This is a genomic window from Belliella kenyensis, from assembly GCF_022549675.1.
In the GTDB taxonomy this organism is placed as follows: domain Bacteria; phylum Bacteroidota; class Bacteroidia; order Cytophagales; family Cyclobacteriaceae; genus Belliella; species Belliella kenyensis.
This window is the reverse complement of sequence record NZ_JAKZGR010000012.1, coordinates 115,344-173,014: the sequence shown is the minus strand read 5'-3', so window position 1 is coordinate 173,014 and position 57,671 is coordinate 115,344. Positions and strand designations below refer to the sequence as shown.

The window sequence follows — 57,671 nt, the reverse complement described above, 5'->3', positions numbered from 1 at the left end:
GTATGGTTAACTTCGCAACGAAATTGCGAAGTTAACCATACTTCATCAAATTTCAAAATGTCCAGTTTTTTTACTAATAAACTGGACAAAATAACTATCTTTGCAGCACAATAAAAGGAATGAAAACCGCTGAATACATAGCATTTACCATAGACAGGCTCCCCAAGGGCTATGTATTCACCTATGCTGATTTTACCACAGAGGTGAACCAAAAAGAAGCGGTGATAAAAGCCCTGAACCGTATGGTAGCTTCGGGCAAGATTGCCAAACTATCCAAAGGAAAATACTACAAACCCGAAAATACCCCATTTGGCAACCTTCAACCCAATCAGGCACAAGTAGTAAAAGACCTATTGGAAGAAAACGGAAAAATAACAGGCTATCTCACAGGTTACAGCATCTACAACCAATTGGGCTTAACCACACAGGTAAGCAATACCATACAAATCGGGAAAAACCAGGTTCGCCCCAATTTTAAAAGAGAACGCTATACGATTGCTTTTGTAAAACAAAAAAACACCATCACCAAAGAGAATATCCCTTTGTTGCAGTTACTGGATGCCATTCGCTACATCAAAAAAATACCTGATGCCAATGTAGAATCATCTTGTAAACGGTTTTTGGCAATCATTAAAAACTTTACAGACAAAGAAATAAACACCTTGGTTCGCCTGGCTTTGAAATATCCACCGGCTACAAGGGCTTTATTAGGTGCTTTGTTAGAGCAATTGCAACAAGGCAACACAACAGAACCACTTTTCAAATCATTGAACCCAATAACCAAGTATAAACTAACAGGTGCAGCGAAAGCCCTATCCACCACCGAAAAATGGAATATTGTATGAACCTGCACCACGACATAAAGTTATTTACGCAAACACTGAGGGCTGCATCACAGCACTTGGATATTAAGTTGGAATTTGTAGAAAAAGATTACTGGATAACATTGGTGTTAAGTCGTTTGGCAAAAAGTAAATATGTTGATGAATCCGTTTTTAAAGGAGGTACATCGCTCTCAAAAGGATATAATCTGATAGAGCGATTTTCGGAGGATGTAGATATTGCCATCATAAACGACAAGGGTAAAACAGGAAATGAGATTAAAACCATCATCCGCACTATTGAAAAAGAAATTACACCTGATTTAACCGAATTGCAAATGGACGGTGTAACAAGTAAAGGTTCAAGATTCAGAAAATCTGTTTTTGAGTATGTTACAACTGAAAAAGGCAATGCAAATAACAAACTCATTGTTGAAATAAACTCGTTTGCCAATCCTTTCCCTTATCAACGACTTACCATTCAGAGTATGGTGTTTGACTTTTTGATGCAAACAAGCAATGAAAAATACATTGAGCAATACAATCTCCAATCCTTTGAAGTGAACGTATTGAGCAAAGAACAAACGCTATTGGAAAAGATGGTGTCATTAATTCGATTTTCATTTAAGGAAAATACTGTTGAAAGTATCTCCGATAAGATAAGACATTTTTATGATTTGTATTACTTAATGAAAAATCCTGAGTGTTTTGAATTTGTAGCTTCAGGCTCGTTTAAGAAACAATTTGATATCATTCTGCAACACGATAGAGCTATGTTTGAAGAGCCGATGGGCTGGCAATCTAAGTCAATTTCCGAATCTTCCTTGATGATGGATTTTTCAACCATCTGGAAACAATTAACAGAAAAATATCAAACTGAACTATCCGCTTTAGCATATAGACCAATCCCTAATGAAAATGATGTAGCGAAATGCTTTGAAGAATTAATAAAAAGAATTGAATGAAATTTACAGAAGCAAGTTTAGAAAAGGCGTTTATCGAGTTGTTGGGGTAGGAAGAATTTCCTCACCGCTTAAAACTTTGTCTGAACAGTGATTTTTGTGATTAAATGATTACTATGATTAACGATCAATATAAATACTCCGAATTAACCTCCAAAATTATAGGTTGTGCTATGACTGTTCACAAAGCACTTGGCAATGGTTTTCAAGAAGTTATTTATCAGAGAGCATTGGCAATAGAAATGAATTTATCAGGCATTGCGTTTAATAGAGAATTTGAAATGCCCATTTTTTACAGAGAGGAGCAAATCGGAACAAGAAGGGTAGATTTTTTAGTAGAAGGTATCATTTCAGTTGAACTAAAGGCCATTACCCTATTGGAGGATGTTCATTTTGCACAGGCCATTAATTATTTAGAAGCGTATAATTTAGAAATTGGCTTACTCATAAACTTTGGAGAGAAGAGTTTGAATTTTAAACGGCTGACAAATAAAAAATTCAAACCTTAAATCATTCAATCTCATAAATCAAACAAATCATAGTTCAGACAATGACCAGCGACATCCTCATATACCAAAACAAAGACGGCAACATCAAAATAGATGTTCGCTTGCAAGAAGAAACGGTTTGGCTTACGCAGGCGCAAATGGGGCAATTATTTGGCAAGGACAAACGCACCATCAGCGAGCACATAAAAAATGTATTTGCAGAAGGCGAGCTGGACGAAAAAGTGGTAGTTCGGAAATTCCGAATAACCACTAAGCACGGTGCTATGGCCGGAAAGACTCGAGAAGATGAAGTTACTGATGGATTTGACTATTCCTCAAAATTCTTTACATTGAATTAGTTAGGTTAAAGGAAAATGGATATTCATTAGCTTATTGCCACATTTGAATCAATCAACTCATTTTCCAAAAGATAAAAAAACGTTAATCAGTAAACTACTATGGAAAAAAAGGACATCTACAGCATGACGGATGAGGAACTCTTGATTGAAAAAAAGAACTTGAGAAACTCTAAGATTTTTCACGCCTTGGCCATTGGCTTTCTCGCAGGGATATTTTTTGTGGGAATAGTTGCCTGGGGTATATCCTCCAAAATGAATTTTGGCATGTTGATTCCGTTGATGATTCCAGTATTTTTGATTTACAAACTAGCCAAAAAACCTGATACTAGCGGCGATTTGGTAGAGCTACTTAAAAAGCGCGGATTATATTGAGACAAGAAAAATTCTATGAGAGATTTAGATCAAAAGCTATATGCAAGGGGTGAGTTGAGATAAAGTAAATTTTGAACCAAGGCCTATTAACTATCTAAAGCAATGACCCAATTAACTTTTAAAATCCAAAAAGACGCGCAGACAGTCCTCAGTTACCTGACGGATACACAAAAATTTGTTTCGGTACATCCGCTCATTTATAAAATGAAGGAATTGAATAAAAATAAATACAAAGTCTACGAGAGCGTTAAGCTTGGAATTTTTACGTATAGGTTTACTTATCAATGCTTCTGTCATGGGCTTGACCAAGTTAACTATGCATTTCCATTTGCACGAAGAAGGCAATGAGACTGTAATTGTTGAGGAATTAACCATAAAGTCAGTTTTGCCAATTAAAAACTTGATGACTAATCTTATCTCCAAGCAACATGAAGAAATGTTTAAGAACATTGGTAATGCTAGAAATGCCTAAAAATAATTCATGATTATCCGCTTCTTTGCCACTAATCAAATACACAAGGGTTTATCTGTAACCGAACCCTAATAAATATTAGATGTTTATGGATATTGGTTCAAAGAGTAGATGGGTCTTCTCAAGCCATTAAATTTTCAACTGGTGGAGTAAAAAGAAATTCAATCTGGTCACAAGTCACAAGTCGGTGAAGGATTGTAACTGGAGTGTATCGGGAAAATCATTTAGGAATAGTTCCTCGGAACGTTGTCTGAGGAACTATCTTTATGAAGCTTGCCGTATCTACAGCAACAGCTTCGTCCGAATGCGGTCATTATTGTTCGCCCACATGTTTTGCTGGGATAGAAAATCTCATAAATTAAGGGATTGAGGCTACTTTGGATTGGTATGAACTTGGTTCTAAGATCGATAATATAAAGTTAGCTTCAAGGAAATTGTTATGTGGAAAAACTACCTGCTCATTGCTTTTAGAAATATTCGTAGAAATAAACTAAGGACTTTTGTCCATATCTTCGGATTATCACTTGGTGTCGGGATATGCTTGTTGATATTTCAAGTGGTACTTCATGCCTTTAGTTTTGATAGGTTTCATTCGGATGTAGATAGGATCTTTAGGATTCATACAGTCTCAGAATGGCAATTGGGGGAAAAGTTTGAATCTTCTGGGACATCAGGGCCTTTGGGAGAAGTGATAGATGAAGAGTTGGCATTTGTTGAGACCAAAGGGAGGCTGTATACTTTGAGTGATGTTTCAGCTGTAGTTCCAGAGCAAAATAGGTATATAGGAAAGTCAAACCTGATAGCTTTTGCTGATCAGGGATTTATGGAGATTTTCGACAGGGTGTGGCTAGCGGGTAATCCCGAAACAGCCTTATCTTCTCCATTTCAAGCGGTGATCTCTGAATCTAGTATGCGGAAGTACTTTCCTGGGCTTGAAGCCTCTGAGGTTTTGGGAAAAGAAATGCTCTGGATAGATGCCGCAGACACTATTTACACCCATATTCACGGGGTGGTAAAGGACTATGAGGAACTTTCCGATTTTGTGTTCAAGGATTTTATCTCATTCAGCACCATAGCGCAACAAGAGAAAAGTGACTGGTATGGATTACACAGTTGGACGAACCTAAATTCTTCTAGTCAACTATTTGTAAAGCTAGCACAAGGCACAAATCTAGCGCAACTGGATGAAGGATTAGGTCATATAGCTTCCAAGTACTTGGATGTTGAAAATAATTCTGATCGGTTTTCTGGAAAACCATTGCTCGACATGCATTTTTCGGAGAATTTTAATGGTACAGAGGTTTCTTTAGATTTATTGAGAGGCTTAGTATTCATAGGTGTGATCATCATGCTATTGGCATGTTTGAATTTTGTCAATTTAGAAACAGCCCTTGCGATCAAGAGGGCCAAAGAAGTAGGAATCAGAAAGACCCTTGGGTCAGACAGGAAGCAGCTGATGCTTCAATTTTTAAGCGAAACATTTCTTTTGGTGATTGGCGCGGCATGCTTGGCTGTATTTTTAGCAGATGGTTTTTATCAATTGTTTTCCTCGTATCTACCTGAAACATTTGAATACGTCAATTTCAGTCTGAACAATGGGTTATTTCTCCTTTTGATTGCTGTATTAGTTACCTGCTTATCGGGTATTTATCCTGCGGTGATACTTTCTGGATACCAACCACAGCGCGCATTGAAAGGAGAGGTTCAAGGAGGATCTCAACTTGGTTTTGGGCCATTTTTAAGAAAAAATCTTACAGTCATTCAGTTTACAGCTTCAATTACATTTATATGTATGGTTTTGGTACTAAGGTCACAACTGCAATTCGTCAGTTCACAACCCTTGGGTTTCGATAAAGATGCCGTGATGTATGTCAGGTTACCTTTTATGGGTGATCCAGAGGTAAAGGCACAGCTAACCGATCGCCTGAGGCAGCAAAGTTCCGTGTCAGCAGCAAGTTTGAGCAATGTCCTGATTTCATCGAATAGCCTATGGACTACAGATTCATATCTCCAAGGGGATACTACTGGACAAGCTTTGTATGTTCACGTCATGAATGTGGACTCCGCATTTGTAGAAGTTCACGGCCTGAATATCCTCGCAGGTAAGCGTGCAAGCAATAAGGTCGATGAAGTGTTGGTCAATAGGAATTTCCTTCACCTAGCTAGCCTTTCCAGTCCAGAAGATGCCATAGGGATGGCATTACAGATCAGTGGTGAACAAAGGAGAATTGTGGGTGTTTTGGATAATTTCAATGCCAGAAATCTCCGTGAGGAAATTCTACCCATGGTATTTATCTACAGTCCTACCTATTACAATTACTTGAATGTCAAGCTTGCCCCAAGCCAAAATCTATCCCATGCAAAACTTAGCCTAGAGGCCATTGTGAAGGAGGTATATCCTTATGAATCAGGGGAGTTTTTGTTTATAGATGAAGCTATTGAGGGTTTTTATGAAGCAGATAGGAGGATTCAAGGAATACTTGGTTTTGCGTCTGGCATTGCGATATTGATTTCTATCCTTGGCTTATTCGGATTGTCATCATTTACCATCGCACAGCGCAGCAAAGAAGTCAGTATTCGTAAAGTTTTGGGGGCAGGCGTCACCAGTATTTTGATGTTGATAAGTAAGCAATACATCTGGTTGGTCTTTGTTTCGACCCTATTGGCGATCATACCTGCCTACTACTTTAGCAACCAATGGCTCAAAGAGTTTGCTTACAAAATTGACATGCCATACGCCGTGTTCGGCCTTGTAGGATTGGCAGTCTTGGGTATGGCACTTACAGTAGTTTTCATCCATTCCTTACAAGTCATCAGAACTAATCCTGCAAAAGTGTTGAAAAGTGAGTGAGGTGATGAGGGAGAAGCGAGAGTTTAGACTTAAGAACCAAGAGTCAAGATCCAAGAGCCAAGAGTCAAGATCCAAGAGCCAAGATCCAAGAGCCAAGAGCCAAGAACCAAGAACCAAGAGCCAAGAGCCAAGAGCCAAGATTCAAGAGCCAAGATTCAAGACGCAAGACGCAAGACTCAAGATGCAAGACCAAGAGTCAAGAACCAAGAACCAAGAACCAAGAGTCATGAGATTAGACTTGCCTGCTGCAAGCAGGAACAAGAAGCAAGAAGCAAGAAACAAGAAGCAAGAAACAAGAAGCAAGAAACAAGAAGTAAGAAGCAAGAAGCAAGAGGGTGAGTTAGCGAAATAAAGTTGAAAAATGCCTCTACCTATGGGTAGACAGGTGCGACGAAATAAGGTTCTACCTGTGAGGATTTTCATCAATCTTTGATCTTTTAATTAAAAGGAAATTGGGAATAAACAATAAGTCCTGTAAGGACGACCGACATCTTAGCCTTGGGTTTTAACCTAGGGAAAGCTCAAATGTAAAAGTGCCATAGGCACGACCGACAAAACTGGATGCATGAATCTAGGCTGGAAAGAATATAGGTGAAGACGTAGTGAGTTAACGTAAAGATGGACAGATAAGGTACAAAGTACCAAGTACAATGTACAAAGTAGTCTCTAGGCGTACAAAATCCTAAAAACTTCTACAATCTACAATCTAAGACTAATCCTCAAAATCCTTAACTTTAACAGGGACAGAGAAAGTCCCCGATACTTGCCACCTCTCATCATAAATAGATGCAAACTCTATTTCCATCTCTACTTTTTTTCCAAATAACACATCTGTCCATGCGTCTTCATTTTCAAGTGAATACACTTTTAGTAATACCAATATGTCATTGGGTGAAATCACCATACCTTCTGTAACAGAATTGGTTTCGATAATAAGGTCTGGATGATTTCCTTCTTTTTTTACTTTTCTATAAAGCCCAAGGTAATCCATATTTTCAAAAATTTCATCATTATATTTCATCCGAACATGTTTGATAAATGCGGGGCCAAGCCCTGTGTTTTTTAAATAAACAAAATCTTCTTCACTGCTGTATCCTTGGAAAATTTGTAAATAAGGCATAACAGAAGCAAGCTGTTGCTTTTGCTCCAATTCAAATTGCTTGCTTGCCAGACTGGTTTGATAAATAAGGATAAACAAACTGACCGCACTGATCAATATGGCAGAAAAGCTTACCAGCTTGTTACTATCGTTCCAAAATTTTGATTTTCTTTGATTAGTCATTCTTCTATTATCAAGATTCAAAAGGTTGCACTAATATAATGATTTGAAATAAACTTTAAGTTCTTGACAAAAGTGATACTAAGATTTTTTTGAGAACAAGCTATTTTCGTCCGTTGGCGGACAAAGGTGTTCGGGGATTAAGCAGGGAAATTTTAAAAAATGGCATTAATCTTCCAAATAGGGAGGTTTTTTATGGCATAACAATGGAAATGAAAGATTGAGAAAACTACAATAACATGTTTTTGAATTTAGGCTTAAAGAATTGAAAAAATAAAACAATGATAGAACTCAATGGCATTGACAAGTATATAGAATCTCGCTTCCAGCGCATATTTATCTTACAAAGTATCCATATCAAAATCCAACAAGGAGAATTTGTCACGCTGATGGGACCTTCAGGAGTGGGAAAGTCTACCCTCATGAACATCATCGGAATGTTGGACGAGGATTTTGAAGGGAGCTATAGTTTTGACGGAAAGGACGTGAATGCCATGAAAGCAAAGCAAAGAGGGGCACTTCACAAGTCAGAGTTCGGGTATATTTTTCAAGCCTACCACTTGATCGACGAGCTGACTGTCTACGAAAACATAGAGACTCCTTTACTTTACAGAAATGTGTCTAGTTCTGAGCGTAAGAGCATCATTGCAGACTTACTAGATCGGTTCAATATGGTGGCTAAAAAAGACCTTTTTCCAGAGCAGCTATCTGGAGGACAACAGCAGCTAGTAGGTATTGCGAGGGCCATAGCTGGGAAGCCTAAGGTTCTGCTAGCAGATGAGCCTACGGGAAATCTCCACTCTGTACAAGCCAAAGAAATCATGGAGATCTTCAAAGAACTCAATCAAGAAGGGATGACCATCATTCAAGCCACTCATGCCCGTGAAAATGCTGACTATGGCACCAGATTGATAGAAATGATGGATGGTAGAATTGATAAGGATATGGCATTATGAGAATATTGATATTTACTTTGTTGCTCTTGATGATGTATGTGCCAAGTGGTATGGCCCAGCAAGAGCTTGTCCTGACCTTTGAGGAAGCGGTTGAGATCGGATTGGAAAGGCAGCTAGATTATAGAAAACTTCTCAATCAGCAACAAGTGCTTAGAATGGAGCGATTGAATGCGCAGATGAATTACTTACCTAGATTGAATTTTTCAAATTCAAATTTCAGACAGATTGGTCAGCAGTTTCAGCAAGTAGAGGGAGAGCTTATCGTAACCAATGAGGTCAACTCGATCGTCTCTGGAAGCATCAATGCTAGTATGCCGGTATTCAATGCCTTTCGTCAGCATCATTTGACAAGAGCAGGAAAGTATTTTGAAGAGGCAGGTGAATTAGGGTTAGAAAGAAACAGGCAGCTTGTCTATAATACGATAGCCCAACAATATCTTCAAGCCCTACTTAGCGAGGAGTTGGTGAGGATTGCTAAGGAAAACCTGGAAAATCAAAGACAGTTACTCTCTCAGATTGAAGGTTTTGTAAATGTTGGACTCAGGACATTGGCAGATCTTTATAATCAGCAATCAGAAGTTGCTAGATTAGAGACTGTTTTGTTGGATGCCGAGCTTGATTGGGAGACCAACCGATGGGTTCTGGCAGAAAGCCTTCAGCTAGAATCCGAAATACTACCAAAGTTAACTCCTATAGCACTTGATGTGGATGAACTTGAGTGGATTAGTCTTCCTCTCGAGGAGCTTTATGAGAATGCAAAGGCTACGAGAAAGGATTTACAACAACAGCAGGAGATGGAAAAGGGAAATAGAAGTCTTTTGGCAATGTCTAGGACAGCTTATTTTCCTCAATTAAGCGCTTTTTTCAATTACAATACCTTCTATACTTCCTTGGATAACAGGACTTTTAGCAATCAATTCTTCAATATTTTCCCGCAGCGAGTGATCGGCTTGAATCTTAACATTCCAATTTTCAATAATTTTGACAACAAGACGCAAGTCACAAGAGCAAAGGTAGAATACATGAATCAGCAGCTGGATAGAAGTGCAATAGAGAGGGTGATTTCTCAAGAAGTAAAACTTGCCTACCAAGGCATGAAGGCTGCTGTAAAAAGGAAAGATGCCACAGCGGTACAATTAGAAGCAGCCGAAGTTGCCTATGAAGCTATCTCAGAGCGTTTTCGATTGGGAGTTAGTAATTTTGTAGATTTGGCGCAGGCCAATCAGCAATTAGTCACTGCACAATCTGACTATGCACAAGCAAGGTATACCCTGTACTTTCAAGAGTTACAGTTGAAGTTTGCTATTGGAGAATAAAGGCAATTAAGACTCAAAGGACGTCCTGAATGTCAGGTGTTTTGTCAAATACGCTTTTAGCAAAAGGGCACAAGGGTAAGATTTTAATATTTTTCTCTCGGGCAAATTCCACGGCAGTCATAAGCATCTTCTTGCCCACATGCTGACCTTTGAATGCAGGATTTACTTCTGTGTGGTCTATGATGATCCGCTGCTCACCTGCCCAAGAATAAGTCATTCTGCCAGCTTCTTTTCCGTCATCTATGGCCTTGAAGTACCCTTTTGATTCGTGGTTGATTTGTTCTATTTCCATGGTTCTGGATGTTTTTGTCTTGTATTAATATGTTGAAAGCAAAAATGTGAGCTGACTTTTAAGACTTTTTGAAAGTAGGGTAAGGGACAAAATCTGTTTCACCTACCACTTTCGGAAATTTCTGATTGACCCAATCTTCCTTAGCCTTTGCAAGACGTTCTTTGCTCGAAGAGACAAAGTTCCAATCGATGTATCTTTCCTCTGGAAAAGGTTCGCCTCCAAAAATGTAAACAGTGGAATGCTCACCAATGTCAAATTCGCAGAGTTTTGCATCTTTGGCAATAAGGATTTGCTTTGGCCCATACTCATTTCCTTCACTCGAAATGGAGCCTTCAAGTATGTATAGTGCACTTTCCCCATAGAGCTTGTCACCAATGCTTACCTTAGTAGCGTTTTGACTTTTGATTTCTATGAAGTACAGCTTGCTATGTACTGGGACAGGAGATTTTTTGTCTAGGGCTTCACCAGCTATGAGCTTGAAGCGTACATCTCCATCTTGCCATTTCGGGATTTGGTTAGCATCTATATGCGTAAATGATGGAGACGTCTCTTCTAGCTCTTTGGGTAGTGCAACCCAGATTTGAAGTCCATGAAGACTTTTGGTGGAGTCTTGCAATCTTTCTGGCGTCCTTTCAGAATGCACCACGCCGCTACCAGCCGTCATCCAGTTGACTGCGCCAGGTTGGATCTCTACTTCACTTCCAATGCTGTCTCGGTGCATAATAGCTCCATCAAACAAGAAAGTAAGCGTAGAAAGGCCAATATGTGGATGGGGCAATACTTCCATGTTTTCTCGCTCGCTCATTTTGACTGGTCCCATGTGATCTATGAATACAAATGGACCTACGGCTCTTTTTTGCCTGAAAGGGAGAAGCCTGCCGACCATAAAATTCCCAATATTGGCGGCACGCTCTTCAATGATTAAGCTAATATTTGACATGTTAGATTCCTTATTTGCCTTTGAAAAAGTTAATTTAAGGAAAAATTAGCGCTTATTTTTATCCTTTTCTTCATTATCTACTTTTTGATCCTCTCCTAGCCCGTCATCTTTCTCTTTATCGTTTTTTCTTTGACGCTCTTTATACTCTTCTTTTTTTGGAGGACGAGCACCTTCAGATTCTCCTGGTGTATCTCTATTGGATCTTTTGTCTACATCTTGATCGTCTTTATCACCGAAGGATACTAAGGGTAGAATGTTGGTTGGCTTGTTGTTGATAGTTAGCATAGGTTGTTGGTTTTTTTGTCTTTTGACTTTCAACAATCGTTCCAATTATGCTTATTCCCATGTTTTTTATTCATATTTCAATTAAAAATTGACATAGTACCTTTAAAATTAAAAAGATGATAAGTATATTGATGGGTGTTATCGTTAAATTGTAACTTGGTATGCTCAAAAAAATGAAATAAATAAAAGATGAAATACGTGTCATAGATCGCTATGGGACTGATCGAGGGATGAATATTTGGGTCAAGTCAGCGGATGGGAGTGAATGAACTCTCCATGAAGAAAGATTTTCCCTTCATGGAGAGTTTTTTTAATCCAATATTTGGATTGTCTGTTCTATGTAAACTTGACCTTTTTCACCTTTTATTTGAAAATTCATAAGCTTGTTTTTCCAGTCAATGGAGGCCAACCCATAATGAAGAGAGGCGACTAATCCAGATACCCTGTATGGGTTGTATTCTTCTTTGTAGCTTTTCCACACATGAGTCATTCCGCTAGAAGTAATCTCATAAAGACCCTTAGTGAATCTGCTATCTTTTAATTTTGAGATCTCAGCGATATGTCTATCTCCACTTAAGAGAACTGGGTTTTTCACTTTAGAAGAATGAATCAAATCAAATAGTCTCTCTCTTTCTTTGGGGTAGTTTTCCCATTTTTCATGAGGATGTTCTGTTGGTATGAATTGTATTCCAGACGCAATGATGTTGACATCAGCTTTACTATTTTTTAGTTCTTTTTCTAGCCAAGTCCACTGTTCTTCACCTAATACAGACCCGCTTAAGTTTGGCAGATATTGACCATCTTCTTTGTAAAGGGTATCTCGACTATACCTGGCGTCTAAAAGGTAAATTTTCACTGAATTTTCTCCATGATGATATTCGTATGCACCATATACACCTTCTTGCGATCTTCTGGGGCTATCTTTGGGTTCATCAAGAAAATCTAGCATCAGTTGCATGGATGCCTCTTTTTGAGCGTAATGTTTTCCTCCGTCATTGATACCAAAATCGTGGTCATCCCATACACCTATGATTTTTGCAGTTTGACGAAGTTTTTGATATCCTTCTATAGCTTTTTGAGCATCATATTTACGCTTAAGGAGGTTCATATCATGAGTGTCTCCATAGACATTGTCTCCGAGCCAGACGAATACCTCAGGCGAGTCTTCTATTATTGGATTCCAGAGGGGTTGTGGAAGGTCATGTTTATTGCAAGACCCAAAAGCGATTCTTTGAACCTCTTGGGAATAAGCCATTGTGCTGACTAATAGGAGAGTCAAAGAGACTAAAATCCCGATATTGAATTTTTTAGATATATTGTACATGGTTTTTGGTGCGTTTTTTTTCTTGTTTATGCAAGGTGATGGATAAGTTTCTTATCCATTAGAATAGTTGAGTCATGTTGGAGCTTGTTTGTTTTCAATTTTGAGCTCTCATCAAATGACTTTAGTAGTTTTGATACGGTCTGTCTTGATATTCCTGTCATTTGGGCAATGTCTACGATGTGTAGGAGATCCAATATTTTCACTTTCTTTGATTTAGAGATCACTATGATGTGGTCGAATTCAGCGAAAAGCGCTTTGATTCTATCTGCTGCTGGCAGGGTACAGAATCTATACAGTCTTGTTTCCATTTTACACCATCGTTGAATGGTCGTTTTATTAAACCAGTCTGAGATCAATGGATCATGGACTATCATCTTTTTGTAAAATGACAATTCATAACAGATGATTTTACAGTCAGTCAGCGCTTTTGCAAACTCAAAGAATTGACCATTGAGATACCGAAGATTTCCAAATACTTCATTTTGAAACAAAATATCATAACAGGCCTCTTCACCTTTTTCAGTATATGTTCCAATTTTGATAGCCCCTGATATTATTTGAAACATCTCATTTGGTTTGATGGGAGGCATATAGACATATTCTCCTTTTCGAAAATTTACCTCCTTGATCAGATTACTCGCTTCTTCTCTTGTGAGGGTTTGTTGAAAATATGATAAGATGTCCATGCTTTTTTTGATAAAATTCAGAAAGAGTATTGAATATTCCGCTACTCTTTCTGAATCTTAACCAAAACTTAAAGCAAGCCTTTGAGATTTTTATTTTTGACAGGATCTAAAAAGAATACCGAAGCCCTAGCTGAATCCTCCAAGGAGTGCCATTAATAGGCAGAATTCCAACTCCTTGTTCTACATTATAGATGTATTGTTGAGAGCTTTGGTCAAAACCCCTGATGCTTTGTAGGTTTCTACTGCTGCTGAGGTTATTGTCTACACCCCAGTCTTTATTGAGCATGTTCATGAAGTTAAATACATCTGCAGACAGTTCCACTCTTTGAGAACCTGCTATTTTTATGTTTTTCAATAGTCTGAGGTCAAGGTTGTAGAACATTGGATTTTCTCCTCCATTTCTATCGGCTATTTTTCCAAAGCTTTCTCTCAAATATTTTTTGGTACTTTCAGAAGTGTTTGGGTCATTTAGAATCGCATTGTACCCGTCTCTGATGTTTTGTGGGGTGTCTGGATTGTTTGGATCAAATACAAAAGCAAGTGCGTTGTTCAATGGGAAGTCACCTTGAAGCGAGCCATTAGATACCAAGAAAGAATATCTTGATCCACCTATTCCTATCAACGTCGCCCCCATTGTAAATCCACGCCAAGTTGGAGTAGCTCCATTCAAGACTATTTTATGTTTAAATTGATTGTCTGAATACGCCCAATTCAATTTCCTAGAGTCATCTACTACAGGAAGGAAAGTGGATGTATTGGCTACACAGCAATTGTATGATGTATTATCGAAAGCCTGATTGAAAGTGTATGAGGCAGTAATGTAGCCATCCTTTCCAAGCCTTACACTACCATCTAGAATCAAAGCGTATTGATATCCTTCCCCGTCGGAATTCAATTCAAGTACTCTTCCGACATTATTAGACTTTCTTGAATTCAACCAATTGGTCTGCCCATTAGACCCAATTGTATTGGCTGGAACAAACACCCCTCTATTTCCTTCATTTGAAAGCCTGAAATATGGATCATCGACCATGTTTCTTTCCAAATAGACATAGTTATTGAAGGTGTAAGAGTAGATCACGTTGGCGCCGATTCTAAATCTATCACCAATCAGCTTGTTATAATTTAAATTTGCCTTGAATGTATTTGGAACCCTGAAATCATCAGCGACGCTATTGATGGTGGAGATAAAGTCTGCACCTTCTGGAATCCCCGGAGCCTCGAGTCCATTTCTATAGCCGATAAAGTCAGCCTCAGGAACCAAATCTCCTTGTACATCTATGGCTGCAAGCATCACTCCTGAGTTTTGTATGTTGTTCACTTGAGCATAATAATGTGGCTGCGCGGCAAACATACCCGCACCAAATTTCAATACATCTGTATTCTTTCCTTTAATGTCCCATGTCGCTTGAATTCTAGGCTGGAGGTTTCTAAAATCAGCTGGCTTATTGTCTGTCCTAATGCCAAGCTCATTGGATACAGTGGGATTGAAAGCAGCCTCATTCATAAACATCGTCGCATCATACCTCAATCCTGCCACCAAGTTGACATCTTTATGAGGATTTACTTCCATTTGACCAAAAAGTGAAAGGTCTACAACGGTTTGCTTCACGATCGGAAGTCCTTGCAGTGGCACCTCTCTGGCATATCGAAATGGGTTGTTGTTTTCGAAGTCTGTTAAGCTATTGTAAAAAAATCTTCCATTTTGCTCACTACTTAGCAATGTTTCTAAATAGGTCACCATATTGTCTGTACCGAAAGTGAAGTTGAATTTCCCTTGCTGGGTATAAGTGGTATTTACGATGTGGATTTGTTGCTCAAGATTGGTTTCTGGCAGGAATCGCTGTCCACCAATTTGAACATTTGTTGTTTGTATGGCATTTGGATTGTTTTCGGTTGGAAAAGGTGAAACCACCCTGACGATTGCTCTAGGCATGTTGTTGGACGGCAATTGCCCATTGACAGTAAAACCTCTTTCAGCATGTTGAAGCTGGACTTTTAGTTCGTTTGTGGTATTTGCATTGGCAATAGACCTCAAGGATACTAGAAGGCTATTTTCCTTTGATGAGAAGTCTCCAAAAACTTCTGCTAAATTGATCGCAGTATTGTCATTTACTGAAAATGGATTTGACCAGTCAGTGTAGTTGTTTCTGATAGTCAATTTGTTTCTTTTGTTGATTTGCCAGTCTATCCTTGCAAAGAAGGTGTTGGCTACCGTTTTTCTGGAAAATTCTCCTAGCTGCTGCTCTGAACCTACTCCATAAAGCCTTCGGGCTACATCTACGAATTTGTCCAAAGTATCTTTTCTAATTCTAAGCCTTAATTCATCGTCTTCGTTTCGAATGTCACCGATGAAAACAGGCTCTCCAGCGTCTTGTCTATCAAATACAGTGAAGAAATGTACTTTATCTTTTATAATAGGTCCGCCTAGGCTAAAGCCCCACTGGGTATTGTTGAATACCACTTCTCTTTCGTTTCCTCTAATATCATATGGGCTAGCTAAGTTGTCATTTCTATGGTATGCAAAAGCTGAGCCTTCGAGTGTATTGGTGCCTGATTTGGTGACTGCATTCAGCGCTCCACCAGCTTGCCTCCCTTGAGTGACATCATAGGAGTTGGTAGCTACTTCAAACTCCCTGATGGCTTCAATAGATACCGTATAGGGACCACGTGCTATTTCCCCTGCGGTCAATTGATTTCTTGCATTTACACCATCCAAAGTGACATTGGTGGAAGTTCTTCGTTGTCCTCCCAAGTTGAGTCCTCCTCCACCTTGGAGTGGTGAGAGAGCAGTCAAGTTTGTAAAATTTCTACCTTCTGTCGGTAGGTTTTTGATTTGCTTAGAATCAATGGCTGTCACTGCTCCTAATTTATCCACTTGATTTTTGAAGCTATCGCCAGTGACGACTACTTCAGACAGGTCACTACTTCCATACTCCATGGTGATCTCTACATTGATTCTATCACCTTGATTGAGTTGGTAGCCTGTCAGTTTTTGAGTGTTGAACCCAATATAGCTTACAGTCACCGTGTAGGGTTTTCCAAGGGGTAACTGCTGCAATTGAAATCTCCCATCTAAACCTGTGATTGTTCCTGCCTCAAATCCAGTGGACTCATTTTTGACCAAAACATTGGCACCTATGAGAGGCTCCTTGCTATCATCTAAAATTAGTCCAGAGATAGTCGCATTTGTCGCTTGAGCAAATGCAGATGATATGGGGCATAAAGTTATGCTTGTCCATGCTAAAGCAATGATAAACAGTGCTTTGGTTTTTTGTTTTGTAAAGTAGTTATACATAATGTGATCATTTTACTACCACAAAACTGCTAGAGTTTAGATCATAAAAATGTTAAAATTTAACATGTTAAGCCTAGTTAAAAGTAACTTCATTTTAGAGTAATACTGAGTGATTTTATTGATCATGTACACCATACATGATCTATATACACATAGCTAACCTTACGCCAAGTTGCTAAGTATTCATCAAGGCTTAGCCTTTTTGGTCATGTATGAGAACCTTCTCATTTTACATAAGGTATATCAATAATATGGATATACGGAACTTTGCCAATAACATTACAAAATCCCGATTTATCTGACTTCCGATATTAATTGATATTGGATACTTATGGATATTGACCATTAACAACCGATTGAGCCAATGGATTGAAGTTGCTGGCAAAAAAGCGTATAATCAGAATTAATAATTTCACAAATAAGCCTTGTCTTCCCTAAAACAACATCTTTTGGGAAGGCCAGTATTAAAAGTTAAAGGCTATTGCCAAATCTCATTTTTCTCGGTGAGAATGATAGGTTTAGAATCAGTAATCACGATGGTGTGTTCATGCTGCGCCATATGACCACCTCTGTTGCCCACCATTGTCCAGCCATCATTTGTAGTTACTGCTAGGGTAGATTGGGTAGCTATAAAAGTTTCAATTGCCACAACGGTATTTTTCCTAAATCTTCTTTGATCGTATTTATTTCTATAGTTGAGTAACTCATCTGGTTGCTCATGCAGGCTTCTTCCTATACCATGTCCTCCCAAGTTCCTGATGACTTTATAGCCATATTTCTTAGCTTCAGTTTCCATCAGGTGACCAATATCAGAAATCCTGACACCTCCTTTGATACGATCCAAAGCTTGTTTTAGGATGTCTTTAGAAGCATCTATGAGAGGCTGATGCTTGAATTTGTCAACACCAAGTACAAATGAAGCACCGTTGTCTGACCAATAGCCTTCAAGTTCAGCGGATACATCAATATTGATCAACTCTCCCTCACCCAAGATTTTGTTAGAAGATGGCAATCCATGGCAAAATTCATTATTTATACTAATACATGTCCATCCAGGGAAGTTATAAGTCTGTCGTGGTGCCGACTTAGCCCCAAAATCTCTCAAAATGTTGCCACCAAAGTCGTCTAACTCTTTTGTAGACATCCCAGGCTTGGCATATTGCTTCATTTCTTTGAGTGTGTAAGCAACTACATCACTTACCTTTTGCATGGCAATGAGGTCAGAATCAGTATTTATAGACATGGTTATTTTTTTTGATTGGCATCAGTGTTTTTGAGTAAGTTAAAACACGCTTAAAAACTAATTTCTATCCTTCCAATTCCCCAACTTCATTTTTATTGGCCAATTGACCACAGGCAGCATCGATATCCTGACCTCTTGATTTTCTGACTTTGGCAATGATCCCTTGTCCCTCAAGTATCCTGATATACATGTCCACAGCCTCTTGGGAAGCTTGTCTAAACTCCCCTTCATCTATGGGATTGTACTGTATGATATTGACTTTCGAAGGAATGACCTTACAGAATTTTGCCAAAGCCTTGGCATGAGCTTCATCATCATTGATCCCATCCCAAATCACATATTCATAGGTCACTTTACGTTTGGTCTTCTGGTACCAATAGCGTAATGAGTCTGCCAAGTCTTCTAGCGGATTTACCTCATTGATAGGCATTAGCATGGTTCTGGTCTCGTTGATAGCCGAATGAAGAGAAATGGCCAAGTTGAATTTCACCTCATCATCCGCCATTTTCTTGATCATCTTTGGGATACCCACTGTGGAGAGTGTGATTCTGCGGGGAGCCATACCAAGTCCAGTTGGAGAGGTGATTTTGTCAATCGCCGAGATGACATTGTTATAGTTCAGCAAAGGCTCTCCCATTCCCATGAAAACAATATTGGTCAGAGGTCTATTAAAATAAGTTTCAGCTTCATCTTTGATAGCGACCACTTGATCATAGATTTCATCAGGATTCAAGTTTCGCATCCTTTTCAATCTTGCTGTAGCACAAAAATTACAATCTAGGCTACACCCAACTTGGGAAGAAACGCAGGCAGTAATTCTCTTTGAAGTTGGGATTAAAACAGACTCTACAATTTTGCTATCATAAAGTTTCACTGCATTTTTGATCGTGCCATCCGAAGAATGCTGCATCAAGTCAACTAAGATGTGGTTGATAGAAAAGTTATTTTTCAACATTTCTCTCGTTTCTTTTGAAATGTTGCTCATGTCATCAAAGTTTTTCAAAGACTTATTCCAAAGCCAGTCATAGACTTGCTTGGCACGGAATTTCTTATCACCATTTGATACAAAGAATTCCTCCAAATCTTGAAGACTCAATTTCCGTATGTCTTTTTTGCTTTGCTCCATCCTACAAAGGTAAGAAAAGCTAAGGGAGGAAGTGATTTACTTACCAAGAAAAATAGTGTGGATAATTCGCTGTGATATCCAGAAATCCTTGGTGTCGTAGCACGAAATGAGCAAACGAAAAAAATGTACAGTTGTTTTTTGTTGTCTTTTAATTTTTTGTAATCCATTTTCGAAACTTTTCTAATCGGGTATAAAAAAGCCGTCATGAGCGTAGTCAGCATACTTTTCGAAGTAAAGCATAAATATCCTGTAGTAATTTAATTTCATGCCTGTAGTACTTATGATGTATTGAAATGTATCTGTAAATCAATAAGTTTTGGCTAAAATCGTAAAATCAATTTTCAATACTCCCAACTCAATAAGTTATGTTACGAATAAAAAACAGTATGTTTTTTGGACTCGTATTTTCTCTTTTGGTTATCGTAACACTGGATACAAAAGGCCAGTTTGTACCGGTAGGTAATGGTGGATATACAGAAACCTTCCCTGGAACAGATGCAGCAGGCAGAAATGGATTTCCTCCAGGACAACCACAATTAAGTGGAAATGTAGTAGGCAAGCCAGTGCCTACCAATGACTGGTGGTCCTTGCTCTTGCAAAGTGATCATGTGAGTAATTTGTTCAATTACCCCATGGCTATGAAGACCATACCTGCAGGATTGGTTGTGAGCTATATACCCTGGGGGGTTTTTGATGATCAAGAACCAATTGTAGTAGGACTTTCTGGGCTGAGTGCCTCTAGAGCGACTGTTGCAGATTATACAGATTGGACGGTAACTTTTGATTGGACGAGTGGTGCTAGAAATTTACAAGTAACCTCAGGTATAGCCATGCCTTTTTTATATTTCAAAAAAAGTACAGATGATCTACTTCAAATTACTGTCAATCTAGGAAATGTATCAATTCAGAATGAGCTTTTGATCATTGAGAATGCTAGGAATGGAGCAGATTTTGTCTTTTATGCACCAACTGGAAGTACTTGGATACAAAATGGTAAAGTATATTCCTCTACTTTAAATGGTAAAGATTACTGGTCAATGGCGATGCTGCCCTTGACGACTACTAATGTCTCTCAGACAGCCGAACTTTATAAAGAGTACGCTTATGTTTTTCCAAAAAACACTTTGACAAAATGGAGTTTTGATGAGAATACCTCCAAAGTTAGAACGGACTTTACCATTGAAGCAGATGTCAAAGAAGGAACGGCTAATGCGCCGCTAATTGGGCTTTTACCTCATCAATGGGCGAATTTATCTTCTGACTCCCCAAGACCTGATTTGTTAAGTTACAGTTCTGTCAGAGGGGAGATTAAAACCATGGCAGCGACATCCTTCAGCGTAGAGAATACTTACTTAGGGATCTTACCAACCCTTCCTTATCAGGCAAACTACAGTGAAGGTTTTAGCATTGCTGAGTTGGATTCCAAGGTAAAGCGATTGGAAAATGACGGGTTGAGTACTTGGACAGATTCATACAATGAGGGTCAGGTGATGAACCGCTTGATTCAAACCGCCCGAATCGCTCACGAAATGGGAAACTTTGAGTCAAGAGATAAGATGCTTGCGACAATTAAAGAGCGACTGGAGGACTGGCTGACTGCAAAACCAGGGCAGGTAGCTTTTCTTTTTTACTACAACAAAACTTGGTCAGCAATGCTAGGATATCCTGCTGGACATGGCCAAGATTCGAATTTGAATGACCATCACTTTCATTGGGGTTATTTTATCCATGCGGCGGCATTCTTGGAGCAGTTTGAGCCAGGATGGGCCGAAGGCTGGGGAGAAATGGTGAACTTGCTCGTAAGAGATGCGGCATCTCCTGATAGGGATGATGACATGTTTCCTTTTTTGAGAAATTTTAGCCCATATGCTGGTCACTGTTGGGCAAATGGATTTGCAAGTTTTCCACAAGGAAATGACCAAGAGTCTACCTCTGAGAGTATGCAATTTAATTCAGCCTTGATTCACTGGGGTACTATCACTGGCAATAAAGAAATTCGTGATTTGGGCATTTATTTATATACCACTGAGCAGACTGCGATAGAAGAGTATTGGTTTGACATGTATGAGCGCAATTTTGGTCCAAATCAACAATATAGTCTAGTATCTCGAGTTTGGGGGAACTCCTATGACAACGGTACTTTTTGGACGGACGATATAGCGGCTTCATATGGGATTGAGTTGTATCCTATACATGGAGGCTCCCTTTATCTAGGGCATCATCAAGATTACGCTACCAAACTATGGAGGGAAATTGAGCAAAATACAGGAATTCTTCGCAATGAAGCCAATGTCAATCTTTGGCATGATGTAAAGTGGCAGTATTTGGCATTCACAGATCCTCAGAAAGCCATCGATCTATATGACAGCTATCCTGAAAGAGAATTGAAATTTGGGGTTTCTGATGCGCAGACTTATTATTGGCTACATGTCATGAATGCCATGGGTATAGTGGATGTATCTGTGACGGCTGATTATCCCACGGCTTCCGTTTTTATCAACGATGGTAAGAGAACTTATGTGGCCAATAATTACGAAAAAACAGCCATCACGGTAACTTTTTCAGATGGATTTGAACTTGAAGTACCTGCTCGTACCATGGTGTCGAGTAATGACGTAGACATAGAAAGTGAATTGACCAGCAGTTTTACGCAGGCTTATGTCAATGGAAGTGTTGATTTGAGTTTGATAATTACCAAAGGTGAGCCTACAAAGGTGGAGTTTTTCCGAGGTTCCGAAATGATAGGAGAAATGACCGAAGGACCTTTTGATTTCAAGGCTATGAGCTTGCCTTTGGGAGTTCATGATTTCTATGCTAAAGTGTTTGAGGGGGAAAAATTGGCTGTATCCAATATCGTCACCGTGACTGTAGGTGAACAAGTCCCCTATATGGGTACACCTTGGGCGATTCCTGGCACAATCGAGGCAGCACATTATGATGTGTTTGAAGGCGGGCGTGGGCAAGGGATTACGTATTCTGATGTATCCATGTCCAATGAAGGAGATTTCAGAAAAGAAGAAGGTGTGGATGCCATTGTGGTAGCAGGAGAGGGGGCTACTGTAGGATGGATAGTAAGTGGAGAATGGTTAGAATACACAGTAAATGTAGAAAAAGCAGGATTGTATAGCATGGAGTTCAGGTATGCTTCGGGGAATTCCAGTGGAGGGGGACCATTCTGGCTAGAAATGAACGGAAAGAAAATCACAGATGACATCCGAGTGGAAAGCACGCAAGATTGGGATGCGTGGAGTTCACAAAAAGTGGAAAATATTCCATTGATAGGTGGAGAAAATATCCTTCGACTTGCTTTTGGTAATGGTGAGATGAATATAGGACGTATGACATTTAGTTTCGAAGGAGAATCACCGTTCAGTCAGCCTACTGCCGATGCAGGAAGTAATATTGTAGTGATACTTCCGGCTCAAAGCACCTTGCTGACTGGAACTGGAACCGATCCAGAGGGAGGTAATCTTGTATACCATTGGCTACAGGTCTATGGTCCAAATAGAGCCACTATAGCAGACCCTACAGCAGCAGTGACGATGATAGAGGATTTGGTAGAAGGGATTTACAATTTCGAATTGACAGTAAGCAATGGGGAATATCAAGCAAAGAAGCAGCTACTCGTAATAGTAAGTAGCGATGGTATAATAGCTCCCATTGTAGCTATCAATACCCCATCGAATAACCAAACTTTTCTAGGAGGAAGACCAATTCAAATCAGCGCAATAGCTAAGGATTTGGATGGAAGTATAGAAGAGGTGGAATTTTATGCGGGAGATGAGGCTATTGGAAAGGCCACACAGGAGCCTTGGTCAATCTCATGGACAGGTGAAGTAGGTTCCTATGTTTTATCAGCCACTGCAAAGGACAATGATGGCAATACTGCGAGCTCTTCACCAGTGAATGTACGCTTCACCGAAGCACCTTCTTGTAGTGGTATTGCAGAGAATGGAGATTTTAGGTTTGAGTTTTCTGATGATTTGAACAACCCTACCATTACTTTCATTCCAAATGTACCAGGTATGGGGGATCAGACATTGATTCTGTATTATGGCACACAGGCCAATGGGAACTTCCCAGGGTATGGTGTACGTCCGAATCAGCCTTTTCGATTGAATGCGCCTGAAGGTACTACTGTTTGGTTTTATTATACCTATTCGCATCCTACACAAGGTGAAAAAAACACAGCAGGACAGCGGATATCCTATGTAGTAGGTACTTGTCAAGGTACAGGTGAAGGTGGTGGAGGTGAAGATCCAACTGGGCCAGGCATAGATTTTCCTATCACATTTGAAGAAAACCTCATGTGGCCTACACTGATCACAAATTTTGACGGGGGAGATTTGACCGTGATAGACAATCCGCATCAGGATGGAAACACAAGTGCTAAAGTGGCAAGAATGGTCAAAGGCGCTGGTCAGCTTTGGGGTGGCTCGTTCCTTACCAAAGCTACACCAATCGATTTCTCCAAGGGGACCGACTTCAAAGTCTCTGTAAGAGCACCTCGTGCTGGCACCAAGATGTTGTTGAAGTTTGAGAATGAATTTGATGGGGGGCAATTCTATGAGCAGGAATTGCTGATTCCAGAGGCAAACAAATGGGTGGAACTTACCTTCGATATGAGTGGCAGGAATCCATCTTTAGTATTCAAAAAAATAGTCTTGATCTTCGAGTTGGGGACTGTAGGTGATGGTAGCTCAAGCTTCACATGGTATGTTGACAACATTCGTCAAGGAGATCAAGGTGAAAATCCTGGAGTTGAAAAGATGAATCAAGTCATCACATTTGAGCCAATCATTACACAGATTATTGGGGATGTTCCTTTTGACTTGTATGCCAGAGCTGATTCAGACTTGCCTGTCTCTTTCCAAGCAGATTCTGATCATATCAGCATTGCAGGAAATACAGTTACCATAATAAAAGCTGGTAGAGCCACTGTTTTGGCCCTGCAAGAAGGAAATGAAAGTTATCATCCAGCCCTTCCTGTTAGTCAGAGCTTTTGTATCAATCCTGCTAAACCAACCATCAGCCTAGATGGGCTTGGCTCGGGCATGGTTACTTTGACATCTAGTGCTGCTGTAGGTAATCAATGGTACCTCAATGGACAAATTATAGCTGGAGCCACAAATCAGTCCTATGAAGCTTCAGTGGATGGTGTCTTTTCTGTAGCTACTCGTGTAGATGATTGTATGAGTGCGATTTCAGACCCAATTACTTTGATAGTGAATAGTTTGGATAGAGAGGTTACGGCACCTATCACATTCTATCCAAATCCTTCTGAGAACCATTTCTTTATCAAAGGAGTCCTGGAGCCCATACGATCACTAGAACTTTCAGACATGGTAGGGAGGATACATACAATGAGTGCAGAGGACATGGAAGGTTTGTTGAAAATTGATATCTCACACTTACCAGCTGGAGTTTACATGCTGAGAATGATCCATGGAAATACACAGACAATACATAAAATTCTAAAAAAATAATAGCGTGCTTTTTATTTTGCAAACCCGTGGCCTGAAAAGGCTACGGGTTTTTTCAAATTTGATTTATTGTGGCTTTGGCAAGAAATGTGTAGTATAGTGAAGGCAATATCACTCAAATTATGAAAAAAATACTACTCTCCTCACTGTATGCTGTTAAAAGGAAGCTATCTGCGGTCAAAGTTTGGTTTGGATTAAGGCTTGGATTAATAAAAACTATCCAAATTTTACCCTATAAAGGCTTTGGTAATACACATGAAATATACTTTTTGGGTAGGGTGCAGCGTGATAGAGGGATTGGTTTTTCTACAATTTCAGACAGCAGGTGGAGGAATTTTGTCAAAATGTATAAGCGCTTTGCTACTTGGGAGCTTCCAGGCTTGCGTGTGAAGGCGAAATTTCAAGGTGTGGAGCAAATAGTAACTACTGATGATGAAGGATACTTTGAGGTTCGGTTGAGAAACGAAGATGGATGGCAATTGGCTAATTATTGGAATCAAGTTGAATTGGTGTTGTTAGACAATCCTCTAAGAGATGCTGAATTGGTAAAAGCGCACAATCCAGTTTTTATACCTTATAAAGATTGTGATTTTGGGGTGATTTCTGATATAGATGACACCATAGTGCCCACAGGAGCTACCAGGGTGTTTGAGATGTTGAAGACCACTTTTTTTGGAAATGCGCACACGAGATTGCCTTTTGAAGCTGTTTCAGAGTTTTATCAAGCCCTGCATAGAGGCTCAGATGATATAGATTCAAATCCATTTTTCTATGTTTCTAGTTCACCATGGAATCTATATGACTTCTTGACTGAATTTTTGGAGACTCACCAGATACCCAAGGGGCCTTTGATGCTAAGGGATTTGGGATTGTCTAGAGAGCAGTTGTTTGCAGGGAGCCATTGGGAGCACAAGCTCCTTCAGGTTGAAATGATTTTTGAAATTGAAAGTAACCTGTCTTTTATTTTGATTGGAGATTCTGGTCAGCACGATGCAGAGATTTACCTTCAGGTCATCAAGGACTATCCTGGAAGGGTGAAGATGGTTTACATCCGACATATCAATGCGCGTGATGAAGAAAAAATGCTAAAAATTCAAACGCAAATGAAGCATTTAGGAGTTGAAATGATGCTTATCAAAGATACTTTGGAGGCAGCGCAAGATGCTTTACAAAAAGGCTGGATACAGGAATCTGGCATCAAAGATATTTTGATAGAGCAACAGAAGCATGGTGAATAAAAGCCACATTATAATGCTCTTGAGCCAAATGACCCATTGTCAGCATACCAATAATGCGTCCAAGGTAACTCCCAATCCTTGATGCTGGTGGATGAGAATTCGGAAGTTTTTGCTGATCGGAATACGCTCACAGCTGAATTATCTCTATTCCAAGTAAGAGGTGTATTTGGTGTTATCAATTCTGGTCCATTTTCACTACTTTTCAAAAAATATGCATCATGCTCTCCCACGATTTGCCATTTACCGGATTTATCTATCAGTACTGCCGTCCTTTCATCCACTCCGATTGCTGTAGGTCTGATCTCATAGCGATCAAAGATGTTTGCTAAAAATGAGAGTAGTCTACCTTCTCTATTTCTTTGTGCAAAGTGCTGGTCTGTAACGGTGTTTTTCAGTAAGGGGTGATTGATAAGGGAAGACCTTCTCACAGTCAGCCTGTCATCAAAAGGATTGGAAAGTGCCTCGCTGCTCACGATGCTTCCATTTTCGCCTGTGTACACAAATTCTCCCATGATCGCACATCCTGCACTTGTACCACCTATGGGTACTTTTTTTTCGTGAATTAAGTATTGGAGTGTTTCTTCGACTTTAGTCCCTTCCCAGTGTCTAAGGTAATTTGATTGATCTCCCCCAGCTATAAAAACGGCTTCGGCATTTCTCAAAGTTGCTATGACCCTGTCATCATTTGCTGCTACTGACGAATTGATCCTTAAAGTTTCTACCGAGTTGGTATTTGAAAGCCCATAAATGTATTCATTGTATGCTGCTGCTCCAGTCACTCTTATGACCACTATATCACCTTTGCCAGCCTTTTCTATCATCCACCGCATGGCTGCATCTACATCTGTACTTCCACCCATCAAGACTACTGCTGCTTCAGTGGTAGTTTGAATATCCTCTGCGTTGCCCACTCTCCCAAGAGAATAGGGGTTTCTTTCTTGTACAGAAGGAGTTATAGGTGTGGGTTGATCTTCTTGACCACCGCAAGAAAGCAAAATTGATAAAAATAGAACTAAAGTTAGGGGTGGCTTTTTAGTGGAAAAATTCATTTGATTTCGGTTTTAGCAGCGATTGGATTCTTGAAAATAGGTGCTTTTACTGAAAGTTCAAGTATAATGTAATGCTTTTTCTACGCAAAGATTCAATGGCAGAGCTGTAAGTTGGATCTGTAGCTTCAGGTCTGTACATGTTCAGTAGTCCATGGGAAAACCTCACCTCAGGAGAAAATTTAAAAAACTTAAAATACATGTCAAAACCAATTCCTAAATCTACGGTAAAGTCCCTGCCCAGTGTGCCGATGTCTTCTACATCTGCTTCTTCTTGATCTTTTGTTCTAAACATAAACGATCCTCCAGCTGTAAAAAACATCCTTGAGTTGTTGAATCTCTGTGCCTTATACTTGAAAAGTATAGGAATTTCTACCATCGTCGATTCATTGATAACAGTGCTTGTGGTGTACAGACTTGATTCTTCTTGGGTATAGGGGTCCGGGTCAGGTACGAAGCTGTTGATGTCTGTACGGTATTCATAGAAACCTACTTTGGGTGTTATCAGAAAATTCACTTGATCATGAAGTCTAAATACCACCAAGAAACCCAACGAAAAGCCTGGAGAGTAATAGGGCATAATGCTCTGAACGCTTCGCTCATTTACATTGAAAAGTTGTTCAGCAAAGCTTTCTGAATATTTTAATCTCCAGTAGTTGGTATGTCCTCCAAGGAAAAATCCGTAGGATACTAGCTTTTCATCTTGACCAGCCTTACTGATTTCATTGAATCGTGCTTGACCCATAGCAAAACCACTACTGAGCAAAAATAAAAAAAACAAAGAGATTACTTTTCTCCTATATAAATTGAGCTGATTCCAAATGTCAATGGTTTGCATTTTGTGTTTTTAAAGCCGACTTTATTCAAAACTTTGAGAAAATCATCTCCATCAGGGAATGCCTGTACAGATTCAGGAAGATAAGTATACGCCGAATTGTCCTTAGAAACAAGTTTGCCGATCTGAGGAAGGATATATTTAAAGTAAAAATTATATCCTTGCTTCATAGGGAATCTTTTTGGTTTTGAGAATTCCACAATTACTGTTTTTGCTCCAGGTTTCAATACCCGATACATATCTGCTAGACCTTTTTCGAGATTTTCAAAGTTTCTAACTCCAAAAGAAACGATAACAGCATCAAACTTATTATCCTCAAACAAAAGCTTCTCTGAATCTCCCATTTGTAAATCGATGAGATGGTCAAGCTTTCGCTTTTTCATTTTCTTTTTCCCTTCCTCAAGCATACCAGCTGAGATATCCACACCGATGATCTTGTCAGGATTAAGTGCCAAGGCCTCTATAGCAAAATCACCTGTGCCAGTAGCTATGTCTAATATTAGCTTTGGCTGATCTGCCTTAAGCATTTTGATAGCTTTTTTTCTCCAAGTGATGTCTATCCCCAGGCTCAAGAAATGATTTAGAAAGTCATATTTCTTGCTGATATTGTTGAACATCTCCGCAACCTGCTCTTTCTTGCCTGATTCTTTTTCTTTGTATGGTACTACTGACATGTATGCTGTATCTAATGAGTTTGCAATATTACTAAGTAAACATGAGCAATGGAAAAATGTTGGAGAATAATACCAAACCATACCACTCCATAGGCTCATAAACTCGCTTAAAAAGATGAAGTATCTCTCGGTAGGTCACTTTATTGATGAGAAAGCCTTAACTTTGTGAAAAAAAACACCATGATCAAAAAAGCTACTTTCTTAATCAGCAACACTGACCATACCAAGTGTCCGTCTCCTGACAAGCCAGAATTTGCTTTCATCGGAAGATCCAATGTAGGCAAAAGCTCATTGATCAATATGCTTGCAAACAATAAGAACCTTGCTAAAACTTCTGGGAGACCGGGGAAAACACAGTTGATCAATCATTTTTTGGTAGATGAAAAATGGTATATGGTCGATCTTCCTGGATATGGTTTTGCCAAAGTAAGTAAATCCATAAAGGCAGATTGGGAAGGTATGATTCAATCTTACTTGAGCAATAGGGAAAATCTTGTTGCGCTTTTTGTACTCATTGATAGCCGTCTAGAGCCTCAAAAGATTGATTTAGAATTCATCACTTGGTGTGGCGAGAACGGCATTCCCATAGTGTTGGTTTTCACCAAAGCCGATAAACAATCCTGGCCTAAGACGCAGTCTAGCATAGCCAAATTCATCAAGGCATCCAAAGCGATTTTTGAAGAAGCTCCGTTGTATTTTGTCACTTCTGCTGAAAACGCAAAGGGTAAAGAAGAACTTACAGGGTTTATAGAAACACAAGTAGAAGAATTTTATCAGGAAAGATCCTAAGTATTGGGCTTTTGGATCGAAACTATATATTTGCAAACTCAATTGTGAAATGCCCAAGTGAAAGGACACTAGCTGATACTTGAGGAAGAATTTAAAAATAAATTACTTGAGATACTTGGGACCCTCAGTTGGTTCTGTGACTTGAGAGAAAACAAATAATTATAATATGAAATTTAATGAAATAGCTACAGTATCTGGGAAGCCAGGACTTTATAAAATTCTTAAACCAACTAGGAGTGGAGTGATTTTGGAATCTATGGATGAGAAGAAAGGCAAACTTGTCGTAGGTGCAAACCAACGCGTGTCAGTTCTCAGCGAGATTTCTATGTACACCATGACAGAAGAAGGAGCTTCACCACTTGAGGAGATTTTGATAAAAATCGAGTCAGAGTTTGGAGGTGACTTGGGCTTAGACAGTACAGCTGATGCAGATGAACTAAAGGCGTTTTTGAAACATGTTTTGCCTGATTATGATGAAGATAAGGTCTATCCATCAGATATAAAAAAGCTTGTAAGCTGGTATAAGATCATCAGAAAGCACGCTCCAGAAGTTCTTGAAGAAGGCAATAACGATGTCGAGGAGGAAGAAGAAAAATCAGAAGATTAAAAACATAAAACTCGCAGTTCAAACCTGCGAGTTTTTTTGTAATACAAACTTCCTCTGATGAAATTAGTGGTTTTTACAAATGTATGACTCGTGATTATGTACAATCCTACGGGTTTTGGGCTTTGAGATATGGGTAATGATCTGATTATAAATGCTTCCAAGTTGATAGGGAAAGATTTTGGCTTGGAATTGAAAGAGGATATTGGTAATGAACAATCCTTATTGGAATGGCTCAGACCTCATATTCGATTTTTGCTGGATAAGGATTTTGGTCGTTTGTTGCAGATCTGTTATAGAATAGATATAGGAGAAAACCTCCTCAAAAGCATTCTTCATGAATCCATGCCCGAACGAGTGGCAGAAGACTTGTGCCTAGCAATCATCGAAAGACAAAAACTCAAAATTGAGCTTAGAAGGAGGTTCTCTTCTTGATTTTAGTGATTTTCTTGAACGGATGATTTTTTTGAAATGAAGCTTAGTGCTTCATCTACCATACTCTTAGAACCGATATAGAGAGGAGTTCTTTGGTGTAATGAGGTGGGTTGAATGTCCAAAATTCTCTGTATCCCATCAGTAGCATCAGCGCCAGCCTGTTCTGCAATGAAAGCTAAGGCATTTGCTTCGTAAAGCAGTCTGAGCTTTCCTTTTGGGTTCTTTTTGGTTTCTGGATAGATGTATATTCCTCCTTTCAACAAGTTTCTATGAAAATCAGCCACCAAGCTACCAATGTATCTAGCACTATAGTTTTTAGACTTGCAGTAAGTGATATAGTCACTTAATCCTTGGCTAAATGTATTGGAAACGCCTTCATTGATACTGTAAATGTTTCCACTAAGTGGTGCTTTCATATCAGGGTGAGAAAGGAAGAATTCTCCTAGGGATTGCTCATAGGTGAAGCCATTGACGCCGCATCCAGTAGTGTACACGAGCATAGTGGATGAGCCATAGAGGACATATCCAGCAGCGACTTGCTGATTGCCAGGCTGCATGATGTCTTCTAGCTGTATGGGACTACCCACTGGCGTGACTCTTCTGTAGATAGAGAAGATAGTTCCTATGGAAATATTCACATCAATATTTGATGAGCCATCTAGGGGATCGATAGCCACTACGTATTTGCCGGAGCTGTTTTGTAAATCAATCACTTCATCATCTTCTTCAGATACTATGGCACAGACCTCTCCGCCTTTGGTAAGCGCTCTGGTAAATCGAATGTTAGCGATCACATCTAGTTTTTGCTGCTCTTCGCCCTGTACATTGGTGTGACCAAAGGCTCCGCCAATGTTAGCTAATCCTGCACGATTGGTTTCTCTATTCACTATCTTTGCTGCAAGTGCAATGTCTCTTAGCAATTGAGATAATTCACCTGAGGCAAATGGAAAATCATCTTGTTTCTTCTTGATAAACCGGTCTAAGGTTACTCCCACTGAGTAGGCAAGGGAGGTGTCATTTGGAATGTAGGGTTTTATTTTCATGTCTTGGAAAAGTACAAGTATTGTTGATTGATTCCTTGAAATTACAAATAAATTCTGATGTCAAAAGCAATTGTTTTCAAATTTGGTGGTGCTTCTGTAAAAGATGCTGATTCTATTAAAAACCTTTTCAATATTTTATTCAAACGATTGCGAAATCCAATGGTTTTGGTGGTCTCAGCAATAGGGAAGACTACAAACGCCCTCGAAGAAATCCTGCAAGCCAAATTTAACAACGATGCTTATTCTTTGAAATGTTCTATTTTGAGATCGCATCATATGACCATCTGTGAATCTCTCTTTCCAAGAGATCATGATGTGTTTCTGCGTCTAGATTCTCTGTTTGACTCCCTAGAAGGGCAACTCAAGAATGAGCTCAGCAGTCTGAACTACGATGAGTACTACGATCAAGTGATTGTATATGGAGAGCTGGCCTCATCACTAATCCTGCAAGCATATATTGAGTACAGACAAGTATCTTCCATATGGATTGATGCGAGGAAGGTAATCAAAACTAACTCAGATTTTAGATTTGCGAAGGTGTCTTGGAATCATACTCAGGATAAAGTAAATGAAGTGCTATTGCCATGGATCCAAGAGAAACTTGTGGTGACACAGGGGTTTATTGGAAGTGATGAGTCGGGTAAAAGTACTACATTAGGCAGAGAGGGTTCTGATTTCAGCGCAGCCATAATCGCTTCCTGTTTAGATGCTGATTCTGTGACAATTTGGAAAGATGTCGCGGGAGTTTTGAATGCGGATCCAAAGAAGTTCAAAAATACCCGGAAGTTTGAAGAGCTAGATTATCATGAAGCAGCTGAGTTGACGTACTATGGTGCTTCTGTTATTCATCCAAAGACTATAAAACCTCTAGCCAACAAGCATATCCCACTTTATGTAAAGTCTTTTGTCAAGCCTGAAGCTTCAGGGACAAAAATTCATAAAGTCAATGAGCCTAATACCGTCCCGTGTATTGTCATGAAAGAAAATCAAGTATTGGTTACTTTCAAAGTGACTGATTTTACATTTATCAATGAATCTCATATTCACTCAGTTTACGAAAAGCTGGAATTTTTGAAGTTGAAAGTTAATCTTTTGCAAGTTTCTGGAATTAGTATCTCGATAGTGATAGATGATGATATTTTCAAATTGGATAGGCTTTTGGATAGCTTAAGTGATCGATTTCAAATCAAGTACAACAAAAATCTTTTTCTTATCACAATCAAAAATCCTAATCAAAAGATGATAAAACGTATGGTCCGAGACAAGGTAGTGATGCTAGAGCAAATCACTCGATATAGCTTTCAAGTGGCATATAAGCTATCGACAAACTAATAAAAAGGTAGATTTGTGCAGTTTTTAAAAATCAAGCATGTACTTGATGCTCTTGTTTCAAAAATTCTAAAAAATGATTGATTGCATCGTCTAGAATTTCATATACTTCTTCGAAGGCTTCCATGCCTCCATAATAAGGGTCTGGTACTTCTAGTGAGTCTGATGAAGATTGAAACTCTCGAATCAAATGCAACTGATCGTGATTTAGTCCATTGCGGTTGATAAGTTTTTCTACATTCACTTTGTTAGACTTATCCATGGCCAAAATGTAATCAAACTCTCGGATATCTACCCTATTGATCTGTCTGCCTCTGTGATTAATATCAATATTCCTTTGATTGGCGCATTTGATAGTTCTCTCATCAGGAAGCTCTCCGATATGGTAATCGGAAGTTCCACAACTGTCACTTTTGAATAGATGATGAAGGTTTTGTGCTTTGACTTTATGCTCAAAAATAGCCTCTGCTAAAGGAGATCTGCAAATATTGCCAAGACATACGAATAAAACTTTTACCATCGAATCTTCAAAATTTATTGCTTGTTGTGAAAGTAAGGTACAAGTTAGGAAAAAATTAAACACTAATTCAAACCGACCCAATCAAAAATCAACCTTTGTGAAAAAATAGCAGCAAATATAATTTTGTATATTCTCTATTTCAGCCAAATTCAAGCGTGGTAATGAGCTTAAAATGCCATATTTTGAATCAGTTTTTATAGAGTGTTCGATTGCTACCAAATAATGTATGGCGATTTTTTTGTTCATTTTTCAATAATTACTATCTTTGTGTAATAATTCGTAAATAATAATTATTATTAATTGAAAATATTTTAATGAACCTTGCTTTAATCAAAGAGAAGATTACCAATTGTGGATTGAAATTCACACATCAGCGCATGGTGATATTTCTTGCATTGACAAAGTCAGAATCTCATCCTTCTGCAGAGCAAGTTTATGAAGAGATCAAAGGCAGCAATCCTTCCATTTCGATAGCTACAGTCTACAAGACATTAGATAGCTTTGTGCAGGCTGGGTTGTTAAGAAAGACAATAGACCAAAATGGAGTAATGAGATTTGACTCCAAACTTGATGCTCATAGCCACCTATATTGCAAAACCTCCCATGAGATCAGAGATTATGAGAATGAAAAGCTTGAAAAGTTATTGCAAGACTTCATTGAATCCAATGATTTTGACGGGTATGAGATAGATGAGATCAATGTGGTATTCAAGGGTCACAAAAGAGAAAAAACTATTAACTAATAAAAACACAAAAAACATGTCATTAGTAGGAAAAAAAGCACCTATATTCAGTACAGCTGCAGTAATCAACGGAGAGGAAATCGTTGAAAACTTCTCTCTAGAGCAGTACATTGGCAACAAAGAAGTGGTATTCTTCTTCTATCCAAAAGACTTTACATTCGTGTGTCCAACAGAAATTTTGGCATTTCAAGAGAAATTGGCTGAGTTTGAGAAAAGGGGCGTAGCAGTAGTTGGAGCTTCTACAGACACCGAAGAGACTCACCTTGCATGGTTGGGCACTCCGAAGTCACAAGGCGGTATCGAAGGCGTCACTTATCCACTAGTAGCAGATACAGCAAAGACTATCGCTCACAATTTCGGAGTACTTGCTGGAGAGTGGAACTACAACGAGGAAGGAGAGTTGAAATTTGAAGGTGCACCTGTCGCATTCAGAGGTACGTTCTTGATCGACAAGAATGGTGTCGTAAGACAAGAGACTATCAACGACCTTCCATTAGGAAGAAATATTGACGAGATGATTAGACTTGTAGATGCACTTCAGCACGTAGAGAAGTTCGGAGAAGTTTGTCCTGCAAACTGGGAAGAAGGAAAAGAAGCAATGACCGCAACTAAAGAAGGAGTTTCTGCTTATTTGAGCAAAAACTAATTTATTTTGATAAAAATTGAAATTAGCCTCGATTCATAACAATCGAGGCTTTTTCATTTAAAAATATTTTCATTTCTTGCTTAAAGTTTCTCACAAACCGAAATCGAACCTCAAAACCAACTTTTACCACATGAAAATCATCTATAACTTTTCCATGTTTTTGTTTTCGATCCTAGTAAAATTGCTTCAAAATAGCAGACCTAAGATCAAGCAATTTGTACAAGGAAGAAAAGAAGTACTGGATCATATTCAAGAATTCAAATCCAAATTTAAGGAAGATGTGGCTTGGTTTCATGTAGCTTCATTAGGCGAGTATGAGCAGTCTCGACCAGTCATTTTACATTTCAAAAAGAAGAAGCCAGAAGTGAAAATTGCAGTTTCGTTTTTCAGTCCTTCTGGATATGAGCATGTGAAGCGCAAAAACAAAGGAGAGGCTGACTTGTTATTGTATTTACCCATCGATACACCAAAAAATGCAAGAGAGTTTTTAAGTGAGTTGAAACCGAAATATGCTTTTTTTGTAAAATATGATCTTTGGGCTAATTATATCTTTGAAGCAAAAAGACAGCAAATACCACTTTACCTATTTTCAGCAGCGATGCGAGAAGATCAAGTATATTTTCAAGTGTTCGGAGGGTTTTTTAGAAAAATTTTACAATCGTTTGATCATATTTTTACCCAAAATGAGAGAAGCATAGATTTGCTTCATCAGATAAACATCAGCTCATGCACACATGTAGGAGATACGAGGTTTGATCGGGTAAATCAGATTAGTTCATCACCCACTCGATATGAGGAAGTGGAATTATTTTGTAACAACATTAGAACCATTGTGTTAGGCTCTGTATGGGAGGCTGATATGGATGTTTGGATTCCATGGATCAATAGTTCCCAAGGATATAAATTTATCATTGCTCCCCATGACATTGATCAAGTACAGATTGATAAGTGGATGAATCAAATCACCCTACAGTCTACAAAGTTTTCTTCTAAATCGCCTATTCTGAGAAATGTGGATGTGCTATTTATTGACAATATTGGAATGCTTTCCTCATTGTATCAATATGCTTATATTGCTTATGTAGGTGGTGCATTCGGAAAAGGACTCCACAATATTCTTGAGCCTCTGGCTTTTGGTATTCCTGTCCTTTTTGGCGAACTTCGCAAGCCTAAAAAGTTTCCCGAAGCTTGTATAAGTATAGAGTATGGAGCAAGTGGAACTATAGCAGATCTGGAAGCATTGAATACCACAATCACTGCACTGGAAGATCCTGAGTTGTATGAAAAGACCTGCGAAGCTTCGCGTCAATTGGTCAAAGAAAATCTAGGAAGTGCAAGGAAGATAGTGGAAAAAGTTCTTAGTAGTTAACTTTATTATGGATGGGGGAGCAAGAGGTTCTTCTTTGGTTCCTCTCTTTATTTTATTAGAGTATGCCATGCAAATGCTGTCCTTTGTGAAAAAATAATTGCAAAATGAAAGGTAGAGTGATCAAATCGACTGGCAGTTGGTACCTGGTAGAAACCAGTGAGGGGCTTGTAAAGTCAAGACTACGAGGGAAATTCAAACAGGACAATTTAAAACTGACGAATCCCATAGCGGTAGGTGACTTCGTGGAAGTATGCCAAGAAGCAGATCAACCTACATGGACGATTGATGAAATTCTCCCAAGAGAGAACTATATCATCCGAAAATCCACACGAAAGTCACATTTTTCTCATATCATAGCTTCAAATATAGATCAAGCATTCCTGATAGTTACTATTCGGAACCCACGTACCTCTCTTGGTTTTATTGATAGATTCTTGGTGAGCACTGAGAGTTTTAGAATTCCCACGACGATCATAGTAAACAAAATGGACATGGTGGAAAAAGAAAAGGATCTCGACTACCTGCAAGATATTCACGAAATCTATGAGCCGCTAGGTTATCCAGTTATAGAGACAGTGGCGATTGATGAAGATGGATTGGGTGATGTTTTCGATTCACTTCTTCAGGGAAAGACAACCCTGCTCTCTGGTCATAGCGGTGTAGGAAAATCTACTCTACTGAATAGACTCATTCCCAAAGCAGCTCAGGCAACACAGGAGATATCTAAATTTAGTGCAAAAGGTGTGCATACCACCACTTTTGCCGAGATGTTCTCACTAGAGGAACATGGAGGATATGTCATAGACACCCCTGGGATCAAAGAATTTGGGATTTTAGATATTGATGAGTTTGAGCTCTCTCATTACTTCCCAGAGATGAGGCAGTACTTGGGACAATGCAAATATAATAACTGCAAACACCTCAACGAACCAGGATGTGTAGTACTGGAAAAGTTGGAAGAAGGATACATTCATCCTTATCGATATGATTCCTATGTCAATATACTACATGAAGAAGATGGGCATCGGTAGTTTTTGATGTTAACTTCAATTAGCGTAATTTCCCATTTCAAAACCAGATTAAGCAATTCAAATGTCTGAAAATAGAAGTCAAGTCCTGGATCATAGACAAGTGAATCAAAAGATCACTAGAATGGCCTATGAAATCTATGAACGCAATGCCTCGGAAGAAGAGATTGTATTTGCTGGTATATCCGGAATGGGATATACTTTGGCCAAATTGTTAGCAGATAATCTTCAGCAGATCTCACCAATCAAGCCAGTGGTAGTGGAAGTCAGACTTGACAAAAGTAGTTTGATTCAAGGGGAAGTCAGCCTTTCACCTGATGTGGCTCCAGCTGACAAATGTATCGTTTTGGTAGATGATGTGCTCAATACAGGTAAGACACTTGCTTATTCACTCAAGCCGTTTTTAGAGATTACAATGAAAAAAATGGAGATTGCAGTGCTCGTAAATCGAAGCCATAAGCTGTTTCCTGTATCTCCAGATTATACTGGACTGGAACTGTCCACTACACTCAGTGAGCATATTGCTGTCGATCTGAGTCAAGAACCATATACTGTATATTTACATTAAATTCTCATGTCTGTACATCCGTCTTCTAATATCAAGAGAATCACAACACACATCCTTCAAGAGATGAAAGGTCGTGGAGAAAAGATTACCATGCTCACAGCTTATGATTTTTCTATGGCAGGTATCATTGACGCTGCGGGAATAGACATCATACTTGTTGGAGATTCTGCATCGAACGTGATGGCAGGTCATGAGACTACGCTCCCCATCACACTGGATCAAATGATCTATCACGCCAGCTCAGTAGTAAGAGGGGTAAGAAGGGCATTCGTGGTAGTAGATATTCCATTTGGCTCTTATCAAGGGAACAGTTCAGAAGCATTGAGATCTGCCATCAGAATCATGAAGGAGTCAGGGGCTCATGCTGTCAAAGTAGAAGGTGGTGCTGAGATCAAAGAGTCTGTGACGCGAATACTCAGTGCGGGAGTACCTGTAATGGGACACTTGGGATTGACTCCTCAGTCAATATATAAATTTGGTACATACACGGTCAGAGCAAAAGAAGAAGAGGAGGCTAATAAGCTTCTAGAAGATGCGAAAATCCTCGAAGAGTCTGGTTGCTTCGCCATAGTGCTCGAAAAAATCCCCGCCAAACTTGCGAAAAAAGTCGCAGAAACAGTCAGTATACCAGTGATTGGAATCGGAGCTGGCGGTGATGTAGATGGTCAAGTGCTGGTGGTTCATGATATGTTAGGTATCACTCAGGAGTTCAAGCCTCGATTTTTGAGACAATATGCAGATCTCAGAGGGATGATGACTCAGGCAGTGGAAGATTATGTGAAAGATGTAAAAGCGAAAGATTTTCCAAATCAAAGCGAGAGTTATTGAATCTCGATAATTAGAAAATAAATTATCGGAAAAAGTAATAATTCAGCTATATTGTCTTGCTATTACTCAAATTTGCAAGATGATGAAATATCTGAGTGTAAGGATATATGCCTTATTTTTGTGCTTTATTCTAAGTATCTTCAAAGGCCATACTCAAAATCAAGCCATTATTGATAGTCTTCAGTCTGTCATTGATGCTTCTATTACTGACAGTGTAAAAGCAGAAGCATTGATGGATTTGGCTTGGCAGCAAATGTATGCTGACCACCCAGAGGCACTATCACTCGCTCATGAAGGGATCCGAGCACTGGATAATGTAAGTAGCCTTAGGATCAGGGGATATTCCTATACAGTCATCGGGGTAGTTCATTGGGTAGGCTCTTCCTATGATTCAGCCATATATTACTTGACAAAATCTTCTGATGCCTATCAGGCCAAAGGGGATTTCAGAGGACTGGCCGCAGTTTACAATAACTTGTCAATGGTCTATCAGAATCAAAGTGATTTTGCTAGATCACTTGAATATGCAACACTTGCACTTCAAACTGCTGAAAGTCTACGAGATGAGAAGATGATTGGCAATTCGCTATTCACAGTAGGGAACGTTCACTATCTCCTTGAAGATAATGATAAAGCACTTTCATATTTCCAAAGGGCTCTGCAAACCAAAATTAGGGCAAGTGACAAGCACAACCTTCAGAAAATCTACTTGAACTTGGGTTCAACTTATCATAATCTCAAAGACCTGGATTCTGCAGCCTTTTATTATTCCAAATGTTTGGACGTTTCTGAGCATTTGGGGGATTATAAAGCATTAGCCATAGCGTCGACTAATCTTGGAAACCTCGAAATGGATAAGGGAGTGCCTAATGAAGCTATTCTTTTCTACAACAAATCTCAAGAAATCTACAGCTCCAAACTGAAAAACGACTACGATTACGCCGTTTTACTCCATTCGATGGCCAAAGCTCAATTGCAACTTAAACAATACAATTCAGCTGAGGAATATGCAAAGAAATCATTGGCACTTGCTGAAAAGCTCAATGACTTCAAGCGTCTTCATTCAGCACATGATGTGCTGAGTCAAATCTATCAGCAAACAGGTGATTTTAAAAATGCATTTTATAATGTCAAACATGCACAGGTTTTCAGAGATAGCATTTTTAATCTTGACAAAGCAGCACTACTTGCAGACATAGAGACAAAATATGAAACGGAAAAGAAGGAAGCTCAAATCATTCTTCAAGAAGCAGAACTATCAGAACAAAAAATAAAGAATGAGAGAAATCTAATTCTAATCTTTGGACTTTCTGTTATTCTTGTTTTGATCGCAAGCCTTTATATGCTGAATCAAAGTAGACAGAAAAAAGCTAATCAACTAGCCCAACAACAAAAAGAGTTGGAAATCAAAGAAGCTTATATTCATGCAGCCTTAGAATCTCAAGAAATTGAAAGAAAAAGATTTGCGCAAGATCTTCATGATGGCTTTGGACAATTGATTTCTGCCTTGAGATTGAATATCTCTAATTTGCAGGATAGCACCCATGAAGTGGAGAGTCAGGTCGCTATGGTAGAAAAAAGTGAATCGATCCTTGTAGAAATGCATTCCGAAATACGAAACATCGCCTTCAATCTAATGCCTGTCACGCTGATTCAATATGGACTCAAAGACGCCTTAGTGGAATTGGCTCAAAGGATCAATCTTTCGGGAAGAATTTCTGTCATCATCGATACCCAGGAAATGTCAGGTAGACTCAGTGAAATCCAAGAGATATCCTTGTATCGAGTCATTCAAGAATGGGTAAATAATGTGATCAAATATGCAAAAGCGAATAAAATTATAATTCAGCTGGTTCTTCATGAAAATGAGCTGAATCTTTTGATAGAAGATGACGGTGAGGGCTTTGATCCTGATATTCTCAAGAACAACGCTGGCAATGGCTGGAGAAATATTCAATCAAGACTAAATAGAATTAAAGCCGATTTTGATCTTGATAGTTGTCCAAACAGAAAAGGAACTAGCTTGATCATAGATTTACCAATCGTAAAACAAGATTTTTTTGAAAATGAACCAACCTTTGTATAAAATACCCTCCAGCACGGATTTCAAAAGTGTATTACTTGATGTAACTTTTGGAAATGTTTGCAAAGATCCTTCAATCTCTTAAACTCGAAAAAAAATCTTCAACAATGAAAGTGTTTCTTGTAGATGATCACGCAATTCTATTAGATGGTATCAAGAGCTTGCTTGAAAAGGATACTTCGATCCATGTCGTCGGACTAGCAAGTACTGCCGAGAATGCTTTGGAATTTATCAAAAACAATGAAGTTGAACTTCTGATCACAGACTATAATTTGCCAGGAATTGATGGACTTGCATTGGTAAGAATAGTGAAAAAAATAAGCCCTCTTACAAAGATTATCATTCTTAGCATGCATGACGAGGCACATTTGGTAAAGGAAATACTCAAAGAAGATATACAAGGCTACGTTCTCAAGAACGACAGCCATAAGGAATTAATTCAGGCCATTTCTGCTGTCAAAGAAAACAAAATTTATTTAAGCAATGATATCAATCGCATCATTATCAACAGCCTTCAGTTTCCTCAAGAAGAAAGGATGCTCACAGATAGAGAGAGGGAAATTCTAAAGTTAATCGCAAAAGAATATTCCAATAAGGAAATTGCTGAGCAGCTTTTTATCTCCGAACGGACAGTAGAGACACATAGGAAAAATATATTCCGTAAGACAAAGACAAATTCACTAGTGGGTCTTATCAAATTCGCTTATGGAAATAACTTAATATGAGTGCTAAAAAAAGAGCCAAGGTGCAAGCCTTGGCTCTGGTCAGTAATTAGATTACTTCCCTTTGGTCCCAACGACCAAAGCTTTAGCAAACTCTCTTGAGTATTGGGTAAAAAGGTCTTTGGAGGCTGCAATGTAATCTTCTTTGCTCATTTCAATGATCCTAGGATCAAAATCTACACTTGGGACATTTATTGCAAAAAACTTTTTGAATAAGCTAGCCGCTTTTTCCTTGTCAGAGTAGATGTTGGCTGTGTACTCTTTGCTTGAAACAAATTCTGATGATAGACTTGCAGGTGCTGAATTTGGACCTCCTTTTGGCGTGATGAAGTCCATAGTATTGTAGGTGATTCTCATCTTAGGTAGAATTTTCATTGCTGCTGTGGTAGTTTTACCTCTAGTACCAGCATCGATTTCGATGTCCAATTCCACCGTAGAAAAATCTATCGTAAGATTTTGTAATATCATCCCTGCGTTGGTTTCGGCATGGATTTTCTTCAACATTCCATAAAAGGCAGGTCCTCCACCCTTCATTACTGATTTTTCATCAAACATAAATAACGTATGTTTTGGATAAACTTTGATTGTACCAAATCCAATATCACTAGGATCAGCTTTACTCTGCTTTTTGTCAGTTTTATCTGAATACTTTTCCTTTATTTTTTGATAACTGTCTAGTTTATCTACATCTTCCATCTTCAAGATGCTTAGACCTGCTTTCTCTATTTCATTTTCCAGAATTTGATGAAAATCATTGGCAAGAGCTTGAAAATCTGATAGCTCCATTCCTGCATTCAGAATAGTGGTAACTCTTGCTGAGCTAGACTGTCTTCCACCATACTGCCCTCCCTTACTATGAGCCGCCATGTTATTTGCAAATGCGCTAAGTTTTGATTCTTTCTCTACTTGCTTTGTTTCCACATAGGTTTCAAAGCCAATTTGCATTTGAGGGATGTAAAAGGAATCTTGATTTTTCAAGGATTTGTTGTAAAATCCTTTGGCTCCAAATCCATCGAATAATTCTTGAGCAAATAGCGATCCCGCTGACAAGCTCAGCATTGCTACGGATAAGATGATCTTTTTCATGATTGATAAATGGTTTTCGTTGGGACTTATTTTTTCTCCCAAAGCTCATAAAAGTAGCATCATCAAAACATACCATCTACTGTGTAATTGTCCCTACCCTCTAGTACGGATACTGGTCTGTTTAAGGACGGATAATTATTTTTTTGCTATGATACTTTCCATCATTTAATCTAAAAGTCAAAAAGTAAACTCCAGGCGATAGTGTTTTAGTCTGGATGAGCACCTCTTTATTAGCTTCTACCATTTTACCTTGCATCAAAGTTTGCCCTAAGCTATTGATGAGATTCAATTCAGCATGCTGATTAATCAAAACTGTAAACGGACCATTTGTAGGATTGGGAAACACCTTGGCAAGAAAAGAATTACTTGAGGATTCTTCGCTTGATTCTGATGATTTCAAATAATTAATTCCGCCAGCGGTATTGCCTAGCAATAGGTCTCTGGAGTTCTCAAAGGGATCAGGTACAGTAGTGATCCAAGTATTTCTACCTAGCCGAAGTGGTCTGAATTCTTCACCTACTTTGACCAATACTTCTTCTCGGATGTCATGGTTCATAAAGTCTGCTATCCAGAACAACCTCCCTCTTTGATCTGCTGCATACAAGCTAGGTCTTTGACCTTGAACGATGTGTATGGTCAGGTTTCTAGCAGATGGATTGTCTTGAAATCCTAAAAAGTTGTTTTCAATTAATGAGAATTGCGGTGAATTGTTTTCAAAATTGATGCTATAAAGAAGTAGCTCGCCTGTCTGTCGTGACATCAGCATGTAGTCTTGGTTTTGATAAATAAAAAACTCAAAATGATCCAAAGGTCTTGGAGTTACACTTGGTACATTGATCTCAGATAGGCTAGAGTAATCTGCTGTAGATGAGAAGTATAATTTTTTGACCAATGAAAAACTAACGGTATCTGTACCGGCAAGCCAGTGGTAATCTTGTCCTCTGCTCGACCTGTGTGACATCAGTTGCAAATCAGTTAAGTCAAGCCTAGATAGATTGGCAAAATCTTGTTCTAAGAGCTGCCATCTACCATCAATAACTACAAAACGAGTGGCTCTACCGATCACGACATCATTGATTAAAGTATTGGCAGTTAAGATAAGTGATCCGTTTATTTGATTTCCTCTAAAGTAGGGGCGTGAATTTTCTCCTAAATCTACCATTTCATGTTGAAGGAATGGATCAATCGATCCTCCATTTAATGAGATAGAGAAAAAATTGTTACTGTAGTCTGCTCGAAAAGGGCCGGCTATAGAAGATGAGTTGGTGCCGATGAGCAACTTCTCTTTCCAGATCTGTGCTGTGTGAAAAACAGGGAATACAGGTAGATCTCCCATTGTAGGTAGAGAAGTTGAGAATTCGTCAAAAAATGGCTCGGCATTTGTTCCTTTGTTGGGGAGGTAATATAAGGAGTTGCATTCATCCTGACCCATAAGTAGATCCATCACCCCGTCACCATCAAAGTCTGCATAGAGCACCGAATGCCCGCCTGCATGCTCTATCCTTTTGCCTTCATCAATTACAGTCCTTCCCATAGGAAACCCCGCACATGTCACACCAAAGCTGAACTGTCCGCAATCACAAAACTCAAATCCGCCCCATCTTACTTCTGGAAATGCAAATCCGTCAATATCTGCGATACCCTTTCTTTCCATGGAAGTGTTTTTGTAAAATTCAAGAAAATCTCCTGAGGCAAAGTTGAATGTTGCGATATCAAGGTCACCATCTCCGTCAACATCCATGATTAGAGGGATATCCAAGTTGTTGGCTTGTAAGTTAGAGTTGTTGTCTAGCCGAAGGAAATTCTGAGCAAGTTCCCAACTGGGAAAGCTGGCACCTTGTGGGCTAACATTTTTGAATGCCCGAATGCCGAAAGGGCTGCTGGTGAATAGGTCTTTTTTCCCATCTCCATCAAAATCGGCTAAGACCAAGTAGCCACTGACTTCAGTAGGGAAGTAGTAAGACATTTCTGGAAGGTGCTGAAGATTTCCATCCACTTGTTGAAAAACCAATACCTGTCTAGAATTGATATCCCAAATGACTAGCTCATCCTCACCATCTCCATTAAGATCCATGGTCTGCACCTGCGCAGCATTCAGACCTCCCGCCCAACCAAGAGGAAGTATGCTCCCATCTTTTTCAATGGCAATAGACTGGTCATACTCGAATGCCGCTTGAGCATAGGTATTCATTTGACCAAAAAAAATACTTAGTAAAATCAAGCAGACCAGTATACATTTTAAAGACTTGATATTATTTTCCATGATCAAAATTGGGACGGAACATCTTGTGAAGTTCGAATATTGAAAATCATTTCCTCAAATTAACGATGTATTGTTGAAATTGATGTCACGAATACCGTAATTTTAGCTTTCAATCTTAGAAATCATGATAAGTATCGCTACCCTTTACCAGCATTTCCTCCAGTCCACAGGTGTCAGTACAGACACACGGAAGATAGGGCAGGGAAATATGTTTTTTGCACTCAAAGGACCGAATTTTAATGCAAATGAATTTGCATCCAGAGCTCTCGAAATGGGCGCTTCGTGGGTGGTCGTAGATGAGGAGGCTGTTGTGCCTTCAAAAAAGGATCAGTACCTGCTTGTAGATGATGTGCTTACGGCACTTCAGCAATTGGCCAATCATCACCGCAGACAGCTTGATATCCCAGTGATAGGGCTTACAGGTAGCAATGGGAAGACGACTTCCAAGGAACTTCTACACGCTGTTCTTAAAAAGAAGTACAATACTTCTGCTACTTTGGGTAATTTGAATAATCACATCGGTGTACCCTTGACATTGTTAGCTATAGGCAGAGATGTAGAAATTGCCATAGTGGAAATGGGTGCCAACAAGCCTGGAGATATCAAGGAGCTTTGCGATATCGCAGAACCTACTCATGGATTTATTACCAACATAGGTAAAGCCCACTTAGAAGGAATGGGTGGGCCTGAGGGTGTACTCAAGACAAAAACTGAACTTTTTCAGCATTTGAGAGAAAGTAATGGTGTAGTCTTTATCAATACACTTGATCCGATTCTAGCTAATATGTCCAAGAGATTTGCAAATCCCATTTTGTACCCATCCAAAGGTGATTTTTGTGAGGTAGAGTTCATAGATGCCAATCCTTTTGTAAGATTTAGAGTAGAAAATATGGATAAGTCTTTCTTGAGTGCCATGATCGGTTCTTATAATTTTGGTAACATAGCAACAGCAATTACTGTTGGAAAATACTTCGGGGTATCTATAGAGGATGCTGCACACGCGATAGTTACTTATAAGCCAGCAAATATGCGTTCCCAATTGATCGAAAAGCGAAGTAATCTAATTATTCTAGATGCTTATAATGCAAACCCATCAAGTATGGAAGTAGCAATCAGGACATTTGGAGAAATGACTGGGAAAAAGCACAAAATGGTAATCCTAGGCGATATGTATGAACTTGGCGAAAGCACAGCATCTGAGCATATGAGCCTAGGGGAATTAGTGGGAGAATACGATTTTGATAAAATTTGTTTTACAGGACAGTACATCCAATCTGCTTTGTCAAAAGCACCGATGAAGAGCTTGTATTTTCCTGATCCTTTTTCATTTAGAAATTGGCTTCAAGACTCCAAATTCGAAGATTATCTTATCTTGATCAAAGGTAGTAGAGGTATGAAGCTAGAAGGTTTGGTCGATTTTATTTGATGATCGGAATACCAGTTTTAATTTATGAATCTTGGAACTCCCTAATATGACTTGGTTACTGGTATCTTTGCAGATATACATTTTAATTTAAATTCAGAAAACAGCACAGGCCATGAGCAGACAATACCTAGAATTCCTTAAAGACCTTTCAGAAAACAATACCAAAGAATGGATGGATGAAAACAGGGCTCTTTACCTGAGCGTCAAAGATGGCTTTATCCAAGAAGTCAACGAAATGCTGGAGGAAATAAAAGTATTGGAACCTGGGATGGCAAATTTGAGACCAAAAGATTGTGTTTTTAGACAGAACAGAGATATTCGTTTTTCACAAAACAAAGCACCTTACAAAACTAACCTCGCTGCATACTTTGCAGTTGGGGGTAAAAAATCTGAGGGGCCAGGGTATTATTTGCATATTCAGCCTGGGAGTAGTTTTATAGCAGGAGGGGTCTGGATGCCTTCAGCGGAAGTCTTGAAAAAAATCAGGCAAGAAATAGATTACTCAGGAAACCTTCTAGTTGACATCCTAGAAAATCCAGATTTCAAAAGTTGGTTTTCAGGAATCGAAGGAGATCAACTTAAGACGAGCCCAAGAGATTATGATTCAGATCACCCTTATATAGATCTTTTGAGGTTCAAAAGTTTTATAGTATCTACTCCCCTTTCTGATAAAGAAATTAAGTCTGGAGAATTTAAAGAAAAGACATTGTCTGTTTTTAAAGTTATGAAACCATTCCATGATTTTTTACATCAAGCCATTGAAGATGTGGAAAGTGGAGATGGTTTATTGTAAAGAACTTAAAGGTTTCTTCAAAGAAAGCCATTGTTTTTTCAAAATTTATCAAGCAAAAATTGGAATTAATAAAAAATACTTCTACTTTTGTACCACGATATCAGTAAAAGGCTGATTTAAATCAGGAAATTATATACTCAAATACACTTTAGTGATATTTCTGAAGTCATAAATTAATATTCCGAGAGGGATTTATGACTTCTGAACCCCGAAATCACATCATTCGCAGCGGACATAAGTTCGAGTTCGAAAAAAGTTTGATTTGAAATAATAAAAATATATCGCGGGATGGATCCGCCGCGGCGGATCGTCGGGCTCATATCCGCCGCGGCGGACACGGTTTCGAGTCCACAAAAGATTGATTTGAAATAATAAAAATATATCGCGGGATGGAGCAGTTGGTAGCTCGTCGGGCTCATAACCCGAAGGTCACAGGTTCGAGTCCTGTTCCCGCTACATAGAACCCCTTATACGTTCAGTATTTGGGGTTTTTTCTTTTCAGTAGGCTGTATAGTAGGCTACTAAATTTATAGTAAATAAATATTGAAAGCCTAATGACGCCCAAAAAAATTGAAATTATTGTGATGTAGTTTTAAAATCTAGTCTTCTTGATTTGTATTTGATTCTGGAAAGCTCATGAAGTTTAAAAAATCTTCTTTGCATGTATTTTATGAAAAATACTTTTCAGTACAAGTGGGAATAGAAGACGAAAATCCGAATTTAATGGCCACCCCTTCAAATATTTTTAATTTCCTTTTTTTCAATTTGTATTTAGACGGGGGTAATAACCACTTATTCGGGTTTACACATTTAATTTTATCATAAAGGGTAATTTTTCTGCTAATCTGAGAAAACCTTTCTCAAGCTATTTTTAAATAGTAAACCTTTGGGGGATATTGAAATAAAAGCCTTTGAATAATATTGATTTTGTCTAATTGACTTTACAAAACCTTTACATTCCAATGCTCTAATTATAGCATAAGTTGTACTATTACTTACTTTATTTTCTTTACAAACATCAGACTTAGAGACGATTTGATTTTCTTCCAATAGCCTAATAATTGTTAATAGAACAAATTTTTCGCCAAGTCTTAAATCCTTATTGTGGCTAGTTAAAAAAAATCTCATTCCAGATTCTAAATATTTCAATTTAACTCTATTCATAATTCATAATATATTAAGGATTCGTTAAATGCGGAAGGGTTAATATCTAAAGCATAAAGAAATAATATTATTTATTCAATAATGTCTCACGGATTTTGTCAATATCAGATTTTGTCATATCGTTTGTTTTCATTTTTGATCTACTATGCATCCTATTGATCTCTTGAAACCTTACTCCTACTAATACAACTAAGAATGAAACAATTATAAATAGAACAAATACTTTTAAAGCTTTGAACTTACTTTTAAAAATAAGCTTCCAATACTCCAAATAATTAAAACTTAGATAAATTAAAAAAAATGAAATAATTACCTCAGTCAATCTTAAGGTCTCGTTTGAAATTTTTAATAAAACAAAAGGGTTGAAGAAAACTGCTAGGCAAAAAAAGAAAAATCTATGCCCTTGTTGAATTTTAGCCGAAGGTTTTAAACCTATCCAAATAAATGTGGAACATAAAAGAAATTTAAAAATGACATCAAGTTCTGGATCGTTTAAAAAGAAGCTAGTTAATAATATGCCAGACGTTAAAAATATAAGCCTAATTTTTTTTCTATCTTTTAACTCATTTTTAGAGTCAAAACTCCTTTTCTTAACAGAACCAGATGGTTTGGACTTAATTGAGTTTGAACTTTCCAGTAAATCATCACCTTCAAAGTAATTTAAATTAGTGTTTAAAAGCTCAGTTAAATATTTGGGAACTGACAATTTTTCTGTTTCTTCTTTAATCTCCTTTTTAATTCTTTCATCGTCTAGTTTTAGATTAAGTTCATCTTTTTTTTCTTGAAAAATGGTTTCAATAATTATCTCATCCCATAGCCTTTTTAAATAATCAGAATTCTTTTGGCCAAGTTCTTTGCCAATGTTATTTTGGGTTTGTTCAATGAAGTCTTTGAACTGCATTCCTTTTAACTTCGCATATTCTTTGACAAGGTTCTTTATGGTATTAAGGAATTTAATGTCATCCTTTGCCCTCTCCTCAAAATCGAACATTACTCCCATTTTATGTTCCAAGACTCTGGTTTTAAGTTCTGATACAAGTTTTTTAACTTTTGATTTTAAAAATTTGATTTTTATTGTATTTCTATTCATTTGACTATCAATTTAATTGATTTGTAATTAGCTGCTTTCTACTTTAAATCTTCTATTATCCTAGAATTAAATATTAAAATTGCAGTAATAATTGCTGAAACATTAGAAGCTATAATAATTGAAAAGAATTTTGTAGTGGTATAAATTAAAGAAAAAATAATAATTGATATTGAAAGCAAAATAATAAATAACACAAGAACTAATAACGTCTTTTCCTTATGCTTAGGAGCAATCCAAACCCCACCATATATGAAGCCAATAGTAAAAGCACAATGTGAGAAAATTTCCGTGGTAAATTCTTTAAGGAAGTAAGGTTCTCCATGAACCCCCCATCCTATTTTCAACATAAATGAAATCAAAATATTAGTAATTATGCCGCTTAAAACTGATGTTGGTATCAATAGAGTCCATCTAATTATGCTTTTCCACATTATTTTATTATTCATAGGCAAGTTTTTGCCAAATATATTAACTAAACGAGTATTCAATCATATCTTTATCTTAAAATTATTTATTTTGTAATCTGAAAAGAGATGAATATCAAAGAAATACCAATTAAAATTGTTTTAACTATCCTCTTATTTTCATGTCTGTTTAATTTGCCTTATGGATACTATCAATTAGTGAGATTTTTGGGTTTTTTGGGATTTTCAGTATTAGCTTATCATGCCCACAAAAAAGATTCGCAAATAGCATCATTTATCTTTATAGGCCTAGCCCTACTTTTTCAACCATTCTTTAAAGTTGTCCTGGGGAGACAAATTTGGAGTTTGGTCGATATCATCGTAGGGCTAGGTTTACTTATCTCAATCTTGGCTAAGCCTAAGAAATAATAATCCTAATTTTGGAATTTATCGATTCCCCACTCTCTTAAAATTCCTTTTATTTTTAAATCTAATTCCTTATTTAGTTCAGATTCGTGGGATATTTTTTCGTTAGATCCAATGAGATTTATCTTTGCCAATAGTCTTGAATAGTACTCTATACTATGAAATGCACTTATTGACTTAAGTAACTGAATGTCCCTAGGTATCTTTTCCCTTATTTCAAAAATGCCTATGAAGGTAAGGTAATCAACATAGTCTTTTATAGCTGAAATAAGTTCTGGTTTAAATTCGACTAAGTTGTTTTTCTTTATCTGAAAATAGTACTTAGCCCATAGAGTAATGATTTTTTTACAAAATCTTTCGTCAAATAAGTCTGATACCAAAACTTCACGATTCTCAAAGACGTTGCCTAACTTTCGCTTTATCCTTAATTCATATCTTAGTAGGTTTTTTTCGATTTTGAACCATTCAGGAAATCTAGTAGTTTTATAAAACTCTTTATTCTTATCATAGAAATTCATAGTTTTCAAACTGTTCTTGTAATATAATGAAGTGCTATTTACTAAGCCTCTAAACATTTGGGATTTTTCTCCTAATCCATCAAAATAGAATTTTGGTTCGTATTTCATTGAGAAATTGAAGCCTATGTCAATTCTAGTCAACTTTGCTTTTGAAATCGGTACAGATAGATCATCCTCAATTTTATTAATAGCTGATTTTATCTCTCTGATGCTTAGTTCTTTCAGATTATTGCCTTGATAGAATTTGGGTAAACTACCCTTAATACTAATACCTGTTGAAGTAAGTAAAACATTCAAGTTTTTTAGCTTTCCTCTAACTTTCAGCTCTCCAAACTCTGTTTGTATATTTTCTATACCCTGCAAATTCTTTGCAAAAAGGTCTAGGTCTAATTTACCAACTCGTTCTATTGGAAGCCAAATATGCAATGTATCAATCATTGCTACCTCCTTTTATAATAATGTGGAATAGTTGACCAAAATTGTCAATAATAGAAGAGTTAAAAACAGTTTTTTGACTATTTGAAACTAGCTTACTATACTTGGAATTAGTATCTTTACTTACTGCTTTTGATTGGATACCTTTAGCGGTATTGGCTTCAATTGGAATTAATCCGATTGAGGCCATTTCTTTTTTTAAGACCATCGGATTAATATTTTACAGTTTTTGTTTTATAAAGTGATGCTTCTACTTCGCTGTCTTTATACAAGACACGACCTCCAATTAAGTAGGATTGTAAAAGCCCTTTTTTGGTAAAATCATTAAGGGTGACAAGACTTATTTTTAGCTTGTCGGCTGTTTCTTTCCTTGTTAATAGCTTTTCACTTGTCGGTGCAGGGCATTGGGACTTAATGTCTTTGACTGCCTCCTTGATTGCGTTGTGAATAATCCCTGATAGTTCCTCAGGGGAGTAGGTACTTAAAATTACGCTTTCCATAATCTTTGAATTTAGTTTGATTCAAAGATGGTAGATTAGAAAAAGATGAAATGAACCAATTATACTTTGGTACAAAGTGTCTAACACTTCTTATGATAATATTCTCCATCTTCAGGTTTAGAAGCCTTAACAGAGGAAAGTGAAATTGGTAATCCAAAGTTTTTCTTTGCTATTTCCTTTACTTCTTTCTCAGTAAACTTAATTGTAAGCTCCTTTAGGCCAACCCACTTTATTAAACTCGCTAATTGAATCTTCCCATTTTCTTTAGTTCCTACCCATACAGATAAGTCATCCGAAAGAAGCCCTTGTTTAAACAGGCAATTCAGTAATTCAAAATATTTTGAATCATTTCCAAATTGATTCTGAAAAGCTAATTTCAAGTCATTTCTAAATGGTTTATCAAACTTTCTTGTAGAATTTGATTTAGATGGTATTTTCTTTAAATCGCTAACTTGCTTTTCCAATAAAAAAAGTCCTAAGTTCAATAATTCCTCTTTTTTCTCAGAAATATAAATAAGAATATAATTTTCAGGGATTTCAGGCTTTGGAAACCTTAAAGTACTAAAATCAACCAATTCGTAGTATATGGGGTATAGCTCTAATTCAACATTATCAAATTCCAGTAATATTTCATCCTTATCCAAATTGTCAAGCCCCCTTTTCAAAGAAGTTGGATTGTCTTTATATTTTTCCAATGTTTCTTTTTCAAGTTCTTGAAAATATTGATTAAAAAGGGAAACAGGATCAGTTGGTAAAACCCAATTGTTTTTAATAGCTAATGGCTTATATTTTGCAATTGAATTTTTAAAGTTACTTTTTAGATTTTCCAACCAAATTTTTTCAAGTTCTTCTTGGGTTTTATGTGTGGGTTCGGGTAATTCGAATTCAATTTCTTCTAAATCCATAACTATTTGAATTAATAAGCAATTTTTAAAGACGTTTCTCCCCAATGTTCCAAAAGCTTCTGGGCGTTTTCCTCAGGGGTTACTTTGATGTAGAGTAAAAATGCCTTTTCAGTCTTATGGCCTGTGATTTTCATTAAACTGATTGCGGGAAAGCCACTTTTATAAACATTGGTTGCAAATGAACGGCGGGCGGTGTGGGTGGTGACAAGTTCCCATTTCTGCTTTGTGGTATTCACTTTCAAACCTCCCTTGATTCCTTCGACCTCCACCCTTGTTTTTAAGCTGTCCACCTGCTTTGCAATGTCTTTTAGGTAGGCATTCATTTTTTGGTTTGCTATGGCTGGGGGCAAACTGTTTGGATACCTGTCTTTGTATTTGACCATGATTTCTTTTACAGTCCTGTGAATGGGAATAATTACCCTTTCACCAGTTTTGTAAGTAGTGATTTTCAAAAAGTCCCCTTCAATGTTTTTGGGCTGTATGTTCGTAAAATCTGAAAATCTTAAACCAGTCCAGCAACCAACTATAAAAAGGTCTCTAACCCGCTCCAAATGGGGCGTACTGCTCAAATCCAGTTTGTAAAGGTCATTCACTTCATTTTCGTTTAAGTAAATTGAAAATCCCGCTACTTTGTGGGCTTTGAACTGCCTTGATTGAAAAAACATGTTGGTATTGTAGCCGTTTTCTGTGGCATAGGTCAAAAAGGTCTTGATTACCTGTATGTACTTTCCAACATTGTTTAGGGAATACTTTTCCTTATTCAGGTAATTGACAAACTTGGTGTAAAAATTTTGGTCAATGGTTTCAAAGGTCAAATGATACCCTTTCCCGAACTGTTCCAACTTGTCAAAGACTGTATTGTATTTTTGGATAGACCTTTTGTCAAACCTTTTCCCGCTTGATGTTAGCCTTATCCCCTGTTCGGATTCATGGATAAACCTTTTGAATAAACCCATGAATGTGGGCTTATTTTCGTGGTCTGTGGAGGTGTCTTGGTGGAGGTTTTTTAATTCCCTATCAAGTTCTGTTTTTATCTCAGTCGGAAAAGGGCTTCTTTCCAGTCGAAAAATCAAGTCTTCAAAAAGCTTAAAGGCTATATCCTGAATAAATTTTAGATTGCTGTTAAAAATCTTTGCCGTTGGAAAGTCTTTGACCTGTCTCGCTTGTTGGGTTTCTTCGTTCCAAAATTTTGGATGGATAAGCTTTCCTGTTGAATAGACTAGCCTTTTACCTTCATATCTAATGTACAAATGAATAGGTGTTTCTTTGTCTGCGAATTTATCCTTTAGATAAAAGTTGAATTTTGCCATTGTTAGTACTTTTGATTGGATACCTAAAGTTAGGAAAATAAATATCAGTAGGCTATACAGTAGGCTATTTTATTTAATTTACTCTTATTTCTTTTATCCTTATTTACTTAGTGTAAATTACAAAATACTGATTTTCAATACATTTAAATTAATTGAAGTTAGTTTAAAAAAGGGGGTATTTAGCCCTGTTCCCGCTACTACGAAGACCGATCATAGTTGATCGGTTTTTTTGTTTCTGGTTAACTCGTCGGTCTCCTATCCGCCGCGGCGGACACAGGTTTGAGATCTGCTAATATGAAGGATTCTGAAATTGGTTTCTTTTTTTAATTTTTGCAATGAATACTGGACTTTAGTACTGCGTTTGAACACAATCTTTGAATTTTTTTTGATACAATAAATAGCCTAAAAAGGGTAGAGTTTGGGTTTTCAAAATCGTTAAAAAAAATTGTGCCGAATAAATATTTTTAGAAAGTAAATCAATAATTTCGGCAAGACTAATATGGGTTTTGGCTTCTAAATAAGCTAAGATTGTAGTGGTTCTTTTACTTCAAGCTTATTTTTAAAAAAAAATATTATTTCGAAAGATGAGGATTATAAAACTGTTTATTGTTTTTATTTCTACTACGTTTTTTTCATGCCAATCGGGCAAGGATAAAAGACTAGATGAATCCTACTTGAAGCAAGTTGAGGCTATAATCAAGTCGAACAATTTTAATGGTGTTGTTTTGATTGCTGATGAGAATGAGATTGTCTATCATAAAGCGTTTGGTTTTTCTGATTTAGAAAATAACCGAAGCTTGGCTGTAAGCGATCAGTTCTATATCGGCTCTATCAGCAAACAAATTACAGCGGTTTTAATTGTAAGAGAAATTGAAAAGGAAAGGTTAAAGCTATCGGATACAATAAGTAAGTTTGTTAGCGACATTGAGCAAGATTGGGTTGACGAGGTTACAGTACATCACCTTTTGACTCATACCCATGGGATTGTTGAACTTAATGAACCTCTAGCCTTTGAGTTAGGATCTGAATTTAGTTATTCTCAGATAGGGTATGGTCTGTTGGCAAGTATTCTAGAAAAAATTCATGGAAAATCATTTGAAAGGATATCGACAGATTTCTTTAAAGATTTGGGCTTGCAAAGTACTTTTCATCCAGAGCATAGAAGTTATAAAAACTTGGTAAAAAGCTATGAAGAATCCGAATTGGGTGAACTTGTCTTTTCAGACGAGAATCCTGTAAAGTATATAGCAGCTGGAGGTTTTATTTCGAATGCTGCGGATTTGCTAAAGTGGAACAAATTGTTGCATTCAGGAGAGATCATAAATCCAACATCGCTGGAAATGATGCAGCAAAGGTATGCGACAAGAGTTCATCCAATTTTAGATTCTATAGAGTATGGATATGGTTTAATTTTTAAGGAAAATGAAGAGCAAATTCAAATTGGAGCATTTGGTTACGCTCCAGGTTTTGCAAGTGCTAATTACTATTACCCGCAGAAGAAAATGCACCTCATTATCCTTAGCAATGTAGCAACCCAATTAGACAACTTTAAAAAGACATTTCAGACACATACAGAATTAATGGGTTTGATAAAAGCGAGTACATTCGATTGAGCCTAACAAATGAAGTTTTTTTGTAATGCACAGATCTAAAACTGAATTTATAGCTTAGGGTAGAAATAAAAAACTAGCGGATATTTACTAACCTCCTAAGCTTGAATATTTTGTTAAATTAAATTTGTTCGATAAATTAGATAGGCTTGAGGACAATCTTGAACTTGAAATAAAGCTTTTGAGGAGATTTAATTTTTAAGGTAAATTACAAAGGGACAAAAGGATTTGAATGTTTGAAGAATTAAAAATATACTGTAAATCTATTATTCCCTTGACTGAGGAGGATATTATGATGCTTGATGACTTTTTTGAAGTCAAGAACCTTAAGAAAAAGGAATTTTTGTTGAAAAATGGAGCCCAATGCAATTTCATTGGGTTTGTGGCAAGCGGAACCATCCGGCATTTTCATATCAAAGATGGCGTGGAAAAAACTTGTGATATTTCTTTTGAAAATGCTTGGGTAACTGATTTTCAAAGCTTTATTAATAACACCTCTTGCGTTATGAACTTACAAGCCTTGGAAGCTACTAAGATTTATTTAATAAAAAGGGAAAAACTTTACAGTCTTTATAGCAAATGTCATAAATATGAAACATTTGGTAGATTGATGGCTGAGCAAGTTGCACAAAGAGCAACTGAAATAGCTATGTCACTTTCATCAGATAAGCCAGAAGAAAGGTTTCAAAATTTATTAAAGAGACAGCCAGATTTGTTTCAAAAAGTTCCACAAAAGTATATAGCGAATTTTTTAGGCATCAGCCCAGAGAGTTTGAGCAGGATTCAAAAAAGAATTCATAACAAGCGAAAATCTTAACTTAAGTCATCGACTTTGGTCATACCAACTGTGCAAATTTGTATATCATAAATAGGAAAAATTATGAAATTCAAATTACTCACTTTAATTCTATCGACGATGCTGACTTTAACCCATGTATTAGCTCAAAAGTTGGATTTTGAAAAAGTAAAAATCTATGAACATCAACTTGATGACGTAATGGAATTGATTGATATCAATGAATTGAAAATTAAACTCATTGAAGTTGAGAAAGATCACAGTCAAAATCCATCACCTATCAACAAAGTACGTTTAGGAATTATTTATCATGAAGTAGCATTGAATTTGTCATTTTTATCACAAACGGAATTCAAAGGCTATGGAAGAAAGAGTTTTGAGGTACTAACCGCACAATTTAAGGCTTCTGATACCCCACAAGAATTGTTGCCCTATATATGTTCATACAGGGCATCAGCATTATCCTTAGTGAGTTCCGAAACGAACAGTCTGAAACTTTTGAGTCAAGCTTTTGAATTGTTCAAAGAAGCTGTTGACAATTACTCTTCCATCTCCTATCTGCCAGAATTTTTACGTGGGAGCGTTGCAGAAAATCTACCATGGTTTTTCTTTCAAAAAAGAAAATTCGCAAGAAGGGATTTTCAATCTATCATCGAAAAATACGACAACAATCAAGAGTACTCGAATGCTAAGATCATGAGTTTTACTTATTGGGCTTGGGCAAATCAAAGGCAGAAAGGCAAGCACAGAGAACAATCAATAATATATTTGGATAAAGCAATAGCTTTAGATCCTAATTACAAAGCTGGAAGAAAACGAGCAGAGGAATTGAAGTTGAAAATGACAAATTAAAAAGCCCATGCCACTTGTAGCATTTCAATCAAAAGAATTTGGATGACTTAAGAATTATCTACAAAATCAATTCAGATTGAAGTATTTATTTCTTAGTAAAAAAAATTAAAAGGTTTCAAATTGCAATCATATTTTATCATTTATGTTGCCCATATATTATTCAATATGGCTAATTACACTTCTAAATTTCATTGGAGGTTTAGGAATTCCTTTAAATAGCAGATTCAAATGATCTTCGTAACTAGTGTTTTCAGTGAATATAATAGAAGCCATTATAGATGGATTTGAAAGATCAGGATTGTAATCCAGTTTTTCCAAAATCTGAGCTGGGATTTCCATGATTTTAAATTGAGCATCTTTTGAAAATACTTCCCAATAAATTCTCCTATAATTTGGCCAACTTAGCTTATTTTTAAATTCAACCCTTTGCATCTGATATGTAAAAGTCTCGGGTAATTGGAGTTGAAAATCATAAAAACTTTTATTGAGGATTTTAACCTCTTGATCAATATCCAAATCTATTTTTTCAGGAGCATTATCCCAATATTCGAAATTATAAATAGATTTAAACCCTGAATTTAATCTTACCTGCATATGCCAATAAAAATGTTCAAAAGCTTTAGGAAAAGGAAGAACTATGCTAGTGTAAGTTTCATCAATCACAGCTAATGTATGAAGTTTCTTAAAATAACCATTTGACTCCTTTTGAAGTGCATATACTTCAGCATATATAATGCTTTCTGCTGGTGGAGCTACTTGAATCAATCTATCAACTTGCCCATCAAAATTCGGCCAATTTTGATGTTGCCAGTTGTAGGTCATGAGCCAATTATTTTATCTAATCGGCTAAAATATAGCAATAATTTGAGCCGATTAAAAGAATTAATCGGCTCAAGATGGTTTTATTCCATATCGGAATATGGAATAATTGCTTCTCTCTTTTCATGAAATGAAGAATAAATTTTATTTATACTTTCAATTGAATTCTATCTAATTTCATTCTTAGAAATATCTCCTTAATTTTCTTTCAATCGCTAATT

General features: G+C 37.7%; 55 protein-coding genes and 1 tRNA gene. 31 read left to right on the top strand and 25 right to left on the bottom strand.

Annotation, left to right across the window (positions count from 1 at the left end):
- Window positions 1–119: 119 nt before the first annotated feature.
- From MM214_RS13810 to MM214_RS13775, 8 genes are all read left to right on the top strand, one after another.
- Window positions 120–845, top strand: a complete 726-nt coding sequence (locus tag MM214_RS13810) for a DUF6088 family protein (RefSeq protein ID WP_241296219.1) — start codon at window positions 120–122, stop codon at window positions 843–845.
- Entirely contained in the window at window positions 842–1,786 is a 945-nt protein-coding gene (locus tag MM214_RS13805; protein WP_241296218.1) for a nucleotidyl transferase AbiEii/AbiGii toxin family protein, read from the top strand. Before MM214_RS13810 ends, MM214_RS13805 begins: the two co-directional genes overlap by 4 nt.
- A gap of 113 nt (window positions 1,787–1,899) precedes the next feature.
- Window positions 1,900–2,292, top strand: a complete 393-nt coding sequence (locus MM214_RS13800) for a GxxExxY protein (protein ID WP_241296217.1) — start codon at window positions 1,900–1,902, stop codon at window positions 2,290–2,292.
- 41 nt (window positions 2,293–2,333) lie between these two features.
- The gene (locus MM214_RS13795; RefSeq protein ID WP_241296216.1) at window positions 2,334–2,630 is read left to right on the top strand and encodes a hypothetical protein; all 297 of its coding nucleotides are present in this window, start codon (window positions 2,334–2,336) and stop codon (window positions 2,628–2,630) included.
- 99 nt (window positions 2,631–2,729) lie between these two features.
- Window positions 2,730–3,002 (top strand): hypothetical protein, encoded by a 273-nt coding sequence (locus MM214_RS13790; protein ID WP_241296215.1) that lies wholly within the window; start codon window positions 2,730–2,732, stop codon window positions 3,000–3,002.
- Window positions 3,003–3,255: 253 nt separating this feature from the next.
- Window positions 3,256–3,474: a hypothetical protein gene (locus tag MM214_RS13785; RefSeq protein ID WP_241296214.1), complete on the top strand. Its 219-nt coding sequence runs from the start codon at window positions 3,256–3,258 to the stop codon at window positions 3,472–3,474.
- Window positions 3,475–3,913: 439 nt separating this feature from the next.
- The gene (locus MM214_RS13780) at window positions 3,914–6,325 is read left to right on the top strand and encodes an FtsX-like permease family protein (RefSeq protein WP_241296213.1); all 2,412 of its coding nucleotides are present in this window, start codon (window positions 3,914–3,916) and stop codon (window positions 6,323–6,325) included.
- Window positions 6,318–6,677, top strand: a complete 360-nt coding sequence (locus MM214_RS13775) for a hypothetical protein (protein ID WP_241296212.1) — start codon at window positions 6,318–6,320, stop codon at window positions 6,675–6,677. Before MM214_RS13780 ends, MM214_RS13775 begins: the two co-directional genes overlap by 8 nt.
- 360 nt (window positions 6,678–7,037) lie before the next feature.
- Here the strand turns inward: MM214_RS13775 and MM214_RS13770 are convergent, their stop codons facing one another.
- The gene (locus MM214_RS13770; RefSeq protein ID WP_241296211.1) at window positions 7,038–7,607 is read right to left on the bottom strand and encodes a hypothetical protein; all 570 of its coding nucleotides are present in this window, start codon (window positions 7,605–7,607) and stop codon (window positions 7,038–7,040) included.
- A 278-nt stretch (window positions 7,608–7,885) separates the two neighbouring features.
- Here MM214_RS13770 and MM214_RS13765 point away from each other — a divergent pair, with 278 nt between their 5' ends.
- Both MM214_RS13765 and MM214_RS13760 read left to right on the top strand, forming a co-directional pair.
- Window positions 7,886–8,560, top strand: a complete 675-nt coding sequence (locus MM214_RS13765; RefSeq protein WP_241296210.1) for an ABC transporter ATP-binding protein — start codon at window positions 7,886–7,888, stop codon at window positions 8,558–8,560.
- Window positions 8,557–9,876, top strand: coding sequence for a TolC family protein (locus MM214_RS13760; RefSeq protein WP_241296209.1), 1,320 nt, complete (start codon window positions 8,557–8,559; stop codon window positions 9,874–9,876). The genes MM214_RS13765 and MM214_RS13760 overlap by 4 nt, the downstream gene beginning before the upstream one ends.
- Window positions 9,877–9,889: 13 nt before the next feature.
- Here MM214_RS13760 and MM214_RS13755 read toward each other — a convergent pair whose 3' ends face one another.
- From MM214_RS13755 to rlmN, 8 genes are all read right to left on the bottom strand, one after another.
- Window positions 9,890–10,168 (bottom strand): GNAT family N-acetyltransferase, encoded by a 279-nt coding sequence (locus MM214_RS13755; protein ID WP_241296208.1) that lies wholly within the window; start codon window positions 10,166–10,168, stop codon window positions 9,890–9,892.
- Window positions 10,169–10,226: 58 nt separating this feature from the next.
- Window positions 10,227–11,108 carry a pirin family protein gene (locus MM214_RS13750; protein WP_241296207.1) on the bottom strand — a complete coding sequence of 294 codons (882 nt, stop codon included), beginning with the start codon at window positions 11,106–11,108 and terminating at the stop codon, window positions 10,227–10,229.
- Between the two features lie 45 nt (window positions 11,109–11,153).
- A complete protein-coding gene (locus MM214_RS13745; RefSeq protein ID WP_241296206.1) occupies window positions 11,154–11,393 on the bottom strand; it encodes a hypothetical protein in 240 nt (79 codons plus the stop codon).
- Between the two features lie 310 nt (window positions 11,394–11,703).
- Window positions 11,704–12,717 carry an alkaline phosphatase D family protein gene (locus MM214_RS13740; RefSeq protein ID WP_241296205.1) on the bottom strand — a complete coding sequence of 338 codons (1,014 nt, stop codon included), beginning with the start codon at window positions 12,715–12,717 and terminating at the stop codon, window positions 11,704–11,706.
- Window positions 12,718–12,743: 26 nt separating this feature from the next.
- Entirely contained in the window at window positions 12,744–13,403 is a 660-nt protein-coding gene (locus MM214_RS13735) for a Crp/Fnr family transcriptional regulator (RefSeq protein ID WP_241296204.1), read from the bottom strand.
- A 106-nt stretch (window positions 13,404–13,509) separates the two neighbouring features.
- On the bottom strand, window positions 13,510–16,701 hold the full coding sequence (locus MM214_RS13730; protein WP_241296203.1) for an outer membrane beta-barrel protein: 3,192 nt from the start codon (window positions 16,699–16,701) through the stop codon (window positions 13,510–13,512).
- Between the two features lie 478 nt (window positions 16,702–17,179).
- Window positions 17,180–17,944, bottom strand: coding sequence for a type I methionyl aminopeptidase (map, locus tag MM214_RS13725; protein ID WP_241296202.1), 765 nt, complete (start codon window positions 17,942–17,944; stop codon window positions 17,180–17,182).
- A gap of 64 nt (window positions 17,945–18,008) precedes the next feature.
- A complete protein-coding gene (rlmN, locus tag MM214_RS13720; protein ID WP_241296201.1) occupies window positions 18,009–19,070 on the bottom strand; it encodes a 23S rRNA (adenine(2503)-C(2))-methyltransferase RlmN in 1,062 nt (353 codons plus the stop codon).
- A 365-nt stretch (window positions 19,071–19,435) separates the two neighbouring features.
- On the opposite strand from rlmN, the gene MM214_RS13715 reads away from it, so the two are divergent.
- The gene (locus MM214_RS13715) at window positions 19,436–24,556 is read left to right on the top strand and encodes a glycosyl hydrolase (RefSeq protein ID WP_241296200.1); all 5,121 of its coding nucleotides are present in this window, start codon (window positions 19,436–19,438) and stop codon (window positions 24,554–24,556) included.
- A 119-nt stretch (window positions 24,557–24,675) separates the two neighbouring features.
- A complete protein-coding gene (locus MM214_RS13710) occupies window positions 24,676–25,791 on the top strand; it encodes an App1 family protein (protein WP_241296199.1) in 1,116 nt (371 codons plus the stop codon).
- Between the two features lie 8 nt (window positions 25,792–25,799).
- On the opposite strand, the gene MM214_RS13705 is transcribed toward MM214_RS13710, so the two are convergent.
- The 3 genes from MM214_RS13705 to ubiE are packed head-to-tail and all read right to left on the bottom strand — an operon-like array spanning window position 25,800 to window position 28,346.
- Window positions 25,800–26,840, bottom strand: coding sequence for a cyanophycinase (locus tag MM214_RS13705; RefSeq protein WP_241296198.1), 1,041 nt, complete (start codon window positions 26,838–26,840; stop codon window positions 25,800–25,802).
- 46 nt (window positions 26,841–26,886) lie between these two features.
- Window positions 26,887–27,675, bottom strand: coding sequence for a type IX secretion/gliding motility protein PorT/SprT (gene porT / locus MM214_RS13700; RefSeq protein ID WP_241296197.1), 789 nt, complete (start codon window positions 27,673–27,675; stop codon window positions 26,887–26,889).
- Window positions 27,624–28,346 carry a bifunctional demethylmenaquinone methyltransferase/2-methoxy-6-polyprenyl-1,4-benzoquinol methylase UbiE gene (gene ubiE / locus MM214_RS13695; protein ID WP_241296196.1) on the bottom strand — a complete coding sequence of 241 codons (723 nt, stop codon included), beginning with the start codon at window positions 28,344–28,346 and terminating at the stop codon, window positions 27,624–27,626. The genes porT and ubiE overlap by 52 nt, the downstream gene beginning before the upstream one ends.
- 180 nt (window positions 28,347–28,526) lie before the next feature.
- Here ubiE and yihA point away from each other — a divergent pair, with 180 nt between their 5' ends.
- The 3 genes from yihA (at window position 28,527) to MM214_RS13680 (ending at window position 30,174) form a co-directional block, all read left to right on the top strand.
- Window positions 28,527–29,135 (top strand): ribosome biogenesis GTP-binding protein YihA/YsxC, encoded by a 609-nt coding sequence (gene yihA / locus MM214_RS13690; RefSeq protein WP_241296227.1) that lies wholly within the window; start codon window positions 28,527–28,529, stop codon window positions 29,133–29,135.
- A gap of 166 nt (window positions 29,136–29,301) precedes the next feature.
- Window positions 29,302–29,742: a DUF5606 family protein gene (locus MM214_RS13685; RefSeq protein WP_241296195.1), complete on the top strand. Its 441-nt coding sequence runs from the start codon at window positions 29,302–29,304 to the stop codon at window positions 29,740–29,742.
- Window positions 29,743–29,871: 129 nt separating this feature from the next.
- A complete protein-coding gene (locus MM214_RS13680) occupies window positions 29,872–30,174 on the top strand; it encodes a hypothetical protein (RefSeq protein WP_241296194.1) in 303 nt (100 codons plus the stop codon).
- Between the two features lie 2 nt (window positions 30,175–30,176).
- Here the strand turns inward: MM214_RS13680 and fbp are convergent, their stop codons facing one another.
- Window positions 30,177–31,217 (bottom strand): class 1 fructose-bisphosphatase, encoded by a 1,041-nt coding sequence (fbp, locus tag MM214_RS13675; RefSeq protein WP_241296193.1) that lies wholly within the window; start codon window positions 31,215–31,217, stop codon window positions 30,177–30,179.
- Between the two features lie 57 nt (window positions 31,218–31,274).
- Between fbp and MM214_RS13670 the strand changes: the two genes are divergently transcribed.
- Window positions 31,275–32,549, top strand: a complete 1,275-nt coding sequence (locus MM214_RS13670) for an aspartate kinase (RefSeq protein ID WP_241296192.1) — start codon at window positions 31,275–31,277, stop codon at window positions 32,547–32,549.
- A 31-nt stretch (window positions 32,550–32,580) separates the two neighbouring features.
- On the opposite strand, the gene MM214_RS13665 is transcribed toward MM214_RS13670, so the two are convergent.
- Window positions 32,581–33,066 carry a low molecular weight protein-tyrosine-phosphatase gene (locus MM214_RS13665; RefSeq protein WP_241296191.1) on the bottom strand — a complete coding sequence of 162 codons (486 nt, stop codon included), beginning with the start codon at window positions 33,064–33,066 and terminating at the stop codon, window positions 32,581–32,583.
- A 314-nt stretch (window positions 33,067–33,380) separates the two neighbouring features.
- Here MM214_RS13665 and MM214_RS13660 point away from each other — a divergent pair, with 314 nt between their 5' ends.
- The 8 genes from MM214_RS13660 (at window position 33,381) to MM214_RS13625 (ending at window position 41,056) form a co-directional block, all read left to right on the top strand.
- Complete coding sequence (locus tag MM214_RS13660) at window positions 33,381–33,809, top strand: Fur family transcriptional regulator (protein ID WP_241296190.1); 429 nt, start codon at window positions 33,381–33,383, stop codon at window positions 33,807–33,809.
- A 16-nt stretch (window positions 33,810–33,825) separates the two neighbouring features.
- A complete protein-coding gene (locus MM214_RS13655; protein WP_241296189.1) occupies window positions 33,826–34,455 on the top strand; it encodes a peroxiredoxin in 630 nt (209 codons plus the stop codon).
- 130 nt (window positions 34,456–34,585) lie between these two features.
- Window positions 34,586–35,824, top strand: a complete 1,239-nt coding sequence (locus MM214_RS13650) for a 3-deoxy-D-manno-octulosonic acid transferase (RefSeq protein WP_241296188.1) — start codon at window positions 34,586–34,588, stop codon at window positions 35,822–35,824.
- 104 nt (window positions 35,825–35,928) lie between these two features.
- Window positions 35,929–36,855, top strand: coding sequence for a ribosome small subunit-dependent GTPase A (gene rsgA, locus MM214_RS13645; protein ID WP_241296187.1), 927 nt, complete (start codon window positions 35,929–35,931; stop codon window positions 36,853–36,855).
- A gap of 61 nt (window positions 36,856–36,916) precedes the next feature.
- Complete coding sequence (locus MM214_RS13640) at window positions 36,917–37,420, top strand: phosphoribosyltransferase family protein (protein ID WP_241296186.1); 504 nt, start codon at window positions 36,917–36,919, stop codon at window positions 37,418–37,420.
- A gap of 6 nt (window positions 37,421–37,426) precedes the next feature.
- Entirely contained in the window at window positions 37,427–38,248 is an 822-nt protein-coding gene (panB, locus tag MM214_RS13635; protein WP_241296185.1) for a 3-methyl-2-oxobutanoate hydroxymethyltransferase, read from the top strand.
- Window positions 38,249–38,327: 79 nt separating this feature from the next.
- Window positions 38,328–40,334, top strand: coding sequence for a tetratricopeptide repeat-containing sensor histidine kinase (locus tag MM214_RS13630; RefSeq protein WP_241296184.1), 2,007 nt, complete (start codon window positions 38,328–38,330; stop codon window positions 40,332–40,334).
- 104 nt (window positions 40,335–40,438) lie between these two features.
- Window positions 40,439–41,056, top strand: coding sequence for a response regulator (locus tag MM214_RS13625; protein ID WP_241296183.1), 618 nt, complete (start codon window positions 40,439–40,441; stop codon window positions 41,054–41,056).
- 51 nt (window positions 41,057–41,107) lie between these two features.
- Here the strand turns inward: MM214_RS13625 and MM214_RS13620 are convergent, their stop codons facing one another.
- Together MM214_RS13620 and MM214_RS13615 are read right to left on the bottom strand one after the other, a co-directional pair.
- Window positions 41,108–42,139, bottom strand: coding sequence for a hypothetical protein (locus tag MM214_RS13620; protein ID WP_241296182.1), 1,032 nt, complete (start codon window positions 42,137–42,139; stop codon window positions 41,108–41,110).
- A 121-nt stretch (window positions 42,140–42,260) separates the two neighbouring features.
- Window positions 42,261–44,402 carry an FG-GAP-like repeat-containing protein gene (locus MM214_RS13615; protein ID WP_241296181.1) on the bottom strand — a complete coding sequence of 714 codons (2,142 nt, stop codon included), beginning with the start codon at window positions 44,400–44,402 and terminating at the stop codon, window positions 42,261–42,263.
- A gap of 127 nt (window positions 44,403–44,529) precedes the next feature.
- Here MM214_RS13615 and MM214_RS13610 point away from each other — a divergent pair, with 127 nt between their 5' ends.
- The 3 genes from MM214_RS13610 to MM214_RS13600 all read left to right on the top strand — a co-directional run bounded on the left by MM214_RS13610 (window position 44,530) and on the right by MM214_RS13600 (window position 47,077).
- Window positions 44,530–45,828: a UDP-N-acetylmuramoyl-tripeptide--D-alanyl-D-alanine ligase gene (locus MM214_RS13610; protein ID WP_376856846.1), complete on the top strand. Its 1,299-nt coding sequence runs from the start codon at window positions 44,530–44,532 to the stop codon at window positions 45,826–45,828.
- 112 nt (window positions 45,829–45,940) lie between these two features.
- A complete protein-coding gene (locus MM214_RS13605; RefSeq protein ID WP_241296179.1) occupies window positions 45,941–46,621 on the top strand; it encodes a DUF2461 domain-containing protein in 681 nt (226 codons plus the stop codon).
- 383 nt (window positions 46,622–47,004) lie between these two features.
- A tRNA-Met gene (locus MM214_RS13600) sits at window positions 47,005–47,077 on the top strand.
- A gap of 384 nt (window positions 47,078–47,461) precedes the next feature.
- On the opposite strand, the gene MM214_RS13595 is transcribed toward MM214_RS13600, so the two are convergent.
- From MM214_RS13595 to MM214_RS13585, 3 genes are all read right to left on the bottom strand, one after another.
- Window positions 47,462–47,785 carry a hypothetical protein gene (locus MM214_RS13595; RefSeq protein ID WP_241296178.1) on the bottom strand — a complete coding sequence of 108 codons (324 nt, stop codon included), beginning with the start codon at window positions 47,783–47,785 and terminating at the stop codon, window positions 47,462–47,464.
- Window positions 47,786–47,852: 67 nt separating this feature from the next.
- Window positions 47,853–48,875 (bottom strand): hypothetical protein, encoded by a 1,023-nt coding sequence (locus MM214_RS13590; protein ID WP_241296177.1) that lies wholly within the window; start codon window positions 48,873–48,875, stop codon window positions 47,853–47,855.
- A gap of 38 nt (window positions 48,876–48,913) precedes the next feature.
- The gene (locus tag MM214_RS13585; RefSeq protein WP_241296176.1) at window positions 48,914–49,321 is read right to left on the bottom strand and encodes a hypothetical protein; all 408 of its coding nucleotides are present in this window, start codon (window positions 49,319–49,321) and stop codon (window positions 48,914–48,916) included.
- A gap of 87 nt (window positions 49,322–49,408) precedes the next feature.
- Here MM214_RS13585 and MM214_RS13580 point away from each other — a divergent pair, with 87 nt between their 5' ends.
- A complete protein-coding gene (locus MM214_RS13580; protein WP_241296175.1) occupies window positions 49,409–49,708 on the top strand; it encodes a DUF6804 family protein in 300 nt (99 codons plus the stop codon).
- Window positions 49,709–49,713: 5 nt separating this feature from the next.
- On the opposite strand, the gene MM214_RS13575 is transcribed toward MM214_RS13580, so the two are convergent.
- The 5 genes from MM214_RS13575 to MM214_RS13555 form a co-directional block, all read right to left on the bottom strand.
- Complete coding sequence (locus MM214_RS13575; protein WP_241296174.1) at window positions 49,714–50,661, bottom strand: phage/plasmid replication domain-containing protein; 948 nt, start codon at window positions 50,659–50,661, stop codon at window positions 49,714–49,716.
- Window positions 50,654–50,866 (bottom strand): hypothetical protein, encoded by a 213-nt coding sequence (locus MM214_RS13570; protein WP_241296173.1) that lies wholly within the window; start codon window positions 50,864–50,866, stop codon window positions 50,654–50,656. The genes MM214_RS13575 and MM214_RS13570 overlap by 8 nt, the downstream gene beginning before the upstream one ends.
- Before the next feature lie 4 nt (window positions 50,867–50,870).
- Entirely contained in the window at window positions 50,871–51,158 is a 288-nt protein-coding gene (locus tag MM214_RS13565) for a helix-turn-helix domain-containing protein (RefSeq protein ID WP_241296172.1), read from the bottom strand.
- Between the two features lie 80 nt (window positions 51,159–51,238).
- Window positions 51,239–52,063 carry a hypothetical protein gene (locus tag MM214_RS13560; RefSeq protein WP_241296171.1) on the bottom strand — a complete coding sequence of 275 codons (825 nt, stop codon included), beginning with the start codon at window positions 52,061–52,063 and terminating at the stop codon, window positions 51,239–51,241.
- Window positions 52,064–52,074: 11 nt separating this feature from the next.
- Window positions 52,075–53,373, bottom strand: a complete 1,299-nt coding sequence (locus tag MM214_RS13555; RefSeq protein WP_241296170.1) for a site-specific integrase — start codon at window positions 53,371–53,373, stop codon at window positions 52,075–52,077.
- 584 nt (window positions 53,374–53,957) lie between these two features.
- Between MM214_RS13555 and MM214_RS13550 the strand changes: the two genes are divergently transcribed.
- The 3 genes from MM214_RS13550 (at window position 53,958) to MM214_RS13540 (ending at window position 56,631) form a co-directional block, all read left to right on the top strand.
- Window positions 53,958–54,986, top strand: coding sequence for a serine hydrolase domain-containing protein (locus MM214_RS13550; RefSeq protein WP_241296169.1), 1,029 nt, complete (start codon window positions 53,958–53,960; stop codon window positions 54,984–54,986).
- Window positions 54,987–55,215: 229 nt separating this feature from the next.
- Complete coding sequence (locus tag MM214_RS13545; protein WP_317208488.1) at window positions 55,216–55,800, top strand: Crp/Fnr family transcriptional regulator; 585 nt, start codon at window positions 55,216–55,218, stop codon at window positions 55,798–55,800.
- A gap of 63 nt (window positions 55,801–55,863) precedes the next feature.
- Window positions 55,864–56,631, top strand: a complete 768-nt coding sequence (locus tag MM214_RS13540; protein ID WP_241296168.1) for a hypothetical protein — start codon at window positions 55,864–55,866, stop codon at window positions 56,629–56,631.
- Window positions 56,632–56,787: 156 nt separating this feature from the next.
- Here the strand turns inward: MM214_RS13540 and MM214_RS13535 are convergent, their stop codons facing one another.
- On the bottom strand, window positions 56,788–57,453 hold the full coding sequence (locus MM214_RS13535) for a hypothetical protein (protein WP_241296167.1): 666 nt from the start codon (window positions 57,451–57,453) through the stop codon (window positions 56,788–56,790).
- Window positions 57,454–57,671: the final 218 nt, after the last annotated feature.

What these genes read in the sequence shown, in the direction of transcription:
- MM214_RS13585 (WP_241296176.1), bottom strand. Translation starts at nt 49,321, where the DNA reads ATGAATAATAAAATAATGTGGAAAAGCATAATTAGATGGACTCTATTG.
- MM214_RS13805 (WP_241296218.1), top strand. Translation starts at nt 842, where the DNA reads ATGAACCTGCACCACGACATAAAGTTATTTACGCAAACACTGAGGGCT.
- MM214_RS13580 (WP_241296175.1), top strand. Translation starts at nt 49,409, where the DNA reads ATGAATATCAAAGAAATACCAATTAAAATTGTTTTAACTATCCTCTTA.
- MM214_RS13730 (WP_241296203.1), bottom strand. Translation starts at nt 16,701, where the DNA reads ATGTATAACTACTTTACAAAACAAAAAACCAAAGCACTGTTTATCATT.
- rlmN (WP_241296201.1), bottom strand. Translation starts at nt 19,070, where the DNA reads ATGGAGCAAAGCAAAAAAGACATACGGAAATTGAGTCTTCAAGATTTG.
- MM214_RS13640 (WP_241296186.1), top strand. Translation starts at nt 36,917, where the DNA reads ATGTCTGAAAATAGAAGTCAAGTCCTGGATCATAGACAAGTGAATCAA.
- MM214_RS13595 (WP_241296178.1), bottom strand. Translation starts at nt 47,785, where the DNA reads ATGAATAGAGTTAAATTGAAATATTTAGAATCTGGAATGAGATTTTTT.
- MM214_RS13570 (WP_241296173.1), bottom strand. Translation starts at nt 50,866, where the DNA reads ATGGTCTTAAAAAAAGAAATGGCCTCAATCGGATTAATTCCAATTGAA.
- MM214_RS13665 (WP_241296191.1), bottom strand. Translation starts at nt 33,066, where the DNA reads ATGGTAAAAGTTTTATTCGTATGTCTTGGCAATATTTGCAGATCTCCT.
- MM214_RS13680 (WP_241296194.1), top strand. Translation starts at nt 29,872, where the DNA reads ATGGGTAATGATCTGATTATAAATGCTTCCAAGTTGATAGGGAAAGAT.
- MM214_RS13755 (WP_241296208.1), bottom strand. Translation starts at nt 10,168, where the DNA reads ATGGAAATAGAACAAATCAACCACGAATCAAAAGGGTACTTCAAGGCC.
- MM214_RS13550 (WP_241296169.1), top strand. Translation starts at nt 53,958, where the DNA reads ATGAGGATTATAAAACTGTTTATTGTTTTTATTTCTACTACGTTTTTT.
- MM214_RS13795 (WP_241296216.1), top strand. Translation starts at nt 2,334, where the DNA reads ATGACCAGCGACATCCTCATATACCAAAACAAAGACGGCAACATCAAA.
- map (WP_241296202.1), bottom strand. Translation starts at nt 17,944, where the DNA reads ATGTCTATAAATACTGATTCTGACCTCATTGCCATGCAAAAGGTAAGT.
- MM214_RS13660 (WP_241296190.1), top strand. Translation starts at nt 33,381, where the DNA reads ATGAACCTTGCTTTAATCAAAGAGAAGATTACCAATTGTGGATTGAAA.
- MM214_RS13760 (WP_241296209.1), top strand. Translation starts at nt 8,557, where the DNA reads ATGAGAATATTGATATTTACTTTGTTGCTCTTGATGATGTATGTGCCA.
- MM214_RS13765 (WP_241296210.1), top strand. Translation starts at nt 7,886, where the DNA reads ATGATAGAACTCAATGGCATTGACAAGTATATAGAATCTCGCTTCCAG.
- MM214_RS13565 (WP_241296172.1), bottom strand. Translation starts at nt 51,158, where the DNA reads ATGGAAAGCGTAATTTTAAGTACCTACTCCCCTGAGGAACTATCAGGG.
- MM214_RS13800 (WP_241296217.1), top strand. Translation starts at nt 1,900, where the DNA reads ATGATTAACGATCAATATAAATACTCCGAATTAACCTCCAAAATTATA.
- MM214_RS13545 (WP_317208488.1), top strand. Translation starts at nt 55,216, where the DNA reads ATGTTTGAAGAATTAAAAATATACTGTAAATCTATTATTCCCTTGACT.
- MM214_RS13590 (WP_241296177.1), bottom strand. Translation starts at nt 48,875, where the DNA reads ATGAATAGAAATACAATAAAAATCAAATTTTTAAAATCAAAAGTTAAA.
- MM214_RS13575 (WP_241296174.1), bottom strand. Translation starts at nt 50,661, where the DNA reads ATGATTGATACATTGCATATTTGGCTTCCAATAGAACGAGTTGGTAAA.
- MM214_RS13790 (WP_241296215.1), top strand. Translation starts at nt 2,730, where the DNA reads ATGGAAAAAAAGGACATCTACAGCATGACGGATGAGGAACTCTTGATT.
- MM214_RS13625 (WP_241296183.1), top strand. Translation starts at nt 40,439, where the DNA reads ATGAAAGTGTTTCTTGTAGATGATCACGCAATTCTATTAGATGGTATC.
- MM214_RS13670 (WP_241296192.1), top strand. Translation starts at nt 31,275, where the DNA reads ATGTCAAAAGCAATTGTTTTCAAATTTGGTGGTGCTTCTGTAAAAGAT.
- MM214_RS13605 (WP_241296179.1), top strand. Translation starts at nt 45,941, where the DNA reads ATGAGCAGACAATACCTAGAATTCCTTAAAGACCTTTCAGAAAACAAT.
- MM214_RS13650 (WP_241296188.1), top strand. Translation starts at nt 34,586, where the DNA reads ATGAAAATCATCTATAACTTTTCCATGTTTTTGTTTTCGATCCTAGTA.
- MM214_RS13750 (WP_241296207.1), bottom strand. Translation starts at nt 11,108, where the DNA reads ATGTCAAATATTAGCTTAATCATTGAAGAGCGTGCCGCCAATATTGGG.
- MM214_RS13715 (WP_241296200.1), top strand. Translation starts at nt 19,436, where the DNA reads ATGTTACGAATAAAAAACAGTATGTTTTTTGGACTCGTATTTTCTCTT.
- MM214_RS13615 (WP_241296181.1), bottom strand. Translation starts at nt 44,402, where the DNA reads ATGGAAAATAATATCAAGTCTTTAAAATGTATACTGGTCTGCTTGATT.
- MM214_RS13745 (WP_241296206.1), bottom strand. Translation starts at nt 11,393, where the DNA reads ATGCTAACTATCAACAACAAGCCAACCAACATTCTACCCTTAGTATCC.
- MM214_RS13710 (WP_241296199.1), top strand. Translation starts at nt 24,676, where the DNA reads ATGAAAAAAATACTACTCTCCTCACTGTATGCTGTTAAAAGGAAGCTA.
- rsgA (WP_241296187.1), top strand. Translation starts at nt 35,929, where the DNA reads ATGAAAGGTAGAGTGATCAAATCGACTGGCAGTTGGTACCTGGTAGAA.
- MM214_RS13685 (WP_241296195.1), top strand. Translation starts at nt 29,302, where the DNA reads ATGAAATTTAATGAAATAGCTACAGTATCTGGGAAGCCAGGACTTTAT.
- MM214_RS13535 (WP_241296167.1), bottom strand. Translation starts at nt 57,453, where the DNA reads ATGACCTACAACTGGCAACATCAAAATTGGCCGAATTTTGATGGGCAA.
- MM214_RS13780 (WP_241296213.1), top strand. Translation starts at nt 3,914, where the DNA reads ATGTGGAAAAACTACCTGCTCATTGCTTTTAGAAATATTCGTAGAAAT.
- MM214_RS13770 (WP_241296211.1), bottom strand. Translation starts at nt 7,607, where the DNA reads ATGACTAATCAAAGAAAATCAAAATTTTGGAACGATAGTAACAAGCTG.
- MM214_RS13810 (WP_241296219.1), top strand. Translation starts at nt 120, where the DNA reads ATGAAAACCGCTGAATACATAGCATTTACCATAGACAGGCTCCCCAAG.
- MM214_RS13555 (WP_241296170.1), bottom strand. Translation starts at nt 53,373, where the DNA reads ATGGCAAAATTCAACTTTTATCTAAAGGATAAATTCGCAGACAAAGAA.
- MM214_RS13735 (WP_241296204.1), bottom strand. Translation starts at nt 13,403, where the DNA reads ATGGACATCTTATCATATTTTCAACAAACCCTCACAAGAGAAGAAGCG.
- panB (WP_241296185.1), top strand. Translation starts at nt 37,427, where the DNA reads ATGTCTGTACATCCGTCTTCTAATATCAAGAGAATCACAACACACATC.
- yihA (WP_241296227.1), top strand. Translation starts at nt 28,527, where the DNA reads ATGATCAAAAAAGCTACTTTCTTAATCAGCAACACTGACCATACCAAG.
- porT (WP_241296197.1), bottom strand. Translation starts at nt 27,675, where the DNA reads ATGCAAACCATTGACATTTGGAATCAGCTCAATTTATATAGGAGAAAA.
- MM214_RS13560 (WP_241296171.1), bottom strand. Translation starts at nt 52,063, where the DNA reads ATGGATTTAGAAGAAATTGAATTCGAATTACCCGAACCCACACATAAA.
- MM214_RS13630 (WP_241296184.1), top strand. Translation starts at nt 38,328, where the DNA reads ATGATGAAATATCTGAGTGTAAGGATATATGCCTTATTTTTGTGCTTT.
- ubiE (WP_241296196.1), bottom strand. Translation starts at nt 28,346, where the DNA reads ATGTCAGTAGTACCATACAAAGAAAAAGAATCAGGCAAGAAAGAGCAG.
- MM214_RS13740 (WP_241296205.1), bottom strand. Translation starts at nt 12,717, where the DNA reads ATGTACAATATATCTAAAAAATTCAATATCGGGATTTTAGTCTCTTTG.
- MM214_RS13620 (WP_241296182.1), bottom strand. Translation starts at nt 42,139, where the DNA reads ATGAAAAAGATCATCTTATCCGTAGCAATGCTGAGCTTGTCAGCGGGA.
- MM214_RS13655 (WP_241296189.1), top strand. Translation starts at nt 33,826, where the DNA reads ATGTCATTAGTAGGAAAAAAAGCACCTATATTCAGTACAGCTGCAGTA.
- MM214_RS13705 (WP_241296198.1), bottom strand. Translation starts at nt 26,840, where the DNA reads ATGAATTTTTCCACTAAAAAGCCACCCCTAACTTTAGTTCTATTTTTA.
- fbp (WP_241296193.1), bottom strand. Translation starts at nt 31,217, where the DNA reads ATGAAAATAAAACCCTACATTCCAAATGACACCTCCCTTGCCTACTCA.
- MM214_RS13540 (WP_241296168.1), top strand. Translation starts at nt 55,864, where the DNA reads ATGAAATTCAAATTACTCACTTTAATTCTATCGACGATGCTGACTTTA.